Source organism: Streptomyces sp. NPDC006384 (assembly GCF_042870695.1).
Classification (GTDB): Bacteria; Actinomycetota; Actinomycetes; order Streptomycetales; family Streptomycetaceae; genus Streptomyces.
In genome coordinates this window covers 55,846-109,455 of the sequence record NZ_JBIAHR010000026.1, presented here as the reverse complement: position 1 = coordinate 109,455, position 53,610 = coordinate 55,846, and the positions used below count along the sequence as shown (strand labels likewise).

At 73.5% G+C, this 53,610-nt stretch carries 58 protein-coding genes (1 of these 58 only partly in view); 21 read left to right on the top strand and 37 right to left on the bottom strand.

The features are described 5' to 3' along the window. A protein-coding gene (locus ACFYOJ_RS29655) for a Gfo/Idh/MocA family oxidoreductase (protein WP_356556143.1) crosses the window boundary here: on the bottom strand, window positions 1-583 show its beginning. Its footprint begins 839 nt before the window's first position; the window shows 583 of its 1,422 coding nt (coding positions 1-583); the start codon lies at window positions 581-583; its stop codon lies off the left edge, out of view. Between the two features lie 356 nt (window positions 584-939). Between ACFYOJ_RS29655 and ACFYOJ_RS29650 the strand changes: the two genes are divergently transcribed. From ACFYOJ_RS29650 to ACFYOJ_RS29640, 3 genes are all read left to right on the top strand, one after another. Next, window positions 940-1,242, top strand: coding sequence for a hypothetical protein (locus ACFYOJ_RS29650; RefSeq protein ID WP_356556145.1), 303 nt, complete (start codon window positions 940-942; stop codon window positions 1,240-1,242). 89 nt (window positions 1,243-1,331) lie between these two features. After that, window positions 1,332-2,030 carry a HEAT repeat domain-containing protein gene (locus tag ACFYOJ_RS29645; RefSeq protein ID WP_356556147.1) on the top strand — a complete coding sequence of 233 codons (699 nt, stop codon included), beginning with the start codon at window positions 1,332-1,334 and terminating at the stop codon, window positions 2,028-2,030. After that, the gene (locus ACFYOJ_RS29640; RefSeq protein ID WP_356556149.1) at window positions 2,017-3,021 is read left to right on the top strand and encodes a HEAT repeat domain-containing protein; all 1,005 of its coding nucleotides are present in this window, start codon (window positions 2,017-2,019) and stop codon (window positions 3,019-3,021) included. The genes ACFYOJ_RS29645 and ACFYOJ_RS29640 overlap by 14 nt, the downstream gene beginning before the upstream one ends. Before the next feature lie 22 nt (window positions 3,022-3,043). Here the strand turns inward: ACFYOJ_RS29640 and ACFYOJ_RS29635 are convergent, their stop codons facing one another. From ACFYOJ_RS29635 to ACFYOJ_RS29615, 5 genes are all read right to left on the bottom strand, one after another. Next, window positions 3,044-3,415, bottom strand: a complete 372-nt coding sequence (locus tag ACFYOJ_RS29635; RefSeq protein ID WP_356556151.1) for a hypothetical protein — start codon at window positions 3,413-3,415, stop codon at window positions 3,044-3,046. Between the two features lie 72 nt (window positions 3,416-3,487). Beyond that, the gene (locus tag ACFYOJ_RS29630) at window positions 3,488-4,702 is read right to left on the bottom strand and encodes a cation:proton antiporter (RefSeq protein ID WP_356556153.1); all 1,215 of its coding nucleotides are present in this window, start codon (window positions 4,700-4,702) and stop codon (window positions 3,488-3,490) included. A 256-nt stretch (window positions 4,703-4,958) separates the two neighbouring features. Further along, a complete protein-coding gene (locus ACFYOJ_RS29625; RefSeq protein WP_356556155.1) occupies window positions 4,959-5,102 on the bottom strand; it encodes a hypothetical protein in 144 nt (47 codons plus the stop codon). A gap of 218 nt (window positions 5,103-5,320) precedes the next feature. After that, window positions 5,321-6,877, bottom strand: coding sequence for a sodium:solute symporter (locus ACFYOJ_RS29620; protein WP_356556157.1), 1,557 nt, complete (start codon window positions 6,875-6,877; stop codon window positions 5,321-5,323). A 337-nt stretch (window positions 6,878-7,214) separates the two neighbouring features. Then, on the bottom strand, window positions 7,215-8,057 hold the full coding sequence (locus ACFYOJ_RS29615; RefSeq protein WP_356556159.1) for an endonuclease/exonuclease/phosphatase family protein: 843 nt from the start codon (window positions 8,055-8,057) through the stop codon (window positions 7,215-7,217). A gap of 219 nt (window positions 8,058-8,276) precedes the next feature. Here ACFYOJ_RS29615 and ACFYOJ_RS29610 point away from each other — a divergent pair, with 219 nt between their 5' ends. Then, complete coding sequence (locus ACFYOJ_RS29610; RefSeq protein WP_356556160.1) at window positions 8,277-9,434, top strand: PP2C family protein-serine/threonine phosphatase; 1,158 nt, start codon at window positions 8,277-8,279, stop codon at window positions 9,432-9,434. A gap of 112 nt (window positions 9,435-9,546) precedes the next feature. Here ACFYOJ_RS29610 and ACFYOJ_RS29605 read toward each other — a convergent pair whose 3' ends face one another. The 4 genes from ACFYOJ_RS29605 to ACFYOJ_RS29590 form a co-directional block, all read right to left on the bottom strand. Beyond that, window positions 9,547-9,819 carry a hypothetical protein gene (locus ACFYOJ_RS29605; RefSeq protein ID WP_356556162.1) on the bottom strand — a complete coding sequence of 91 codons (273 nt, stop codon included), beginning with the start codon at window positions 9,817-9,819 and terminating at the stop codon, window positions 9,547-9,549. A 187-nt stretch (window positions 9,820-10,006) separates the two neighbouring features. Beyond that, a complete protein-coding gene (locus ACFYOJ_RS29600; protein ID WP_356556164.1) occupies window positions 10,007-12,970 on the bottom strand; it encodes a hypothetical protein in 2,964 nt (987 codons plus the stop codon). 2 nt (window positions 12,971-12,972) lie between these two features. Further along, window positions 12,973-14,808, bottom strand: a complete 1,836-nt coding sequence (locus tag ACFYOJ_RS29595; protein ID WP_356556165.1) for an HSP90 family protein — start codon at window positions 14,806-14,808, stop codon at window positions 12,973-12,975. Between the two features lie 55 nt (window positions 14,809-14,863). Beyond that, complete coding sequence (locus ACFYOJ_RS29590; RefSeq protein WP_356556167.1) at window positions 14,864-15,847, bottom strand: hypothetical protein; 984 nt, start codon at window positions 15,845-15,847, stop codon at window positions 14,864-14,866. Window positions 15,848-16,064: 217 nt separating this feature from the next. On the opposite strand from ACFYOJ_RS29590, the gene ACFYOJ_RS29585 reads away from it, so the two are divergent. Both ACFYOJ_RS29585 and ACFYOJ_RS29580 read left to right on the top strand, forming a co-directional pair. Continuing rightward, entirely contained in the window at window positions 16,065-16,964 is a 900-nt protein-coding gene (locus ACFYOJ_RS29585) for an NAD-dependent protein deacetylase (protein WP_356556169.1), read from the top strand. Between the two features lie 109 nt (window positions 16,965-17,073). Next, window positions 17,074-17,400, top strand: a complete 327-nt coding sequence (locus ACFYOJ_RS29580; protein WP_356556171.1) for a putative quinol monooxygenase — start codon at window positions 17,074-17,076, stop codon at window positions 17,398-17,400. Between the two features lie 87 nt (window positions 17,401-17,487). Here ACFYOJ_RS29580 and ACFYOJ_RS29575 read toward each other — a convergent pair whose 3' ends face one another. Both ACFYOJ_RS29575 and ACFYOJ_RS29570 read right to left on the bottom strand, forming a co-directional pair. Beyond that, window positions 17,488-17,928 carry a DUF2267 domain-containing protein gene (locus tag ACFYOJ_RS29575; RefSeq protein WP_356556173.1) on the bottom strand — a complete coding sequence of 147 codons (441 nt, stop codon included), beginning with the start codon at window positions 17,926-17,928 and terminating at the stop codon, window positions 17,488-17,490. A 178-nt stretch (window positions 17,929-18,106) separates the two neighbouring features. After that, the gene (locus ACFYOJ_RS29570; protein ID WP_356556175.1) at window positions 18,107-18,544 is read right to left on the bottom strand and encodes an Hsp20/alpha crystallin family protein; all 438 of its coding nucleotides are present in this window, start codon (window positions 18,542-18,544) and stop codon (window positions 18,107-18,109) included. A 126-nt stretch (window positions 18,545-18,670) separates the two neighbouring features. Between ACFYOJ_RS29570 and ACFYOJ_RS29565 the strand changes: the two genes are divergently transcribed. From ACFYOJ_RS29565 to ACFYOJ_RS29550, 4 genes are all read left to right on the top strand, one after another. Then, the gene (locus ACFYOJ_RS29565; protein ID WP_356556177.1) at window positions 18,671-19,336 is read left to right on the top strand and encodes a type III effector protein; all 666 of its coding nucleotides are present in this window, start codon (window positions 18,671-18,673) and stop codon (window positions 19,334-19,336) included. 149 nt (window positions 19,337-19,485) lie between these two features. Continuing rightward, on the top strand, window positions 19,486-19,908 hold the full coding sequence (locus ACFYOJ_RS29560; RefSeq protein WP_356556179.1) for a PGPGW domain-containing protein: 423 nt from the start codon (window positions 19,486-19,488) through the stop codon (window positions 19,906-19,908). A 95-nt stretch (window positions 19,909-20,003) separates the two neighbouring features. Continuing rightward, window positions 20,004-20,579, top strand: a complete 576-nt coding sequence (locus tag ACFYOJ_RS29555) for a WHG domain-containing protein (protein WP_356556181.1) — start codon at window positions 20,004-20,006, stop codon at window positions 20,577-20,579. Between the two features lie 147 nt (window positions 20,580-20,726). Next, a complete protein-coding gene (locus tag ACFYOJ_RS29550; RefSeq protein ID WP_356556183.1) occupies window positions 20,727-21,905 on the top strand; it encodes a GDSL-type esterase/lipase family protein in 1,179 nt (392 codons plus the stop codon). A gap of 75 nt (window positions 21,906-21,980) precedes the next feature. On the opposite strand, the gene ACFYOJ_RS29545 is transcribed toward ACFYOJ_RS29550, so the two are convergent. Continuing rightward, on the bottom strand, window positions 21,981-22,562 hold the full coding sequence (locus ACFYOJ_RS29545) for a hypothetical protein (protein WP_356556185.1): 582 nt from the start codon (window positions 22,560-22,562) through the stop codon (window positions 21,981-21,983). 302 nt (window positions 22,563-22,864) lie between these two features. Here ACFYOJ_RS29545 and ACFYOJ_RS29540 point away from each other — a divergent pair, with 302 nt between their 5' ends. Next, window positions 22,865-23,470: a dihydrofolate reductase family protein gene (locus ACFYOJ_RS29540; RefSeq protein WP_356556187.1), complete on the top strand. Its 606-nt coding sequence runs from the start codon at window positions 22,865-22,867 to the stop codon at window positions 23,468-23,470. A 135-nt stretch (window positions 23,471-23,605) separates the two neighbouring features. Here the strand turns inward: ACFYOJ_RS29540 and ACFYOJ_RS29535 are convergent, their stop codons facing one another. Continuing rightward, a complete protein-coding gene (locus ACFYOJ_RS29535; protein WP_356556189.1) occupies window positions 23,606-24,814 on the bottom strand; it encodes a Cmx/CmrA family chloramphenicol efflux MFS transporter in 1,209 nt (402 codons plus the stop codon). A gap of 212 nt (window positions 24,815-25,026) precedes the next feature. On the opposite strand from ACFYOJ_RS29535, the gene ACFYOJ_RS29530 reads away from it, so the two are divergent. Next, window positions 25,027-25,959, top strand: a complete 933-nt coding sequence (locus ACFYOJ_RS29530; protein ID WP_356556190.1) for an aminoglycoside 3'-phosphotransferase/choline kinase family protein — start codon at window positions 25,027-25,029, stop codon at window positions 25,957-25,959. Window positions 25,960-25,993: 34 nt separating this feature from the next. Here the strand turns inward: ACFYOJ_RS29530 and ACFYOJ_RS29525 are convergent, their stop codons facing one another. After that, window positions 25,994-26,491, bottom strand: a complete 498-nt coding sequence (locus tag ACFYOJ_RS29525; protein WP_356556192.1) for a GNAT family N-acetyltransferase — start codon at window positions 26,489-26,491, stop codon at window positions 25,994-25,996. 272 nt (window positions 26,492-26,763) lie between these two features. Here ACFYOJ_RS29525 and ACFYOJ_RS29520 point away from each other — a divergent pair, with 272 nt between their 5' ends. Continuing rightward, complete coding sequence (locus ACFYOJ_RS29520; protein WP_356556194.1) at window positions 26,764-27,435, top strand: CBS domain-containing protein; 672 nt, start codon at window positions 26,764-26,766, stop codon at window positions 27,433-27,435. A gap of 79 nt (window positions 27,436-27,514) precedes the next feature. Here the strand turns inward: ACFYOJ_RS29520 and ACFYOJ_RS29515 are convergent, their stop codons facing one another. The 3 genes from ACFYOJ_RS29515 to ACFYOJ_RS29505 all read right to left on the bottom strand — a co-directional run bounded on the left by ACFYOJ_RS29515 (window position 27,515) and on the right by ACFYOJ_RS29505 (window position 29,348). Further along, window positions 27,515-28,126: a DUF998 domain-containing protein gene (locus ACFYOJ_RS29515; protein ID WP_356556196.1), complete on the bottom strand. Its 612-nt coding sequence runs from the start codon at window positions 28,124-28,126 to the stop codon at window positions 27,515-27,517. A gap of 64 nt (window positions 28,127-28,190) precedes the next feature. After that, a complete protein-coding gene (locus ACFYOJ_RS29510) occupies window positions 28,191-28,754 on the bottom strand; it encodes a TetR family transcriptional regulator (RefSeq protein ID WP_356556198.1) in 564 nt (187 codons plus the stop codon). A 12-nt stretch (window positions 28,755-28,766) separates the two neighbouring features. Beyond that, window positions 28,767-29,348 (bottom strand): sugar O-acetyltransferase, encoded by a 582-nt coding sequence (locus ACFYOJ_RS29505; RefSeq protein WP_356556200.1) that lies wholly within the window; start codon window positions 29,346-29,348, stop codon window positions 28,767-28,769. Window positions 29,349-29,533: 185 nt separating this feature from the next. Between ACFYOJ_RS29505 and ACFYOJ_RS29500 the strand changes: the two genes are divergently transcribed. The 3 genes from ACFYOJ_RS29500 to ACFYOJ_RS29490 all read left to right on the top strand — a co-directional run bounded on the left by ACFYOJ_RS29500 (window position 29,534) and on the right by ACFYOJ_RS29490 (window position 32,355). Next, window positions 29,534-30,346, top strand: coding sequence for an SAM-dependent methyltransferase (locus ACFYOJ_RS29500; protein ID WP_356556202.1), 813 nt, complete (start codon window positions 29,534-29,536; stop codon window positions 30,344-30,346). Next, complete coding sequence (locus ACFYOJ_RS29495) at window positions 30,343-31,314, top strand: endonuclease/exonuclease/phosphatase family protein (protein WP_388598233.1); 972 nt, start codon at window positions 30,343-30,345, stop codon at window positions 31,312-31,314. The genes ACFYOJ_RS29500 and ACFYOJ_RS29495 overlap by 4 nt, the downstream gene beginning before the upstream one ends. A 465-nt stretch (window positions 31,315-31,779) precedes the next feature. Next, complete coding sequence (locus tag ACFYOJ_RS29490; RefSeq protein ID WP_356556203.1) at window positions 31,780-32,355, top strand: TerB family tellurite resistance protein; 576 nt, start codon at window positions 31,780-31,782, stop codon at window positions 32,353-32,355. A gap of 37 nt (window positions 32,356-32,392) precedes the next feature. On the opposite strand, the gene paaE is transcribed toward ACFYOJ_RS29490, so the two are convergent. The 5 genes from paaE to paaA are packed head-to-tail and all read right to left on the bottom strand — an operon-like array spanning window position 32,393 to window position 36,118. After that, entirely contained in the window at window positions 32,393-33,514 is a 1,122-nt protein-coding gene (paaE, locus tag ACFYOJ_RS29485; RefSeq protein WP_356556205.1) for a 1,2-phenylacetyl-CoA epoxidase subunit PaaE, read from the bottom strand. Beyond that, window positions 33,514-34,020: a 1,2-phenylacetyl-CoA epoxidase subunit PaaD gene (gene paaD, locus ACFYOJ_RS29480; protein WP_356556207.1), complete on the bottom strand. Its 507-nt coding sequence runs from the start codon at window positions 34,018-34,020 to the stop codon at window positions 33,514-33,516. The genes paaE and paaD overlap by 1 nt, the downstream gene beginning before the upstream one ends. Next, window positions 34,014-34,841 carry a 1,2-phenylacetyl-CoA epoxidase subunit PaaC gene (paaC, locus tag ACFYOJ_RS29475; protein WP_356556209.1) on the bottom strand — a complete coding sequence of 276 codons (828 nt, stop codon included), beginning with the start codon at window positions 34,839-34,841 and terminating at the stop codon, window positions 34,014-34,016. Before paaC ends, paaD begins: the two co-directional genes overlap by 7 nt. 9 nt (window positions 34,842-34,850) lie before the next feature. After that, the gene (gene paaB / locus ACFYOJ_RS29470; RefSeq protein ID WP_356556211.1) at window positions 34,851-35,144 is read right to left on the bottom strand and encodes a 1,2-phenylacetyl-CoA epoxidase subunit PaaB; all 294 of its coding nucleotides are present in this window, start codon (window positions 35,142-35,144) and stop codon (window positions 34,851-34,853) included. Continuing rightward, window positions 35,141-36,118, bottom strand: coding sequence for a 1,2-phenylacetyl-CoA epoxidase subunit PaaA (gene paaA, locus ACFYOJ_RS29465; RefSeq protein ID WP_356556213.1), 978 nt, complete (start codon window positions 36,116-36,118; stop codon window positions 35,141-35,143). The genes paaB and paaA overlap by 4 nt, the downstream gene beginning before the upstream one ends. 506 nt (window positions 36,119-36,624) lie before the next feature. Here paaA and ACFYOJ_RS29460 point away from each other — a divergent pair. Next, entirely contained in the window at window positions 36,625-37,392 is a 768-nt protein-coding gene (locus ACFYOJ_RS29460; RefSeq protein WP_356556215.1) for a sulfite exporter TauE/SafE family protein, read from the top strand. Window positions 37,393-37,484: 92 nt separating this feature from the next. Here ACFYOJ_RS29460 and ACFYOJ_RS29455 read toward each other — a convergent pair whose 3' ends face one another. From ACFYOJ_RS29455 to ACFYOJ_RS29440, 4 genes are all read right to left on the bottom strand, one after another. After that, window positions 37,485-38,360 carry an oxygenase MpaB family protein gene (locus tag ACFYOJ_RS29455; RefSeq protein WP_356556217.1) on the bottom strand — a complete coding sequence of 292 codons (876 nt, stop codon included), beginning with the start codon at window positions 38,358-38,360 and terminating at the stop codon, window positions 37,485-37,487. 110 nt (window positions 38,361-38,470) lie between these two features. Beyond that, window positions 38,471-38,836: a transglycosylase family protein gene (locus ACFYOJ_RS29450; RefSeq protein WP_356556219.1), complete on the bottom strand. Its 366-nt coding sequence runs from the start codon at window positions 38,834-38,836 to the stop codon at window positions 38,471-38,473. A gap of 328 nt (window positions 38,837-39,164) precedes the next feature. After that, window positions 39,165-39,701 carry an isochorismatase family cysteine hydrolase gene (locus tag ACFYOJ_RS29445; protein WP_356556221.1) on the bottom strand — a complete coding sequence of 179 codons (537 nt, stop codon included), beginning with the start codon at window positions 39,699-39,701 and terminating at the stop codon, window positions 39,165-39,167. Window positions 39,702-39,775: 74 nt separating this feature from the next. Further along, window positions 39,776-40,582 (bottom strand): restriction endonuclease, encoded by an 807-nt coding sequence (locus ACFYOJ_RS29440; RefSeq protein ID WP_388598231.1) that lies wholly within the window; start codon window positions 40,580-40,582, stop codon window positions 39,776-39,778. Between the two features lie 163 nt (window positions 40,583-40,745). On the opposite strand from ACFYOJ_RS29440, the gene ACFYOJ_RS29435 reads away from it, so the two are divergent. Then, a complete protein-coding gene (locus tag ACFYOJ_RS29435; RefSeq protein ID WP_356556223.1) occupies window positions 40,746-41,804 on the top strand; it encodes a right-handed parallel beta-helix repeat-containing protein in 1,059 nt (352 codons plus the stop codon). A 65-nt stretch (window positions 41,805-41,869) separates the two neighbouring features. Further along, window positions 41,870-42,898: a methyltransferase gene (locus ACFYOJ_RS29430; protein ID WP_356556225.1), complete on the top strand. Its 1,029-nt coding sequence runs from the start codon at window positions 41,870-41,872 to the stop codon at window positions 42,896-42,898. An 87-nt stretch (window positions 42,899-42,985) separates the two neighbouring features. Here ACFYOJ_RS29430 and ACFYOJ_RS29425 read toward each other — a convergent pair whose 3' ends face one another. From ACFYOJ_RS29425 to ACFYOJ_RS29390, 8 genes are all read right to left on the bottom strand, one after another. Continuing rightward, entirely contained in the window at window positions 42,986-44,125 is a 1,140-nt protein-coding gene (locus ACFYOJ_RS29425) for a SchA/CurD-like domain-containing protein (protein ID WP_356556227.1), read from the bottom strand. A 148-nt stretch (window positions 44,126-44,273) separates the two neighbouring features. Then, the gene (locus tag ACFYOJ_RS29420; RefSeq protein WP_356556229.1) at window positions 44,274-44,954 is read right to left on the bottom strand and encodes a class F sortase; all 681 of its coding nucleotides are present in this window, start codon (window positions 44,952-44,954) and stop codon (window positions 44,274-44,276) included. A gap of 111 nt (window positions 44,955-45,065) precedes the next feature. Beyond that, window positions 45,066-45,551 carry a hypothetical protein gene (locus ACFYOJ_RS29415; RefSeq protein ID WP_388598227.1) on the bottom strand — a complete coding sequence of 162 codons (486 nt, stop codon included), beginning with the start codon at window positions 45,549-45,551 and terminating at the stop codon, window positions 45,066-45,068. A 358-nt stretch (window positions 45,552-45,909) separates the two neighbouring features. Further along, window positions 45,910-46,347: an ATP-binding protein gene (locus tag ACFYOJ_RS29410; RefSeq protein ID WP_356556232.1), complete on the bottom strand. Its 438-nt coding sequence runs from the start codon at window positions 46,345-46,347 to the stop codon at window positions 45,910-45,912. A gap of 140 nt (window positions 46,348-46,487) precedes the next feature. Next, complete coding sequence (gene pgm / locus ACFYOJ_RS29405) at window positions 46,488-48,128, bottom strand: phosphoglucomutase (alpha-D-glucose-1,6-bisphosphate-dependent) (RefSeq protein ID WP_356556234.1); 1,641 nt, start codon at window positions 48,126-48,128, stop codon at window positions 46,488-46,490. Window positions 48,129-48,381: 253 nt separating this feature from the next. Continuing rightward, the gene (locus ACFYOJ_RS29400; RefSeq protein WP_356556236.1) at window positions 48,382-48,810 is read right to left on the bottom strand and encodes a hypothetical protein; all 429 of its coding nucleotides are present in this window, start codon (window positions 48,808-48,810) and stop codon (window positions 48,382-48,384) included. A gap of 129 nt (window positions 48,811-48,939) precedes the next feature. Continuing rightward, entirely contained in the window at window positions 48,940-49,698 is a 759-nt protein-coding gene (locus ACFYOJ_RS29395; RefSeq protein ID WP_356556238.1) for a PepSY domain-containing protein, read from the bottom strand. Window positions 49,699-49,841: 143 nt separating this feature from the next. Further along, a complete protein-coding gene (locus ACFYOJ_RS29390; RefSeq protein ID WP_356556240.1) occupies window positions 49,842-50,528 on the bottom strand; it encodes an adenosylcobinamide amidohydrolase in 687 nt (228 codons plus the stop codon). Window positions 50,529-50,772: 244 nt separating this feature from the next. Between ACFYOJ_RS29390 and ACFYOJ_RS29385 the strand changes: the two genes are divergently transcribed. Then, window positions 50,773-51,123 (top strand): hypothetical protein, encoded by a 351-nt coding sequence (locus ACFYOJ_RS29385; protein WP_356556241.1) that lies wholly within the window; start codon window positions 50,773-50,775, stop codon window positions 51,121-51,123. 104 nt (window positions 51,124-51,227) lie between these two features. Here ACFYOJ_RS29385 and ACFYOJ_RS29380 read toward each other — a convergent pair whose 3' ends face one another. After that, on the bottom strand, window positions 51,228-52,424 hold the full coding sequence (locus ACFYOJ_RS29380) for a globin domain-containing protein (RefSeq protein WP_356556242.1): 1,197 nt from the start codon (window positions 52,422-52,424) through the stop codon (window positions 51,228-51,230). A 73-nt stretch (window positions 52,425-52,497) separates the two neighbouring features. Beyond that, on the bottom strand, window positions 52,498-52,944 hold the full coding sequence (gene nsrR, locus ACFYOJ_RS29375; RefSeq protein WP_356556244.1) for a nitric oxide-sensing transcriptional repressor NsrR: 447 nt from the start codon (window positions 52,942-52,944) through the stop codon (window positions 52,498-52,500). Between the two features lie 152 nt (window positions 52,945-53,096). Here nsrR and ACFYOJ_RS29370 point away from each other — a divergent pair, with 152 nt between their 5' ends. Beyond that, complete coding sequence (locus ACFYOJ_RS29370; RefSeq protein WP_356556246.1) at window positions 53,097-53,528, top strand: hypothetical protein; 432 nt, start codon at window positions 53,097-53,099, stop codon at window positions 53,526-53,528. Window positions 53,529-53,610 lie beyond the last annotated feature (82 nt).

Below are 53,610 nucleotides of genomic sequence, written 5' to 3'. Positions count from 1 at the left end.
TGCGGCCGTAGTTGCAGTTCTCGGAGAGCCACAGGTGCCTGCGGGTGCGTTCCGAGGTGTCGACGAGGTCCCACAGCTGACGCAGCTCCGTCGCGATGGGCAGCTCCACCAGGGCATGCCTGCCGCTGAGCAGGGCCGCGCGGCCCTGCGCGTAGTGGAACTCCCAGGGCGTGGCGATGTAGACGAGGTCGATGTCGTCCCGCCCCAGCATCCGGGCGTAGGCGTCGGGGGAACCGCCGTACTCGGCGGGGCGCGGGTGTCCCTTGCTCTCCAGGCGGTCGGCGGCGCGCCGGGCGCGGTCGGCGCGGATGTCGCAGACGGCGGTCACGGTGCAGCCGGGTACGGCCGCCCAGCCCATGATCATGCCGCCGCCCCGGTTGCCCAGGCCGACGACGCCGACGCGGACGGTTCGGTGGACCTCGAAGGGGACCCCGATCATCGACTTCTGGCCGGGTCTGCGGCGTGGCGCCTGTCCGGCCGCCGACGCGGCCGGGGCGGACGCGGTCATCCCGACCGCGAGTGCGCCGGTGGCGGCGGCGCCGCCCAGAAGCAGTCGGCGTGAGACAGCGGGGGTTTCGGGCATGACGGCATCACTCCTCGTGGGGCGGACGGCATCACGGACGGGGCTGTCGGACACTTTCGGGGCACGACTCTGCGGCGTCGACGGTGACATGTCAATAAGTGCTCGATGCGCGGCGGTTCCGAGCATCTCCGCGCACCGCGGCACCGCCCCCCTACCGTCCCGCACCGCTCCGCGCGTCGAGAGTGTGACGGGGTCTCCGTTCACGGGGTCTCCGTTCACGGGGTCCCCGTTCGTCAAGCCGCCCGGCGGACCGCCCACGCCGGTCCGTGTATCGCACACAGTGCCGGGTAGGCGCCCGACCGGATCAGATGATTCCGCTTGGGGATCTGCCGTCGAACGAAGCTGGAGAAACAATCGTGAACAGGCTGATGCGGCACCTCGCCACCACGGGTCTCACGACCGTCGCCGTAGGAGGCGCACTCCTGGCCGGCGGGGGTTCCGCGTCGGCGGCCGTCCCGCAGCACGGCGGTCCCCCGGCCCGTCCGGCCGCCACGCCCGCCGGTCACCACCCCGCGCCGAGGCCCGCCCCGCGCCACCGGGCCGACCCGTGGGTCATGGACCAGCTGCGCCGGTTCGATCCCGCGGCGGCCCGGCGGCTCGCCGTGTACGACCCGTGGGTCAAGGACCAGTTGACGCAGTTCGCCGGCCGGGCCGGCTGAGCGTCCGCTCCGGCCGAGCCGGCACCACGGGCCCGCTTGACCTTGACACGGTGACAAGGCCTTCACTGCTCGTCGAGGAGGTGGTCACGATGACGACCACGGATGCGGGCACGGGCACGGAGACGGACACGACGCGGGCGCTGCGGGGACTGGCGGACGGCCGTCCGTCCGTGCGGCTGCGGGCCGCTCTCGCGATCGGTACGGCACCCGACCCCCGCTGCGTCGACGCACTCGTCGAACGGTGCGCGACCGAGCCCGAGTTCTTCGTACGCGACATGCTGACCTGGGCTCTCACCCGCCACCCGGTGTCCGTGACACTCCCCCGGCTGCTCGGCGAGGTCCGCTCGGAGCGTGCGCAGGCCCGCAGCCAGGCGCTGCACACCCTGTCCAAGCTCGGTGACCGGCGGGCGTGGCCGGCGATCACACCGGCGCTGCTGCGCGACCCCGACGACGAGGTGGCGCGCAGCGCCTGGCGGACGGCGGTCGTGCTCGTACCGGAGGGCGAGGAGTCCGCGCTCGCCACGGTGCTGGTGACGCAGCTCGGGCGCGGCGGGCACGAGACGCGGCTGAGCCTCAGCCGGGCACTGGTCGCGCTGGGCGGGGCGGCGACGCCGGCACTGCTCGCCGCGGCGGCCGCCCCCGACCCGGACGTGCGCGCGCACGCGCTCGCCACGGAGCGGCTGCTGCGCGACCCGGACATCGGATTCGCATCCGCGATCGAGGAGGCGAAGCGTACCGTGGCCCTCGGCGGGTACGGCCAGGGGGCGATGGGACGTGTTGATCGGTGAGGTGGCGCGACGGTCCGGGGTCAGTGCCCGCATGCTGCGGCATTACGAGTCGCTGGGGCTGATGCGTCCTTCGGGCCGCACCGGCTCCGGCTACCGGGAGTACTCCGGGCGGGACATCGAGCGGATCTTCCGGATCGAGGCCCTGCGGTCGCTGGGACTGTCGCTCCGTGAGATCGGGCGCGTGCTCGACGAGCCCGGCTCCACACCTTCGGCGCTCGTCGACGATCTCATCCGCCGGACTCGCGAACGCATCGCCGCCGAGACCGAGTTGCTCACCCGGCTGGACCGGATCCGTGCCGCGGACCCCGTCGGCTGGGAGGACGTCCTCGAGGTGGTCGCGCTCCTGCAGGCGCTGGGGTCGCCGAGCGCCGGCACACGGCAGCGGGCGGCCCTGGCCGCGGTCGGCAAGAACACGGTGCCGGTGGAGGTCCTGGTCGAGGCGGCGCTGAACGAGTCGGAGCCGAACGTCGCCGGTGCCCTGCGATGGGCGCTGGCGCGCTCGGGCGACGGCGGTCCGGCGCTGCTGGCGCGGGCCCTGGGCTCGCCGGAGGCCGCGGTGCGGGCGCGTGCCGCCCGGGCCCTGGCCGAGATGTCCGGGGACGAGGCCACCGCGCGTCTGCGGGACGCGCTCGGCAGCCCGGACGCCGCGGTCCGCCGGTGCGCGGCGCCGGCGCTCGGTGCGCGCGGCGTGGCCGAGGCGGTTCCGACGCTCGTCGACATGATCGTGGAGGGGCGGAACGACACCGACGCGGCCGATGCGCTGAGTGTGCTGGCGGGCGATCCCGCCACGGCGGACCGGATCGCGGACGGACTCGTCGGGCGTCTCGCCCACGGCACGGCCCGGGCGCCGGCCCGCGGACGGCTGACCCAGGCGCTGGGGGACATTCCGGGGAGACGGGCGACGGAGGCGCTCGTGGAGTTGTCGCACGACGCCGACCGTGCCGTCGCACTGACCGCGACGTACCTGCTGCGGCTGCGCGACGCACGGTGACGTGTCCGGCCCGCGGTCCCGGTCAGTCCGCGTGTACGAGGATCAGGCACAGTGCCGCGAACGGCAGGACGGACGAACCGAGCAGCGTCAGCGCCGCCGGCACCGCCGCCGTCAGACGTGCCCTGCCGCGCCGCCGGCCCGAACGGAACACCAGACGGGCCGGTACGAACGGCGCGGCGACGAGGGCGAGCAGGACCGCGGGCACCACGAACCGGCTGACCGCGGTACCGCCGGGTTCGGTGATCAGGCCCCATGCCGTCGTACCGAGGACGACCGTCACAGCGGCCAGCAGGACGAGCGCGAGCGCCGACGCGAGGGCGAGGGTCATTCCCTCGGTCAGCCTCTCGGCCCGCGTGCGCTCCGGGCGTACGTCCGCCGCCGTGCTCTCCCCCATGCCCGCTCCTCCGGTGTCCTCGGAGCCCCCCGGCTCCCGGAGTCGATCATCGCACGGGCCTGTGCGCCGCCGTCAGACGCCTGCGCGGGCCGGTTCGGCCGGCTCCTCCACCCCGGCCGGTACGTCCCCTGCCGCGGGCCGGCGCGACAGGCGGCGGGCCAGCGGCTCGGTATAGCGGGCGGTGAGCGGTCCGGCGACGACGAGGATGAGGACGTAGGCGGTGGCCAGCGGTCCGATGCGGGGTTCGGTGCCGACGGCGAGGCCGGCGATGACGATGGAGAACTCCCCGCGGGCGACGAGGGTGCCGCCGGTCCGCCAGCGCCCCGCTCCCCTGATGCCCGCGCGGTGTGCGGCGTACCAGCCGGTGGCGATCTTCGTGAGCGCGGTGGCGGCGGCGAGCAGCAGGGCGGGGAGCAGGACGGGCGGGATGTCGGCCGGGTCGGTGGACAGGCCGAAGAAGACGAAGAAGACGGCGGCGAACAGGTCGCGCAGCGGCATGAGGAGGGTGCGGGCGCCCTCGGCCACCTCGTCGGACAGGGCGATGCCGACGAGGAACGCGCCGACGGCGGCGGAGACCTGGAGTTGCTGGGCGATTCCGGCGACGAGGAGTGTGAGCCCGAGGACGACCAGCAGGAACATCTCGGCGTTGTCGGAGGAGACCGCCCGGCTGATGATCCGTCCGTGGCGGAGCGCGACGTAGAGGACGGCGCCGACGGTGCCCAGGGAGATCAGCAGGGTGAGCGCGCCGCCGGCGAGGCCGACGCCGGCCAGCAGGGCGGTGAGGATGGGCAGGTAGACGGCCATGGCGAGGTCCTCGATGACGAGGACGCCGAGGATGACGGGGGTCTCCCGGTTGCCGAGTCTGCGCAGGTCGCCGAGGACCTTGGCGATGACGCCCGACGACGAGATCCAGGTGACGCCGGCCAGTGCCACGGCGGCGACCGGCCCCCAGCCGAGGATCAGGGCGGCGACGGCTCCGGGCACCGCGTTGAGCACGAAGTCCACGGCCCCCGAGGGGTACTGGGTCTTGAGGTTGGTGACGAGTTCGGACGCGCTGTACTCGAGGCCGAGCATGAGCAGCAGGAGGATGACGCCGATCTCGGCGCCGGTGGCGACGAATTCCTCGCTGGCCTGGAGGGGCAGGACGCCGCCGTGGCCGAAGGCGAGTCCGGCGACGAGGTAGAGCGGGACGGGCGAGAAGCCCACCCGTCCGGCGAGGCGGCCCAGCAGGCCGAGGGCGAGGATGATGGCGCCGAGTTCGATGAGCAGGGCGGTGGTGTGGTGCACGGGCGTCGGGCCTCCGGTTCGGTCGGCGACGGGCGTCAGTGCCTTCGTGTGACGGTGGATCACCGCCCCTGCGGGCAGGGCCGCGGGGGCGGGTGTCGTGGGAACGGGTGCCGTGGCGGCGGGTGTCGTGGGGAGGTGCGGGGCCGGGGCGTGTCCGGTCTCATGACGTACCGCGAGAGGTCCCGCCGTCGGTGCCGGTGCGGGCGGGTGGGTGGGTGCGGGTCACGGGTCCTGAGCCGGGCGTCGGGCCGCCGGGTCAGGCGCCGGGAGCGGCCCCGCCCGGATCGGGCACGCTGTCGCGGGCCGTGTTGTCGATGCGTACGGCCCTGGCGGTCGTGACGGGCAGCCCGCCCGGCGTACCGGCGGCGGAGAGGTCGACGGTCCGCGCGGGTCGGTGCATGATCGCTTTCCCCCCGTCGTCTCGCGTACGTGCCGGCCAGGGCCGTGACCGCTCGGCGGACAGCACGGTGTCCGCCGAAGCAGTGAGGCTTGCTAACGAAGTTTACCGTACGGCGAATCGCATATATCTACGTGATTCGCCCCGCAGGCCGCGGGCATGACTCGGGACGGCCGTCGCGGAGGGGAATGCCGCGCAGGAACCCGGCCCGGCGCGCGGTGTCATTTCCGGACCGCGGCCGTCTCGACGCGGCCGGGACCGGTGCCGTCGACGCGTCCGGCGGGCCGGGGAGCACGGTGGAAGAGACTCATGAGCGCGCCGACCGCCAGGGTGACCAGGACCCCGATCGGCACCAGCCACTGCGCGGCGATGCCCGTCGGCACGGTGGCGCCCCCGACGGTGACGTCGAACTTCACGCCGCGCACGAGGTACGTCATCACGGCGACGGTCACGAGGAACGCGACCACCGAGTCGGTCTCGTCGGCCCGCCGTACGAGACGGCCCAGCAGGAAGGCGCCGAGCAGCGCGCCGTAGGTGTAGCCCGCGATGGTGAGGCCGGTGAGGTAGACGTTGCCGGTGCCGGTGCTGAAGGCGCAGGCGAAGAGGGCCATCAGCAGCGCCCACACGAGGGTCATCACGCGGGCGAGCCTGAGCAGGAACTCCTCGGACGGTGTGCTGCGGAAGAAACTGTGGATGATGTCGGCGACCGTCGAGTTGGACATGGAGTTCAGCGCCGAGGACAGGGAGCCCATCGCGGCACCGAGGATGCCGGCCACGAGCAGTCCGGAGACCACCACGGGCAGCCCGTGCAGGATGAACTCCGGGTAGAGGTTGTCGGCGCTGCCCAGGCCCAGCTCCTCGAAGCTGCGGCCCTTGTTGTAGGACCACAGCAGCGCTCCGACGAGGGAGAACGCGGCGAACTGGGCCGTGACGAAGACCCCCGAGGCGATCATGGCCTTCTGTCCGTCCCGCAGGGTGCGCGTGGACAGGACGCGCTGCACCATCAGCTGGTCGGAGCCGTGGCTGGCCATGGCGAAGACGGCACCGCCGATGATGGCGGTGGGCAGGGCGAAGGGGCTGGTGAGGATGTGCACCAGGCCGAAGTCGGTGTCGAACAGCCGGAACCTGCCCGCGTGCAGGGCCTGCGCGTAACCGTCGGCGCCGACATGGGCGGACAGGACGCCGATGGCGAGGAGGGCGCCGCCCACGTACAGGACCATCTGGATCGCGTCGGTCCAGATGACCGCCTTGATGCCGCCGAGGTAGGTGTACAGGACGGTGACCGCGGTGACGACGACGATGATGACGCGGTAGCTCGTGTGCACGCCGAACTCGTCGAGCAGCAGCTTGATCGGGATGGCGGAGGCGAACAGCCGTACGCCCTCGGCGAGGAGGCGGGTGAAGACGAAGGTGACCGAGGCCAGTCCCTGCAGCTTCTGCCCGAACCGGTCGCCCAGGTACTGGTAGGCGCTGACGAATCCGCCGCGCTTGTACAGGGGGATCAGCACGACGGCCACGACGACGCGTCCGACGACATAGCCGAGGGCGAGTTCGACGTTGCCGAAGCCCTGTCCGCTGTACGCGCCGCCGGGCACGCTGATGACGGTGAGCACGCTGGTCTCGGTGGCCACCACGGAGAAGGCCACGGTCCACCACGGCATGTGGCCCTCGCCGACGAAGTAGTCCTTGGAGGATCTCTGCCGGCCGGCCAGCCGCAGGCCGATCCAGGCGATCGCCACGAGGTAGACGACGACCACCACGAGGTCGAGTTGGCGCACGCTCACTCCTAAGCGGCGGCCGGCGGCACCGCCGGCCGGGTGAGGACGGTGGGGCGGGCTCCGAACGCCCGGCACGGTCGCCGTGGGACACCTGGACGGGTCCGTCGCCGTCCCGCGGCGCGGCCCGGCGGCCGGTCCTGCCCGGGCCCGCCTCCACTGCTGATGTCATGCGGCACGCCTTCGTGTCCAGGGCCGTCACGCCGGTCGCTCACCGCTCGGCCCGGGGGCGGTACCGTGCGGATCGCCGTCCAGCGAGTATCGCCCCGCCCCGGGAGTCACGCCTCCCGCACGCCGTCCCACCGGGGGCCCGCCCGGGGTCCCGCCGGCGCCGGGCGGGTCAGCGGGACAGGTCCAGGTCGGTGTACAGCAGGTGGTGGTCCGAGTGCGGGGTGGGGACGACGCGGTGGCCGAGCGGGGTGACGCCCCGCAGGAAGACGTAGTCGAACTTGCTGTGCCAGTCGGTCGTCGGCTTGCAGCCGGCGGCGGACGGGGGGCGGCAACCGGCGTCCGTCTCCTCGGCCAGTGCCTGTATGCGGGCGAGTTCGGGGGCGTCGGGCACGGCGTTGAAGTCGCCGAGCACGACGGCGCGTTCGTGCCGGGCGAGCTCCGTGGCGAGCACGGCGGCCTGGCCCGCGCGGACCGACTCCTGGCGCCGCTGGGCGAAGTGGGTGTTGAAGACCCGGACGGGCCGGCCGTCCACCGTGGTGGTGACCGCCATGTATCCGCGGTCCTCGGACCCTCCGTCGGGGTATTCCACGGCGACGCGGTCCGTCATCGGCGCCGCCGAGAGGATGGCCTGGCCGAAACCTCCCGGGCTCCACGGCGTGCCTCCGCAGCGGCTGCGCTTGTGGAGGACCGAGCCGTACTCGACGTGGTAGGTCAGGCCGTAGAAGCCCCGCAGGTAGTTCCGGATCCTTTCGACGTCGCGCACGCACGCCTCCTGCAGGCCGACGACCTGGGGCGCGTACGTGGCGATCTGCGCCGCCCTGTCGATGTCGCTCGTGCCGCACGGGTTACAGATGTTCCACGTCATGACCCGGCCGGGTACGACGTCCTCGGCGGCGTCGGCGGGCAGGGGCCGGGCGGCGAGGTCGCCCCGCGGCGCTCCGGGACCGACCAGCAGCATGCAGGCCACGGTCACCGCGCCCGCGAACAACCACCTGTTCCTTCCGAGCACCACGGCCTCCTGTGTGTCGAGTCTTCCGGCATCCGGCGTCGCCTCGCACGAGGGTAGGGGACGTGTCTGTCGGGGCTTGTGCGGGTGGGAACCGTACCGGGCCGTCGCGCGGTGGGTTGGTACCGTCCGGCGCCTCCGCGCTCGTGCATGATGCTCACCGAGGCCTTGGACCGGGAGCTCGTGGGAAACGGGGTGACAGTTGTGGGTGCGGGGCGGGCTGCCATGGAGCACCGGCGACGGGACGAACAGCATGCCTGGCCGCCCCGGTGGCTCCGCTGGGTCCCGCCCGCGCTCGTCGTGGCGACCCTGGTGCTCGACCAGGCGACGCCCCAGCGCTACTTCTTCGGCTCGCTGCTGGCGGCCTCCGTGGTGCTGGCCCTCTTCACGTACCCGCCGCTCGGTGTCCTCGCCACCGGCGCCGCCGGGTGCCTCCTGCTGGCGGGCACCCAGGCGGTCGACGACTACATCGGCCCGATGACCGTCGTGGCCCTGATCGACCTCGGCGCCGTCACCCTGCTGTCCGCCGCGCTGTGCGTGGTGCGCCGGCGGGCCGAGAGCCGTCTGCGCCGCGTACAGGCGGTCGCCGAGGCCGTGCAGCTGGCCCTGCTGCGTCCTCTTCCCTCCCGGATCGGCCCGCTGCGCCTGGCCGGCTTCTACCGGGCCGCCGACGACGAGGCGCTCATCGGCGGGGACCTCTACAGCGTCCGCCCGACGCCGTTCGGCATCCGGGTGATCGTCGGGGACGTCAAGGGCAAGGGCGTCAGCGCGACACAGACCGTGTCCACGGTGATCTCCTCCTTCCAGGAGGCGGCGCTGCTCCACCCGTCGCTGTACGAGGTGGCCGAGCGGATCGACGTGGCCCTGCAGCTCGACCGCGACAACCCTCCGATGGAACCGATGGGGGACGGACAACCGGCCCTGTCGTCCGCACAGCCCCCGGGTCCCGCGGACGAGGTCTTCGTCACGGCCGTCCTGCTCGAGTTCTCCGCGGACGCGCGCACCGTACGGGTCCTGGACCGTGGCCACCAGCCGCTGCTCACCATCCGGCGCGGCACCGTCTCCGTCGTGGAGGACGACCCCGGTCTGCCCCTGGGCATGGGTGATCTGATGGTCACGCCCCCGCGCACCGTGACGCACACGCTCGATCCCGGCGACATCCTGATCGCCTACTCCGACGGGGTCACCGAGGCACGCGACGACGCCGGGACGTTCTACCCGCTGCGCGAGCGCCTCCACGACCACTGCGCCGGCGCTTCCCGGCCGGTCGCCCCCGACGGTCTGATCACCTTCGTCGAAGAGGACGTCGCCCGGTGGGCGCCCGTACTGTGCGACGACCTCGTCGCCATCGCCTTCCAGCCCGTGCCGCCCGGCGACGAGTGAATCCGGGGCCCGTCCGGGCGTATCGCCACCGGCGCGGTGACGGACGCGGCCGCACGCACCGGGGCCCGGGTCGCGTCCTCGACGACGCGGCCCGGGCCCGTGGCGGCTCCGGTCAGCCGAAGTGCCAGGTGAAGCTGCCGCCGTTGCCGGCCGCGACGGCGAACATCACGATCATGAGCAGGATGTCGGCCACACCGAGGCCGATCGCCCACTTCGCCATCGTGGACCCGGTCCGGTGCAGCGCCACGCCACCGAAGATGATGGCCAGCGGGCCCAGGACGATCGGCAGGATCAGCAGTCCGACGATGCCGCACACCAGTCCCGCGACCGCCAGACCGCTCACACGGTCGGCTCGGTGATCACTCGTTCTGCCATAGCTCGCCATGGTGCCTCCCGAAATCCCGTGGTCCGTTCGTCCTTGTCGCTCCGGTCCTCCCCGGGTTGCCCGTCGCCTCCGGCTTATTCCTGTGCGGGGCGTTCAACCACCGGGCAAGTACGAGGAGTTGGACCATCGAGCGGTCGGGGCGGTCCTCCGGGGCAGCGGTGCCCCGGCGGGGTGCCGGGGCAGCGGGTCACTCCTCGGCGCGCAGCCGGTCCGCCAGGGACGTCAGCGGCCCGGTCTCCTCGGTGTGGCCCGCGGCGGCCAGCAGACCGGCCGCCGCGTCGAGGCGGGCGAGGGCGGGCGCGGGGCGCTTCAGGTAGACGCCCTCCACGACGCCCGCGAGGCGGACGCACTCGGCCCACTCGCCGGCGTGCCCGTCCTCCGGTCCCGGCTCGCCGAGCAGCGCGAGGGCCTCCTCCAGGGCCGCGAGGGCGTCCTCGTACGCACCGGCGTAGGCGCCGACCCGCCCGTGCTCGTAGGCCAGGGCGGTCTCCAGGGAGCGGCCGTGGGGCTCGTACCCGGCGGCCCGGGCCTCGTCGGCGATCCGGCCGGCGTCGGCGAGGAAGGCCCGGGCGCCGGCCAGGCCGTCGGGGCCCTGCCGTTCGGCCTGCAGGCGGGCGAGTTCGCGCAGGCAGTCGCTGAGCAGCTCGTGGCGCGGGGCCCGGGCGTGGGCGGCGAGCGCCTGCCCGACGGCCTCGCGGGCCCGGTCGAAATCCCCCGCCTCGCCGAGGAGTACGGCCGTCTCCGCGGCGATCATGGCGTGGCTCCCCGGGTCGTCGTCCCAGCCGGCCGACTCGGCGGCGAGGGCGGTGAACTCGGCCGTGGCGGCCTTGAGGTCCTCTCCCGCGCGCAGGGCGCGGGCGCGGGTCAGGCGGAGCTGGGCGACGAGCCGGTCGTCCAGCGTCCCGGTGGTGACGTCCGGTTCGGCCAGCAGGGAGTCCAGCAGGGCGATGCAGTCCTCGACGCGGCCGAGGTCGAGGCTGAGCTGTGCCGCGTTGCTGTAGGTGCAGAAGGCGTCGAAGCGGCTGCCGCGGCGCAGCTCCAGCTCCGCCGAGCGGGTCAGGTGCCGCAGCGCCTCCTCGGGGCGGCCCAGGTGCATCGAGGCCTCGGCCAGGGAGGCGTGGAGGGGGGCGGTGTCGACCGCGTCGGCCGGCCAGCCCGCGGCCAGCCGCAGGCCCTCGGTCAGGTCCGTGTACGCGCCCTGCGCGTCCTGGTGACCGAGCCGGAGCCGGCCGCGCAGGGCGAGCGCGCGGGGCAGGTGCCAGGCGGGGCCGTGTTCCCTCAGCCGCTCGAGGAGGGCGTCGGTCCCGGTGAGCGCCGCGGGCAGGTCGCCGGCCATGGCGTACGTCGTGGCCCGCAGCAGCAGTGCCCCGGCGATCTGCGCGGTGACGTCGTGCCGGGTGGCGAAGGCGAGCAGCGCGTCGGTCTCGGCGAGGACCGGTGCGACGTGCTCCTCGCTGCCCGAGGTCTGCAGGCGCAGGCCGAGTGCGGACACCCGCAGCCGCAGCAGGCGGGCCTCCTGGTGCGGGGTAAGGCCGGGCGTCTCCTCGTGGAGGCGGACCAGGGCCGCGTGGGCGGCGGTCAGGGCGGCGGTCTTCGCCCCGGGGCCGTCGGCGGAGCCCTCCGCCTCGTCATCGCCGGCGTCGACCGCCTCGGCGGCGGCGAGCAGGGCGCGGCCGCGGGCGAGGGCGGCGTGACCGGGCAGCCCGGCGTCGTCGTACAGGCCGGCGGCCTCCTCGAAGAGGGCGGCGGCGTCCTCGTGCCCGTCCCTGTCGTCCGCGCGGTTCGCCTCGTCGGTCAGCAGGTCGGCGCGCAGGCGTACGAGCGGGCCCACGGCCGGGTCGTCGGGGTGGGCGTAGTCACGGGCGGCGGCGAGGGCGCGCAGCCGTGCCCAGTGGGCCGGTGCCTCCGGGTGCCCCTGCTCCTCCAGTTCCCGGGCCCGCGCGATGAGCTCGGGCAGCGGTTCGGGAACGTCCGTCGCCGTGCGGGCGGCGGGTGTGACGGACGGAGTGGCCGTGGCGGCCGGGGCCAGGTCGTCGAGGGCGCGGGTGCGCAGGGTCAGCTCCAGCGCGTCCAGGAGCGGGGCGCGGTCGAGGCGGGCCCGGCGGCGGTCGGTGTGGGTGCCGGTCCCGTTGCGGGCGTCGAAGCGGGCGGCGAGGTCGTCGGCGCGGCCGCGGATCTCGGCGCGCAGCGCGGCCACCGTCCAGGTGCGGCCCGCGTGTCCGGCGGTGGGCAGATCGCCGTGGCCGAGGGCCTCGACTCTCTGGAGGAGGACCTCCGTGCCGGTGAGGAAGTCGAGCAGGTCCAGCGGCGAGCCGACCTCGTCGAAGAGGTTCCGGTTCTCGGCGAGCAGTTCGAGGCCGCGTGCCTCGTTGCCGGTGAGCGCGCAGAACTCCAGGTGCCGGCCGACCTCCCCGGCCATGGAGGGGTTGCGGCGGCAGATCCGGTAGCCGGCGAGGTGCAGTGCGCGGGCCCGGTCCGTGTCACCGGCGCGCAGCAGGGGCAGCAGCGCGTAGGAGACGGAGCGTGCGGGTTCCTCCTGGCAGGACTCCTTGCCCGCGAGGACGGGCTCCCAGGTGCGCAGGGCCCGCTCGTCGTCGCCGGCGGCGAGGTGGTACAGGGCGCGTTCGCAGGTCTCGCAGGCCTCGCAGTCGCTGAGCCGGGTACGGGTGCGGCCGGCCCACAGCTCGTAGGCGAGGGCGGTGTCCTCGCCGGTGTGGGCGGCGAGCTGGTAGGCCTGTCCGTAGCAGGGCTGGAGGCCGAGGCCGGCCTTCTCGTAGCGGTCGCGCATCTCCGTCTGCCACTGGCGCAGGCTCGCCAGCGGTATCTCCGGCAGCTGTCGCAGGGCGTTGGCCACCCACTTGAACCGCCAGAACAGGGTGTGCCGCAGGCGTTCGTCGAAGACGTCGGGCTGCTCGTCGAAGAGGGTGAGCAGGCGGGCGAAGACGACGGGGGACTTACGGGGTTCGGCCCCGTAGGTGTACGCCTCCTGGAGTGCGAACAGCGCGTGGATCAGTGGTACGGGCTCCGCGAACTGCTCGGCGGCCTCGGCGAGTTCCTCGGCGGTGACGGTACGGGTGCGGCCGTAGGGGCGCCGGTCGTTCTCCTTCAGCGCCTGGTACAGCTCGTCGGTGGTCCGGGGTGCGGTGGGCATCGTCAGCTGTCCTTGCAGAGGGCGTGGGCGAGGAGGTCGAGGAAGGAGCGGTTGATGAGGCTCGACTCGGCGGGCCGGAGGGGACGCCGGGACAGCAGCGCGGCCTGTCCGTAGAGGGCTTCGGCGCTGGTGCGGGCCAGTTCGGGCTCGTCGATGGCGACGGCGGTGCGGACCAGCGGGTTGAGCTGGTTGAGGATCAGCTGGGCCCGCGGGGCCTCCTGGCGCAGGGCGCCGAGGATGTCGCCCCACAGGCCGCCCTCCTGCTCGCGGGCGAGCTGGGAGCGGGTGCGCTCGTGCCGGGCCTCGCGGCTGTCGACGAGGAGGGCGGGGGCGGAGGCGGGCTGGAAGGAGCGCAGCGCGACGTCGCAGTCGAAGACGGCGAGTGCGTCGCGGGCCCGGGCGAGGTAGGCCGCGGCGGCCAGTTCCGTCTCCCGGTCGACGGGGTCGAGGTGAGCGGTGAGGGTCTCCGGATCGAGGTCGGCGACGGTGGACCCGGGCCTGACCTCGGGCAGCCGGTGGACGAGTTCGCGGTCGTAGGTGTAGCCGCCGTTGACGACGCCGAGGCCGGCGGCGGACGCGATCGCGGCGACCTGCCGGAACTCCTCCACGCTCGACGTCACGAGCACGGTGCGGTGGGTGCGGGCGAACTCGTCCAGGGTGCAGTGCCCGTCGGTGGTCTCGAACGGCAGCCAGGGCAGCAGCATCCGCAGGATCTCGTCGTCGTGCACCGCGAGCGACTTCACGGCAAGGTGGTGGGCGTTCAGGAAGCGGCCGAGCAGGTCCGGGTCGCTGGCGGCGGCCCGGGCGATCCACGCGCGCAGCCGTTCGGCGAGGGCGTCGCGGACGGCGGCGAGGGTGTCGTCCTCGTACAGGGACTCGCGGGACGCCGTCGGGCGCAGGCTCTCGGCGTCGACGACGCAGCGGACGAAGAACGCCCACTCGGGCAGGATCTCGGCGGCCTGCTCGGACAGCAGCATGCCCTTGACGTGGACGCGGTGGCCGTGGCGGCGGCCGGCCGGCACCGCCTCGGGCAGCACGCAGGCGATGCCCTTCAGGCCGACGGCCGGCAGGTCGAGCTCGATGGTGTCCAGCGGGGCGAACCCGAGGACCTCCTCGCCGTACGCGGCCAGGGCGCGGGAGCGTGCTCCCGGCGTGGGGTACGTCCGGGCCCAGGGCGCGGGTTCGGGGTTGACCGGTGTGTCCGGGCCGCCGGTGCCGTCGCCGAAGGTCACCGGGTGGCGCAGCAGGGAGCCGAAGTGCCGGGCCAGGGCGAGCACCTGCGGGGGCCGGGTCCACTCCCCCGCGTCGGCGCGCGGCGTCAGCGTGACGGTGGTGCCGGGCCGGGTGCGGGCGGTGGCGGGCAGGGTGCGGACGGTGTAGCTGCCGTCGCCGCGTCCGCGCCACTCCACGGCGGGGGCGCCGGGCGTGCGGGCGGAGCGGCTGAGGACGTGGATCTCGTCCGCCACCAGGAAGCAGGAGAGCAGGCCGATGCCGAACTGGCCGATGAAGTCACCGCGTTGCTCGGCGACGAGTTCGGCGCGCTTGCTGCTGCGGCCGATCGTGGCGAGGAAGGTGTGCACGTCGGCCTCGGTGAGGCCGACGCCGTCGTCCTCGACGCGGACCACCGTGCCGTCGGCGTACAGGCGGATGCCGAACGTGCCCGCGGGGGCGGCCGGTTCGAGGGTGTGCCGGGCGGTGAGCGCGTCCACGGCGTTCTGCATCAGTTCGCGCAGATAGACGCGGGGGCTGGAGTAGAGGTGGTGGGACAGGAGGTCTACGAGGCCGCGCAGGTCGACCTGGAAGGTGCGGTCGGCGGCGGTGTTCTCGGGCAGAGTCATCGGCGGTCCGGGGGTGAAGTGGTGGGGCGGCGACGGGAGGGGGAGAACCGGAGGCTCAGAAGGCCTTGCGGAAGCGCGCGTACGCCTTCTGCGGGTCCGCCATGAACGTCCACGGCCACTCGGTGAACGCGCCGTCCAGCTCGCGGAAGACGTTCGAGGCCGTGCTGCTGCCGGCCAGCGAGAGGGCCATGGCGAACATGTTGTAGTCGCCCTGCCAGCCCAGGCGGCGCTCGTACGCGGGGTGCAGGATGCTGCGTTCCGCCGCCTCCCTCAGCTCGGTCCGGATCCCGGGCTGCTGCAGGCAGTCGCTGTCGTCCGACTCCACCCACTGCTCTACGTACGCCATGGCGACGACGCAGCCGAGCCGGTGACCGTCGGGCGCGGCGGCGAAGGCCCTGCGGGCGAACTCCAGGGCCTGCCCCGGTTCACCGCCCCAGCGGGGCTGCAACTGCGACAGCCACTCGATGTGGGACTCCAGGTCCAGCGGGTCGCGGCGCAGAGCGGCGTCGCGCCGGATCTCCGCGACGGACGAGCCGAGCGACATGCCGCGTGCGGAGGTGAGCAGTCGGCGCCACGGAGTGATCCAGTCCGGGCGCAGCTCAGCGACCTGGAACAGTTGTTCCTCGGCGGTCTCGAGCCGCTCGTGGAAGACCCGCCACTGCTCCTGAGTGACGTCCACGGCACGCGCGGCGGTACGGGCCTCCCAGCCCCAGGCGATGTGGCGGGCCCCGGATATCAGCAGGGCCGTCGCCCGGTACTCCTTGTCCTCCTCGACGGCCCGGCCGATCCAGTCCTGCACGCCGTCCAGGGCGGCCAGCTCGCCCAGGACGGCGTGGTCGCGGCCGAGGTCGAAGGGGGCGAGGGCGGCCTTGACGGCCTCCCAGTCGCCCGCCTCGCCCGCCTCGATCAGGGTGAGCACCCGCATGTCGCCGAGCGCGATCAGTTCGTACACGCCGTTCCGGCCCCGGCGCGGGGCGGGAATGGCGTACGGATCCTCGTCCGGTCTCTCCGCGTCCCTGCCGAACAGCCTGCCGAACATGCCGCGCCCTCCCCTGGTCCCGCGTGATCGTCCGGAGCAGCATAAGGGCCCCCACCGACACCGCTTCCACAGGGTTTTCACCGCGGCCCCACGCTCCGCGCCGGGCGGCCCGCGCCTCGCCGGCGCCCCGTCCGGGCGCGGGCGCTCGGGGGGTGGGCTCTCGGGGGCGTGTGCCGTGGGACGGCGGCCGGTGCGGCCCGTTCCGTACCCTGGCGGCATGCGCATGCGCCCCACTCTGAGCTGGACCCCCGACGAGGATCTGCCGCCGGGCGGCACGGACCCGGGGCCGGTCGCCGACGCACTGGCCGCCGGCGGTGTGCTGGTGCTCAGCGGGGCGGGCATCTCGACGGAGTCGGGCATCCCCGACTACCGGGGCGAGGGCGGGAGCCTGAGCCGGCACACCCCGATGACCTACCAGGACTTCACGGCCGACGCGCAGGCCCGGCGCCGGTACTGGGCGCGCAGCCACCTCGGCTGGCGCACCTTCGGCCGGGCCCGCCCCAACGCCGGTCACCGGGCCGTGGCGGCGTTCGGGCGGCACGGTCTGCTCGCGGGGGTGATCACGCAGAACGTCGACGGTCTGCACCAGGCCGCCGGCAGCGAGGACGTCGTGGAGCTCCACGGGAGTCTGGACCGGGTCGTCTGTCTCTCCTGCGGCGCCCTCGGCCCGCGCCGTGAGCTGGCCCGGCGGCTGGAGGAGGCCAACCCGGGCTTCGCCCCGGTGGCCGCGGGCATCAATCCGGACGGGGACGCCGACCTCACCGACGAGCAGGTCGGTGACTTCCGGGTGGTGCCGTGCGCGCGCTGCGGCGGTGTCCTCAAGCCGGACGTGGTGTTCTTCGGCGAGGCCGTTCCGCCGGCGCGGGTCGGGCACTGCCGCGCCCTGGTGCGCGAGGCGGCCTCGCTGCTGGTCCTCGGCTCCTCGCTCACGGTGATGTCCGGGCTGCGGTTCGTCCGCCAGGCCGCCGAGGCGGGCAAGCCCGTGCTGATCGTCAACCGGGATCCCACCCGGGGCGACCGTCACGCCCTCGTCCGGGTGGCGCTCCCGCTGGGCGCGGCCCTCACCGACGTGGCCGGCCGGCTGGGGGTGCGTGTCGACGGGGAGGGGGCGGTCTGACGTCGCCGGACGCGGCGGGGGCCGCCGCGGCCCTGCCGCGGGTGCCGTTCACCGAAGATCGACTTCCTCGGTAATCTCGTACGCGACCGCAAAGAGAGAAAGAGGATCCATGATCTTCATCACGGCGAAATTCCGGGTCCTTCCGGAGTACGCGGACCAGTGGCCGGAGATCACCGGCGAATTCACCCGGGCCACCCGGGAGGAGCCCGGCTGTCTCTGGTTCGACTGGTCCCGCAGCCTGGACGACCCGTCGGAGTACGTCCTCGTGGAGGCGTTCCGGGACGACGAGGCGGGCGCCGCGCACGTGCAGTCCGCGCATTTCCGGGCCGCGCAGGAGAAGCTGCCGCGCCACCTGGTGGAGACGCCCCGCATCGTGAGCCAGAAGGTCGACCAGGACGGCTGGTCGCAGCTGGGCGAGATGGCCGTCGGGCAGTAGCCCGGCGCCGGGCGGACGGCCCGCCGCCGGCCGGTGAGGACACCGGCCGGCGGCGGGCCGTCCGTCGTGTTCGCCTCCGGGGCCGGCTCAGGCCGCGGGCGTGAGCTCGGCGCGGCCGAAGAGGATCGCGTAGCCGGAGGGCAGTTGCGCGAGGATGCGGTCCAGGAGGTCGGGCCCGGCCAGCTGCGCGACGACGCCCAGGACGGAGCCGACGTCCCAGCGGGTGGTGGCGAGGGTGCCGCCGGTGCGGGCCGCGAGGTCCCTGACGAACGCCCAGCCGGTCGGGGAGTCGTTCTCCGGCACCTGTGCGGCGAAGATCTGCGCGGCTTCCCGGGGGAGACGGGCGGCGAGTTCGACGCGTTCCTCGCCGGTGACACGGCGGCCCAGGGCGGCCAGGACGGCGGTGACGACTTCCTCGGCCCGCTCGCGCGTGGAGTAGGCACCGTTGTAACGGACCTGCTCCAGCATCCGGTCGAACGACATGGCCGGCGTGCCGGTGATCGTCGCCGTGGCCGTCTGTGACTGCATCGCTGTGTGACGCCTTTCTCGCTCGTGACGGACGTGGTCCGGTGGGACGGGGCGGCCGGCGGGGCCGTGACGGTGCGAGGCCGGCCGGGGACACACGGGGGCACTGGGGTTCGGCGGGGCGGGGGCCGCCGGGACCGGGCGGTCCGCCGCCCTCCGCCGCTCTCCGTGAGGCACCGCCTCAGCCGGAGATCTGCTTGCGTTCCGTGCCGGTGCCAATGGAGATCTTGCGCGGCTTGGCGCGTTCGGCGATCGGAATGCGCAGGGTGAGCACACCCGCGTCGTAGTCGGCGGTGATGTGCTCGGTGTCGAGGGTGTCGGCGAGCATCACCTGGCGGGAGAAGACGCCCAGGGGACGCTCCGACAGCTCCATCTGCACATCGTCCGCCTTGGCGACGGGCCTGCGCTCGGCCTTGACGGTCAGCATGTTCCGCTCGACATCGATGTCGATGGCCTCCGGGTCCACGCCGGGCAGGTCCAGGGCGATCACGTACGCGTCGCCCTCGCGGTAGGCGTCCATCGGCATCGCCGTCGGGCGCGACCACGTGCCGGACGTGTTGCCGAGGAGCTGCTGGGTCAGCCGGTCGAACTCACGGAAGGGATCGGTGCGCATCAGCATGGTGAGACACCTCCATGTCGGGCAGATCCGCTCATGCGCTGCTTCTTGTTCTTCTTGTAGCATGTCATCGGAACGATGACAAGCAGCACTGTCACCGGAAAGGTGACACCGTCCAGCGGAGTGAGCATGTCTTCTGACTCTCCAGAGGTGGGCTCCCACCCCGCGTCCTTCTTCGCCGCGAGGGCGGCGCTCGCGGCGATCGAGGAAGCCGTGCGCACCGCGAGGGCGTCGCGGCCCGAAGACCCGCCCGGCGCCGAGGTCAGTTCCGACCAGGTCCTGTCAGCGCTCCTGCTCCTGCGGGAGATGCGCGACGAGCTCGCGGGGTGGGAGACCGCCCTGATCGAGACCGCCCGCGAGGCCGGCGCCAGCTGGGCGGAACTGGCGCATCCGCTCGGCGTCTCCAGTCGGCAGGCCGCCGAACGCCGCTATCTGCGGCTGCGCCCGGGAGCCCCCGGCACCACCGGCGATCAGCGCGTGCAGGCCACGCGCGAGCGCCGGGCCGCCGACCGCGCCCTCGCCGCCTGGGCCCGCGAGAACGCCGCCGACCTGCGCCAGCTCGCCGGGCAGATCATGGCCGTCGACACGATCCCGTCCGAGGCCCGCGACTCCCTCACCCGCGCCCTCGGCGGCGACGACGCCGCCGGTCTGATCGATCCGCTGGCGGACACGCGCGGCCACCTGACGGCGGACGACGCGGAGCTGGCCGACCGCGTCGACGGGCTCATCCGCCGCACCGGCCGGTTCCGCCGTACCGGCGCCGGCCCGGATCCCACGGCTCCGGACCAGGCGTGACGGCTCCGGCCCACGGGCGAAGTCTCCGCCGCCGCGGCATGCATCCCCGCCGGACGGGGAACTGAGGCGCGGTGGCATCGCGTACGCGCGGGCGCGTGCCCCGGCCGGGCAGGTGAGCGCGTGCGCGCCGACGCGGAGAGTGGGACGACATGACACGGAGCATCGCATCGGTCCGGCGGATGGCGGCGGGTGTCTGCGGCGCGGTGCTGCTGATGGTCGGTGCGGCGCTGCTGGTGCTGCCCGGGCCCGGACTGCTGCTCGTGTTCGCCGGGGTGGTGCTGCTGGCCCGTGCCGTACCGGCCCTGGACCGGTTCGTCACGCCCGTCCGGGAGAAGGCGATGCGGGCGGTCGAGGAGAGCGTCTCCTCGCCCTGGCGTGTCGCCGGCTCGGTCCTGGCCGGCCTGGCCCTGGTCGGCGCCGGTGTGGTGTGGGGCCTCGTCCCCGAGGTGCCGTTCTCCGGTTGGGCCACGGGGGCGAGTCTGATCGTCTCGGGCATCATCCTCTTCGCCCTCCTCGCATGGAGCTACCGCCGCGTCCACGGCGCCCGCACCGCCCCCGCGACGCGCCGTTAGCCCGCCCCCTCCCCGGCCTCCCTCGCCTCTTTTCGCCATTTGCCTAAAAGTATTAGGCAGATGCATGATGACTTAAGCCACGAGGGAGGAGCATCATGGTTCGAGCAGGGCTGACCGCGGAACGTCTGACCCGTGCCGGCGCGGAACTGGCCGACGAGGTCGGCTTCGACCGGGTGACCGTCTCGGAGCTCGCCCGGCGTTTCGACGTCAAGGTGGCGAGCCTGTACTCGCACCTCAAGAACTCCCAGGAGCTGAGGACCAGGATCGCCCTGTTCGCGCTGGAGGAGCTCGCCGACCGGGTCGCGGCCGCACTGGCCGGGCGGGCCGGGAAGGACGCCCTGGCCGCGTTCGCGGAGGCCTACCGCGACTACGCCCGGGAACATCCCGGCCGTTACGCCGCCACCCGTCTCCGCCTCGACCCCGAGACGGCGGCGGCCGGCGCCGGTGTCCGGCACGCCCGCATGACCCGCGCGATCCTGCGCGGCTACGACCTCACGGAACCGGACCAGACCCATGCGGTCCGGATGCTGGGCAGCGTCTTCCACGGTTACGTCAGCCTGGAGCTCGCCGGCGGTTTCGAGCACAGCGCCCCCGACGCGCAGGAGTCGTGGGCCTGGATCATCGACTCCCTCGACACGATGCTGCGCGACCGCAGCGCCGCCGGCCGGTGACGGCCCACGGCACCCGCCGCGTACGGCAGTACGCCCGGGCGTCCCCCGCGGAGCGCCGGACGCCGACGCCCTCCCGCCCCTCTCCCCTCCCCTTCCTCTCCCCGACGTCCCGGTCGTCCGGGAGGTCACGACCACCGGACCGAGCCGATGAACGCCGAACACGCCATGATCACCACCCCCGTGACCGAGAACCTGCTGCGCGGTTTCCTCGACGTCGAACGGACCGCCCACGGACTGCTGCCGCACCGGCTGCCCGCGCGGGCCCGCCGGCAGATCCCCGACGACCGACTGGCCGTGGCGGAGGCCCAGCCCTCCGGTGTGCGGCTGGTCTTCCGTACCCGCGCCACGACGGTCGAGCTGACCGCCCTGCCCACCAGGCGGGTCTACCGGGGTTTCCCGCCCCCGGCGGACGGCGTGTACGACCTGCTGGTCGACGGCGGCCTCGCCGGCCGGGCCACCGTGCCCGGCGGCAACGTCCGCACGGTCACCGACATGGTCACCCAGGTCTCCGAACTGAGCGAGGGGCCCGCCGGCACCGCCCGGTTCACCGGCCTGCCGGCGCACGACAAGGAGGTCGAGATCTGGCTCCCGCACACGGAGATCACCGAACTGATCTCCCTGCGCACCGACGCCCCGGTCGAGCCCGCGCCGGACCACGGGCGCAAGGTGTGGCTGCACCACGGCAGTTCCCTCAGCCACGGCTCCAACGCCGCCCACCCCACCGGCACCTGGCCGGCCCTGGCAGCCCGCCGGGCCCGGGTGGAGCTGGTCAACCTGGGCTTCAGCGGCAGCGCGCTGCTCGACCCGTTCACCGCCCGGGCGATGCGGGACACCCCCGCCGACCTGATCAGCGTCAAGGTCGGCATCAACATCGTCAACACCGACGCGATGCGTCTGCGGGCCTTCGTCCCCGCGGTGCACGGCTTCCTCGACACCGTCCGCGAGGGGCATCCGACCACGCCCCTGCTGCTCGTGTCCCCCCTCCTGTGCCCGGTGCAGGAGGACACCCCGGGTCCCCTCGCGCCCGACTTCGCGGACGGGACGCTGCGTTTCAGGGCGACGGGCGACCCCGCCGAACGCGCCGCCGGACGCCTGACGCTCAACGTCATCCGTGACGCGCTCGCCCGGATCGCCGAGGAGCGGGCGGCCGACGACCCGCACCTGCACCACCTCGACGGCCGCGCGCTCTACGGCGAGAAGGACCACGCCGAGTTCCCGCTGCCCGACGGGGTCCATCCCGGCCCCGACGGGCACCGCCGCATCGGCGAGAACTTCGCGCGGCTCGTCTTCGGCCGGGGCGGCCCCTTCGCCGGCGGGACCGGCTGACCGGTCCGGGCCGCCGTCACGGCCGACGGCGGATGCGAGGAGAGCCGCCGTCATGCGGGCGGGTGCCGCCGCCGGTCATTCGCCGCGCACGATCTCCAGCGCGGCGTGTACGAGCGTGAGGGCGAGTTCGAGGGCGTCCTCGTCCGCGAGCGGGCAGTTGATCTTGTAGGGGTCGGAAGGTGCGACGTTGCGGTACTGGAGACGGGGATTGTCCTTCTCGCCGAGTTGCTCGATGTCCTCCGGTGTGAGGCGTACGGTCATCCCGCCGTTGCCGGGACGGAGGTAGGCGACCGCTCCGTATCGCTGAGGGCCGTCGTCACGGATCATCAGGTAGTCGGCGAGCCCGTCGAAGGTCTTCGAGGAGCGGCCGAACGCCACGACGACCTCCTCCTCGTCCAGCAACCGCATGACGAACCGTTCGGTCAGGTAGGTACGCAGGTCGTTCTTGCCCGCGCGTCCGTAGATGAACTTCATCAAGGCCACGTGGTCTTCGGGCGGCAGGGAGTCCGAGCCGTCGGGCGCCGCCGTCTCGCGAAGAGTCTCGCTCCCCTCCCCCGGAGAGACGGCGTTGTCCTCGGCGGCCGCCGCGTCTGCACCGGCGCCGGTCAGGCGTTCGTATTCCACGATCTCCCGGGGTGATCCCTCAATGATGCGCATGGTGGGCAGCCTTTCCTCCTGCGGCGGGACAGGCATCCTCGCTCGACACTGACTTTAGCCAACACAGCCCACTTCGGCGCCAGCTTTGGCAAAAGTGGCCTGAAGTTGCCGGATCCGGTGTTCGAGCAGGCGGCGCTCGTGGCCCCGTGGGCGGCTTGGGCCGGCTCGTCCCGGCGGCGCGGGGCCCGGCCTGTACATCCTCGGGCTGGTCCGGACGACGGCACCGATGCTGTGCCGCGAAGGTCTCCGCCGATGAGTTCCGGGCGGCCGGGCGGTCTACCCGTCGACGAAGGGAGCACATCATGCGCAGGATCATCGTCTGCACGTTCCTCACCCTGGACGGCGTCATGCAGGCGCCGGGCGGACCGGACGAGGACACCGAGAGCGGCTTCGAGCACGGTGGCTGGCAGAAGCCCGTGGCCGACGACGAGGTCGGCACGGCCGTCTCCGGCTGGTACGAGTCCTCCGACGCGATGCTGCTCGGCCGCAAGACGTACGAGATCTTCGCGTCGTACTGGCCGGCCGCCGATCCCGGCGACCCGTTCACCGACCGGATGAACAGCATGCGCAAGTACGTGGCGTCCCGGACCCTGACATCCGTCGAGTGGCAGAACTCCACGCTGCTGGAGGGCGACATCGCCGGTGCCGTGCGCGAACTGAAAGCGTCCGACGGCGGTGACATCAGCGTCGTCGGCAGCGGCGACCTCGCTCAGAGCCTCATGCGGCACGGTCTCGTCGACGAGTACCGGCTGACCATCCATCCGGTGATCATCGGCACCGGCAAGCGGCTGTTCGCCGACGGAGCGATCCCCACCGCGCTGGAGCCGGTCAGCGTCTCGGTGACGAAGGGCGGCACCGTCGTCGGCGTCTACCGGCCGAACGGTGAACCCGGCCACGACAGCTACTAGTTCGTTCCTCTCGTCCGACGGCACCTCCCCCGAGCCGCTGTCATCGCCGCGGACGCGGGCACCGTCGACACGCGAGTGCGGGCCTGCACCACCACGTGCTCCGCCGTGGCCTGCCGCGCCCGCCGGCCCCTGCCGTCACACCCGCGCGGCGCGGTCCGCGTCCACGGGCTCCGCGGCGAGACCGGCCCTCACGACGCGGGAACGGCTGTGCAGACGCAGCGAGACGGCGACGAGCGCGATGGCGACCACGGTCATCGCCGCCCCCGCCCAGGCGGTCGAGGGGTAGCCGAGGCCCGCGTCGATCACCGTGCCGCCGAGCCAGGGGCCGCCGGTGTTGCCGAGGTTGAACGCGGCGGTCGTCGTCGCGCCCGCGAGGGTGGGCGCGGCGCCCGCCACGTTGAACATGCGCGCGTTGAGGGCGGGCGCGGTGTAGAAGGCGGAGACGCCCAGCAGGAACGACAGGGTGATCGCCACGGCGGGCGTGGCGGCGAACAGGGCGAGCGCGGCCAGCAGGACGGTCGAGGCGGTGACGCCGGAGAGCAGTACGCCGAACAGGTGCGCGTCGGCGACCCGTCCGCCGATCGCCGTGCCGACGAGCGCGCCGATGCCGAACAGGGCAAGTACGGTCGGCACCCAGCCGTCCGCGAGGCCCGACACCTCGGTGAGGAGCGGCGCGAGGTAGGAGAAGGCGCAGAACACGCCGCCGGCCGCGAGGGCGGTCACCACGACGGAGAGCCAGACCTGCCGGTCGCGGTAGACGGCCAGTTCGTCCTTGAGCACCGGCCGCCGTTCGGGCAGCGGGATGTGGGGGATCTTCGTCACCACTCCGGCGAGCGCGATCGCGGAGGCCGCGCCGACGGCCCAGAACGCGGACCGCCAGCCCAGGTGTTCACCGAGGAAGGCGCCCGCCGGGACGCCGAGGACGTTGGCGACGGACAGGCCGCCGATCATCACCGCCATCGCGCGGGCCCGTGCCGTGACCGGCACCATCGCGATGGCGACGGACGCGCCCACCGCCCAGAACCCGGCGCACGCCAGGGCGCTGACGACCCGTGAGGCGAAGAGGATCCCGTACGTCGGCGCGAGCGCGCCGGCGATCTGGCCGAGGCCGAAGACCGAGATCAGGGCGATCAGCGTGGTCTTGCGCGGCAGCCGCAGCGTCGCGACCGCGAGCAGGGGCGCGCCGATCACCATGCCGATCGCGAACGCCGATATCAGCAGCCCGGCCTGCGGGATGGACACGTCCATGTCGTCGGCGATGGGCGGCAGCAGCCCGGAGAGCATGAACTCGCTGGTGCCGAGCGCGAACACGGACAGACCGAGGATGTATACGGCGAGCGGCATGCCGGGGGCGGCCCCGGACCGTGGAGAAGATGCGAGCATGACAGGTGCCAACCGGGGGTTCCTCCCTGTCATTCCCGCACGCTTCCTGGTCCCAGGATGCGGTCGGCCGGCTTCCCGGCCGGGGGGTCCGGCGGGCGCCACGCCTCCCGCCCGGCACGGGGAGAAGAACGAATCCGTTGTCCCCTATGTCCCGCAGACCTACGCTTCGCCCCATGCCGCCTGTGGTGGAAACCGACGAGGAGTGGGACGCGGTCGTCCCGGACGAGACGGTCATGCGCCCCGGAGCGGAGGATCTCTGTGCCCGCCTCGGTCTCGCCGGCGCGCCGCTGACCCGCTTCCCGGACGGTTCGCAGCCGGTCTACGCGGTGGGCGACGAACACGTGCTCAAGCTGTTCCCCGGGGCCGCCGCCGAGGACGGGGTCGCCGAGGGCCGCGTCCTCACCCACCTCCAGGGACGGCTTCCGGTGCCGACCCCGGGGGTGCGTGACTTCGGCCCGTACGAGAACGGCTGGCAGTACGTCCTGATGTCCCGTCTGCGCGGTGAGAACCTGGCCCACGCCTGGGACCGCGTGCCCCGAAGCGACCGCGAGCGGCTCGTCACCGACATCGGTGAGGCGCTGGCGGTGCTGCACTCGGTCGGCCCCGCTCCTCTCGGGGACGTTCTCGGCCCCGGGGACTGGGGCGCCTTCCTGGACCGGCAGGGTGCCGGCGCCGTGGAGCGGCAGCGCGCCCACGGACTGCCGGCCGCCTGGCTGGAGCAGATCCCGGACTTCCTCGCCTCGGTTCCCCTGCCGCGCGCCCCGCACGGCACCCTGCTGCACACGGAGGTCATGCAGCAGCACTTCCTCGTCGATCCCGACGGATGGCGCCTGACCGGGTTCTTCGACTTCGAACCGGCCATGACCGGTGACCGGGCGTACGACTTCGTGGGAGTCGGCCTGTTCGTCACCCGCGGGGATCCGGATCTGCTGGCCCGGCTCGCCAAGGCGTACGGCCACACCTTCGAGCCGTCCGTCCTGCTGGCGTACACGCTGCTGCACGTGTACAGCAACCTCCCCTGGTACCTGAGGGAGCTGGGTGCCCCGGCCGGCGGAACCCTGCCGTCGCTCGCAAAGGAGTGGTTCGGCACGGCCGCACTCCGGTGACCGCGCGGGACGCCACGTCGACGCGGCGAGGACGTCAGCCCTGGGCCGTGAGGGCGTCGTCGGGCCCACAGACCTCGCGGCGGTAGACCTGCCGGGTGCCGCCCTCCGGGCCGCGCTCGGTGGGCTCGGCGGGGGTGAAACCGAGGCGTTCGTAGAAGACGCGCGCGCCGCCGGCCACCGCTCCGGGGTGGTCGGCCCCGAAGGTCACCACCTCCAGCGTGCCCGGTCCCCGTACGAACCTGCGGACGGCCTCCGTCATCAGTGCGCGCCCGGTCCCCAGCCCGCGTGCCCGCTCCGAGACGACGAGCCAGTGGACGTGGTGCACCGGGGCCCGCACTCCGAACAGCAGGCCCCCGAGTGCCCGGCCGGTGTCCGGGGACTCGGCGATCAGCGCCATGGACCGGTCCAGGTGCTCCTTGAGGGCCGTGTGGAAGCCGGGCTCCTCCACCATGGGGCCGAACCAGTGCTCCACCTCGGCGGCGAGGGCGAGGAAGGCGGGGAAGTCGTGTTCTCCCGCGAGTCTGACGGTCATCCCCGGAGTGTGGCACAGCCGGTCCGGTGGCCGTGACGCCCCTTGGGCACTCGATTCGCCTCCTTCCGGTGGGAGTTGGCGATGTCCGCCCCGAGGTCGCCCGAGCCGGCGTCAGGTCCGCCGCCGTGGTCGGCACGGGGCGTCACCGTTTCGGACGTGCCCCGCGTGCGCCGCCGGACCGCACGGGGCACCCTTGCGGCCCGCGGGACGTTCCACAGGGTGAGAAGGACGAATGCCGGCCGATGGCCCGGCAGCGGAGAGGAAACCCCTGAATGAAGCACCAGAAGGTGTGCGATGTGATGAGCGACGCCGTGATCCGCGTCCAGCGGGGAACGCCGTTCAAGGAGATCGCCCACCTGCTGCAGGACTACGACATCACCGCGGTGCCCGTCGTGGACTCTGAGGACCGGCCCGTGGGGGTGGTGTCCGAGGCCGACCTCCTGCAGAAGATGTGGGGCGCGGAGCCGGACGGGTCCGCCGGGCACGGGACGGAGCCCGGGCGGGCCGGGGCCAAGGCCGCCGCCACCGACGCGGCGGGGCTCATGACGTCGCCCGCCGTCTGCGCGCGCGAGGACTGGAGCGTCGTCGACGCCGCCCGCGTGATGGCCCGGCAGGGCATCAAGCGGCTCCTGGTGGTGGACGACGACGGGCGGCTGATCGGGGTGGTCAGCCGCGGTGACCTGCTGCGGGTCTTTCTGCGCCAGGACCGGGCGATCCGCACCGAGATCATCGAGGAGGCCCTGGTGCGGACCCTGGGCCTCGCGCCCTCGTCGGTCCAGGTGGACGTGACGCACGGACACGCCGTCCTCAGCGGGCGGCTCCCCGAGGACGTGCCGGTCTCCGTGCTGGAGGAGCTGTGCCGGCGGGTCGACGGCGTCGTCGCCGTGGAGTTCCGGCCCGCGGGAGAGACCGACGACGAGGACCCGGCGGGCACCGGGCCCTGAGGTCCGAAGCGGGGTGTCCGCGTCCGGGTGCCTCGTACGGCGGCCTCCGGTGCGGGCACGGCACCGGAGGCCGCAGGCCCTACCGGTTCCGCGCGGTCGCCCGGTCCGGGTCCTCGGAGCGCAGCACGCAGGAGGCGACCACGACGAAGGGCCACAGCGACTGGGCGAACGTCACCACGCGTTCCGCGGCGCCGGCCGCCCCGTGCCGTGTCATCTCGTACAGGAACCATGCACCGCCGACGGCCATCGCGGCACTCGCCGCGACGGCCGGCCCGGGCCGCAGCGCCCACGGGGCGGTCCTGTCGCCGTCGACGGCCAGGACCGGCCACAGGGCCAGCAGCGTGAATCCGACGACGGCCACGGCGCCGTGACGCAGCGATCCTCCGCTGTTCGGTGCGGGGATGAGCACCACCGCGAACGCGGCCAGCCCGCCCCCGCCCAGGGCCAGCCGGCCGGCGGCCGAGGCCGCCCGCAGTCCCCAGGCGGTCAGCAGGTGGCAGAGCCCCAGCACCAGGAACGCCCCGTTCATCACCCAGAACCCGGCGGCTCCGTGGGCTCCCAGGACGCTGATGGTCTGGGTGGCGGGGTCGTAGCCGGGCCCCGTCAGCGGCCCCGCGATCGCCCAGCCGCCGATCAGCACGACCGGCGCGGAACCCGACGTGAACAAGGCCCATGTGGGGACGTTTCGCATCGGAACACCATAAAACGCCCCCTTCTGCCGGGCCGGATCGCGCGGGGAGCCGGCCCCGCCCGGGTCAGTCCGGGCCGCTCCCGCGGCCGGGTGTGGTGACGCGGGTGACCGCCTCCAGGGTCAGCGCCCGGTCGTGGGGCTCTCGGGCCAGGGCGCGATGCAGGGTCAGTCCCTCGATGAGCGCGTCGAGCTGACGGGCCGTGTCCGCGTCGAAGTGTTTCTCCAGGTGGACGCGGCTGCGGCTCGTCCACGCGTGGGTGAGTTCGCGGTAGGCGGGCCGGCGCGCGGCGAGGGTGCAGAGCTCCTGGGCGAGGACGAGGTCACGGTTGCTCCCCTCGGAGAGGGCGTGCACGAGATCGGTCACCGCGTGCCGGGCCTGGTCGATGTCGGCCGGGCCCGCGAGGTGGGCGTCGAACACGGCGACGATGTGGTCGGTGAAGCGGCCGAACGCCTCCCTGAGCAGCTCGTCCATGCCGTCGAAGTGATAGGTCATCGAGCCCAGGGGCACACCCGCGCGTGCGGCGATCTTCCGGTGGGAGACCTGGGCGAGGCCCTCCTCGGCGATGAGGTCCAGGGCCGCGTCGAGAATGCGTTCGCGGCGCCGGGGGTCCACGTGTCCGGTGGCCATGGCGAAGGATCCTCAGAGTCCGCGGACCGGGCGCGCGGGGTTGCCGACGGCGACGACATCGGCGGGGAGGTCCTTGGTGACGACCGCGCCGGCGCCGATGACGGAGTTGTCGCCGATGGTGACGCCGGGGCACACGATCACTCCGCCGCCGAGCCAGACGTTGTCCCCGATGGTGATCGGGCGGGCGGCCTCCAGCTTGTCGCGCCGGGGCCCGGGCTCCAGCGGGTGGGTCGGCGTGAGCAGTTGCACGCCGGGACCGATCTGGCAGTCCTCGCCGATGGTGATCGCCGCGACGTCGAGCGCGGTCAGGTTGTAGTTGACGAAGGTGCGGGCCCCGATGGTGATGTTGCTCCCGTAGTCGACGTACAGCGGCGGCCTGACGTGCGCCTCCTCGCCCAGGGAGCCGAGCAGTTCGGCGAGGACCGGCCGTGCGGCGTCGGCGTCCTCGGCGTAGGCGGCCTGGTAGCGGGCGGCCAGCCGCACGGCCAGTTGCTGCCGGCGGGCGATCTCTGGGTCGTCGGCGATGTAGAGGTCGCCCGCCAGCATGCGTTCCAGGTTGGTGCGGGGGTCCTGTGCGAAGTGGTCCGTCGTCATGCGTACGACCGTACTCTCCGGATCGGCGTACGTCCCGCGTCCCGTGCGGCGGCCGCGGGTCCGGCCGGCGTCCCGGCGTGTGTCCCGCCGTGGAACGGTGTGCGAATACCCGTACGAGAAGGGGGTGCCGGGACGTAGGTTGTGACGGAACAGTTCACGCCTCGGCCGAGAGACGGATCTTCCCCATGAGCGACCCCGCGACGACGCCCGGACCCGCGCACCAGGACATCGACACCTCGGTGCCGCATTCGGCCCGGATCTGGAACTACTGGCTGGGCGGCAAGGACAACTACCCCGTCGACGAGCAGGCCGGTGACGCCTACACGGCCGTCTTCCCCGGCATCGTCACCATCGCCCGCAGCAGCCGCGCCTTCCTGCGCCGCAACATCACCCATCTGGTCGCCGAGGCCGGCATCCGCCAGTTCCTGGACGTCGGGACGGGCCTGCCCACCGCGGACAACACCCACGAGGTCGCCCAGCGGATCGCCCCGGAGTCCCGGATCGTCTACGTCGACAACGACCCGATGGTCCTGGCGCACGCCCGGGCCCTGCTCACCTCCACCCCCGAGGGGGCGACGGCCTACATCGACTCGGACGTGCACGATCCGGACCGCATCCTGGCGGCGGCCGCGGACACGCTCGACCTCGGCCGTCCCGTCGCGCTCGTCCTGAGCAACATCCTGGGCCACATCCCCGACCACGACGTGGCGCGCTCCGTCGTCACCCGGCTGATGGACGCCCTGCCCCCGGGCAGCTATCTGTCCGTCAACGACGGCTCGCGGGGCGTCGACCCGGACTTCGAGCAGGCGCAGGACGCCTACAACAGGAGCGGCGCCGCGCCGTACGTGCTGCGGAGCGTGGAGGAGATCACGGCGTTCTTCGACGGGCTGGAGCTCGTGGAGCCCGGAGTCGTGCCGGTCACCCTCTGGCGCCCCGACGGCCTCTCCCCCGCCCCCGAGCCCATCGGTGAGCACGGCGGCCTCGCCCGCAAGCCGTGATCCCCTCGGCCGGCCGCCGCCCGCTCCCCCACCGCACGGCCGCACCGGTCCGGACGGGCGGCCGGGCGGTGGCCGCGTCGGCGGTGGTGACCGCGGGACTGCTGGCCTTCCCCGGGGCGGTGCCCAACTCCGTCGGGCGGGCGGGCAGTCTGCTGGAGACGTTCCTGCCGTGGCTCGGCCTGGTGGTCGTGGTGCTGCTCGGCCTGGCGCTGCTGCGGCGTTCGGCCCTGGCGCTGGTGGCCGTGCTGCTGCCGGTAGCCGCCTGGACGCACCACTTCGGCGGGCTCCTGCTGCCCGCGGCGCCGGGCGGCGGTGACGACCTGCTCGTGGTGCAGCACAACGTCGGCGACGAGAACCCCGATCCCGCCGGCACGGCCCGCGCCCTGGCCGCCGCCGGGGCCGACCTCGTCGCGCTGGAGGAACTGGTTCCCCGGGCGCTGCCGGTGTACGAGAGGACCCTCGCCGCCCGGTATCCGTACCACACGGTCCGGGGCACCGTCGGGCTCTGGTCACGGCATCCGCTGGCCGAGACCGGGCCGGTGGACATCAGGCCGCGCGGGATCACGGAGCCCTGGAACCGCGGGCTGCGGGCGGTGGTCCGCACGCCGCACGGCGAGATCGCCGTGTACGTCGCCCACCTGCCGTCGGTGCGCGTCGGGGCGGGCGGACTCGCGTCGTCGTGGCGCGACGAGAGCGCCCGACTGCTGGGCGAGGCCGTCGGCGCCGAGGAACGGGAGAGGGTGCTCGTGCTCGGCGACCTCAACGGCACGGCCGACGACCGCGGGCTGCGCCCGCTGACCGCCCGCCTGGACACCGCGGAACGCGGATTCGCCCTCAGCTTCCCGGCCGGCTTCCCGCTCGTCGGGATCGACCAGGTCATGGCCCGGTCGGCGACGGTCCGTCACCTCCGCGCCCTGCCCGCCACCGGAAGCGACCACCTGCCGGTCGTCGCCGGGATCACCCTCTGAGCGGGCGCACGCGAAAACCCCCGCCCCCGGTATCCGGGGACGGGGGTTCGCACTGGAGCGCCGGGCAGGCCTTGCACCTGCATTTCCCCGCAGGAAGCGGGACGTCTTGCCTTAGACGACCAACGCACGGACATCCACCGGGTGGTGGCTGGACGACCTGGGAAGACTCTAGCGCAGCCGCCCGGAGGGCGCACATCAGAACCGTCGGCGACGGGCATCGGCCGGGCAGGACGGGCATCGGCCAGGAAGGCGGCCCGGTGCCCGGCAGGGTGAGGAGCCTCGAGGGCGGCGCCCGTCCGGGTGACGGGCCCGGACGATCCCGCTTTCCTTTTTGCTTTTCCTTTACGATCCGGGAACTGCTCCCGGCCCGGGAGCGTTCAACCTGACGGGCCGTGACGCGAGAACGATCGCGGACCACGACCGATACGCAGCAACCGATACGCAGCAGAAGCCGAGGTGGCACGAGTGGCGATGTGGGACCGGATCAAGGACCAGGCCAAGACGCTCCAGCAGTCCCAGGGCGCGCGGGGAACGGGCGGGCACGGGCAGGGACAGGGGCAGCAGGCGTTCGGCCGGCCGGGCCCGTCGTCCTCCGGCGGCTCCAAGGCTCAGCTGATCGGGCTGTTCAAGACCCAGCTCGCGTCGGTCAGGACGGAGCTCAAGAGCGGCGCCTACCGGGACGCGAGCATGGCCATGTGCGCGCTGGTGGCGGCGGCCGACGGACAGGTCGAACCGGCGGAGCGGCAGCGGGTGGAGGAGCTCATCGTCTCCAACGAGGTCCTGCAGAACTTCCCCGCGGACCAGCTCCGGCAGCGGTTCAACCAGCACGTGGACCGGCTTCTGGGCAACTTCGAGGCGGGCAGGGCCGAGGCGTTGCAGGTGATCGCCAAGGCCGCCAAGAAGCCCGCGGAGGCCCGGGCGGTCGTCCAGACCGGCATGGTCGTCGCCGGTGCGGACGGGGTCTTCGAGCCGGCCGAGCAGTACGCGGTGCGCGAGGCGTGCACCGCACTGGGGCTGAATCCCTCGGAGTTCGGCGTCTGAGGCCTCTCCCCGGGGCGCAGCGCGCCGCGCCGCGGGGTCAGCTGTCGTAGTCGACGGTCAGCGTGTCGGAGACCGGGTAGGACTGGCAGGTCAGGATGTATCCGGCGTCGACCTCGGCCGGTTCGAGGGCGTAGTTGCGCCGCATGTCCGCCGTGCCGTCGGTGACCTGGGCGCGGCAGGTGCCGCAGACGCCGCCCTTGCAGGCGAACGGCAGGTCGGGCCGCGTCCGCTGGGCGCCGTCGAGGATGGTCCGCCCCCGGGGGAGGGCGGCGGTGGTGGAGCGGCCGTCCAGGGTGACGGTGACCTCGCTGACCGGGCCTTCGGGGCCGGCCTCCTCGTGGTGGACCTCGCGGACGGGCTCGTCGTCGGCGAAGAACAGCTCCCGGTGCACGCGCTCGGCGGGCACGCCGAGGCCGGCCAGGACCCGCTGGGCGTCGAGGACCATGCCCTGGGGGCCGCACAGCCACCAGTGGCCGACGGCCTGGACGTCGACGAGGGCGTCGACGAGCGCCGTGAGCCGTTCGGCGTCCAGGCGGCCGGAGAGCACCTCGGCCTCCCGGGGCTCGCGGGAGAGGACGTGGGCGAGCTGGAAGCGGGCGGGGTGCAGGTCCTTCAGATCGGCCAGCTCGTCGGCGAACATGACGGTGTCGGTGCGGCGGTTGCCGTAGAAGAGGGTGACGGTGGAGCGGTCGTCGGCGGCCAGTACCGACTCGGCGATGGACAGCATCGGCGTGATGCCCGAGCCCGCGGCGATCAGTACGTGGTGTCCGGCCGTGGTGAGGTCGGGGGTGAACAGGCCGGTCGGGGCCATCACCTCGACCGTGTCGCCGGGGCGCACCTCGTCGACGAGCCATGACGAGAACAGCCCTCCGGGCACGGCGCGGACGCCGATGCGCGGCGCCGAACCGGCCGGTGAGCAGATGGAGTAGGAGCGGCGCTCGTCGCGGCCGTCGATGACACGCCGCAGGGTGAGCGACTGTCCCGGGGCGAAGGCGAACTCGTCGGCCAGTTCGTCCGGTATGTCGAAGGTGACGGCGACCGCGTCCGCGCACAGCCGCTGGACGGCGGCGACCCGCAGAGGGTGGAAGGCCGGACGGCGGCGGACGCGTGCCGGGGCGGCCGGGGCGCGGGAGGCCGAGGCGGGGACGGTCGGGGCCATCAGATCTCCTTGACGTGCTCGAACGGTTCGCGGCAGGCCCGGCAGCGCCACAGCGCCTTGCAGGTTGTGGCGGCGAAACGGGAGGTCTCCTCGGTGTCCGCCGCCCCGCACCGGGGGCAGGGCACCGTGCGCCGGGTGGGCGACAGCACGAGGGGCACCGGGCCGCGGGGGGCGGCGCCGGGCGGGGAGATGCCGTGCTCGGTGAGCTTGCGGCGGCCCTCGTCCGTGATCCAGTCGCTGCTCCAGGGCGGGTCGAGGACCGTACGGATCTCCACCCGCGTGTACCCCGCGTCCCGCAGCCGTGCGGCGACGTCCGCCCGCATCTCGGCCATGGCGGGGCAGCCGGAGTAGGTGGGGGTCAGGCTCGCGACGACCGTGCCGTCCTCGGTCGTCTCGACGTCGCGCAGCACGCCGAGGTCGGCGAGGGTCAGCATGGGCAGCTCGGGATCCGGCACCCGCTCGGCTATGCGCCGGGCGTGCCGGGCGTCCGCGGCGGTGCTCACCACGTCGCCTCCGGGTGGGCGCGGGCCACGCTCTGCAGCTCGGTGAGCAGCGGCGCGAGATGTTCGGTGTGCTCGCCGTCGCGGCCGGAGCCGGGCAGCGGCCGGTACACGGGCAGGGGCAGTCCGGCCGCCTCGGTGACCTGCCGCAGGACACCGGTGAGCTCGTCGCGCGCGTCGTACGCGGCGTGCAGCTCGCCGAGGTAGGGGGCGACCTGTTCCAGGGCCGTGCGCATCCTGCGGCGGGACTCGTCGGTGCCGTCGCCGAGGCGTACGGCCCACTCGGCGGCGTACTGCCGGTGGTAGGCCAGTTCCTTGACGCCCTTGGCGGCGACGGCCGCGAGGACCGGGTCCGGGTGGGACACGAGGCGCTCGAAGTGCGCGAGCCGCCAGGCGGAGAGGACCAGCAGCCGGGCGATGGCGAACGCGAAGTCGCCGCGCGGCAGTTCGGCCAGGCGGACGTTGCGGAAATCGGCGGCGTCGCGGAAGTAGGCGTAGGCGTCCTCGGTGCGGCCGGTGCCGTCGGCCCGGCCGGCGCGGGAGTAGAGCAGGCGGGCCTGGCCGAGGAGGTCGAGGCCGATGTTGGCCAGCGCCACCTCCTCCTCCAGCTCGGGCGCGCGGGTGACCCACTCGGCGAGCCGCTGTGCCGAGACGAGGGCGTCGTCGGCGAGCGCGACGCACAGGGCGGCCAGCTCACCTGCGTCGACGCCCTCGGGCACGGTGGTGTCCACGCCGTGCAGAGGGTTCTCGAAGCCGGTTCCGTAGGCCCAGCGGGTGTCGTCCTCGTGTCCCTCGGCCAGGGTCAGGTAGACGTGGTCGTCACTCATTCCCTGCTCCTAGATGTGGGGGACGTCGTCGGGGATGTCGTAGAAGGTCGGGTGGCGGTAGACCTTGTCGGCGCTGGGGGCGAAGAAGGGATCTTTCTCGTCGCGGGTGGAGGCGGCGATGTGCTCGGAGCGCACGACCCAGATGCTGACGCCCTCGTTGCGCCGGGTGTAGAGGTCGCGGGCGTGGGTGAGGGCCATCGCGTCGTCGGCGGCGTGCAGCGAGCCGACGTGGACGTGGTTGAGGCCGCGCTTGCCGCGCACGAACACCTCGTACAGCGGCCAGTCCTGCTTCGCGGGGGTCATGCCGCCGCTCCCTTCTCCGCGCGGGCGGCCTGCTTGGCGGCGTGGGCGGTGGCCGCCTCGCGCACCCAGGCGCCCTCCTCGTGTGCCGTCCGCCGCCGCCGGATCCGCTGCTCGTTGCAGGGGCCGTCGCCCTGGATGACCCGCATCAGCTCGTCCCAGTCGGGGGTGCCGAAGTCGTGGTGTCCGCGCTCCGCGTTCCAGCGCAGCTCCGGATCGGGCAGGGTGACGCCGAGCTTCTCGGCCTGCGGGACCGTCATGTCGACGAAGCGCCGGCGCAGTTCGTCGTTGCTGTGCCGCTTGATCTTCCAGGCCATCGACCGCGCCGAGTTGGGCGAGGCGTCGTCGGGCGGGCCGAACATCATCAGGGACGGCCACCACCAGCGGTCCACCGCGTCCTGCACCATCTCGCGCTGTGCGTCGGTGCCGCGCATCATCGTCATCAGCAGCTCGTAGCCCTGCCGCTGGTGGAACGACTCCTCCTTGCAGATGCGCACCATCGCGCGCGCGTACGGCCCGTAGGAGCTGCGGCACAGCGGCACCTGGTTGCAGATCGCCGCGCCGTCCACGAACCAGCCGATCACGCCGACGTCGGCGAAGCTCAGCGTCGGGTAGTTGAAGATCGAGGAGTACTTCTGGCGGCCCTCGATCAGCCGCTCGGTGAGGTCGGCGCGGTCCGCGCCGAGGGTCTCCGCCGCCGAGTACAGGTAGAGCCCGTGGCCGGCCTCGTCCTGGACCTTGGCGAACAGGATCGCCTTGCGCCGCAGCGACGGGGCGCGGGTGATCCACTCGCCCTCCGGCTGCATGCCGATGATCTCCGAGTGCGCGTGCTGGGCGATCTGCCGGATCAGTGTCTTCCGGTACCCGTCCGGCATCCAGTCGCGCGGCTCGATCCGCTGGTCGTGCGCGATCGTCGCGTCGAAGTGCTCCTGCAGCCCCTCGGGGGGCGGCGCCTCGGCGGTGTGTGTCGTGATCATCGATACCAGCTTCCCCAACCGACCATTCGTTCGGCACCAGTCTGACGCGTCCGCCCCGGCCGGGCAAGACCCGGAACCGGCCGTCACCCCTCCGGGGAGCGGGACACGGGGGCTGCCCCTCGACAGGCCGCAGCACGACCGGATCACCGAGCCGTGGCGCACGGTTGCCGAATGCCCGGTCGGCAGACAAGGCGGTGGCGGGCCGGACACAGCCCGTGGGCCGTCCGCGGCGGACACGCAGCCCGCCGCGGACGAGGCGTCCGGGACGACGACGAAGGGGACGTGAGGGACAGCGGGCCGACGACCGCCGCGCCGGCGGCCGGACCGCGGGCGGGGAACCGATCGCATCACCGCGCACTCAGGCGGACCGGTGCCGGGGGAGGGAGATCCGGGCCCGGCCGAGGACCGGTGATCACCGCTTCCGACCGGGTCGGTACAGTCGGCGCCGTGAACGACGCACAGAACGCGGTCCGGCGCGGCGTCCGGCCGGCGCGAGGCGGTCCGGCATGACGCCGGAGGCGATGGCGGCGGTGTTCACCGCGGGTCTGGGGGCCGGCGCGGTGAACAGCGTCGTCGGCTCCGGAACGCTGATCACGTTTCCCGTACTGCTGGCCGCCGGTCTGCCTCCCGTCACGGCGACGGTGTCCAACGCCCTCGGCCTCATCCCCGGTTCCGTCAGCGGCGCCATCGGCTACCGCGAGGAGTTGCGCGGCCAGCGCCGGCGCGTCCTGAAGCTGAGCGCAGGCGCCCTGCTCGGCGGACTCGCGGGGGCCACCCTGCTGCTCTCCCTGCCCGCCGACGCGTTCGAGACGATCGTGCCGGTGCTGGTCTCCCTCGCCCTCGTGCTGGTGGCGTTCCAGCCCCGGCTCGGCGCCCTGGTGCGCCGGCGACGGGAACGGGCCGGCCGCACCGCCCGTCGCGACGGCGGTCCGCTGCTGTTCGGCGGTCTGACGCTGGCCAGCGTCTACGGCGGCTACTTCGCCGCCGCGCAGGGCATCGTCTACCTCTCCTTGATGGGCATGCTTCTCGACGAGCCGTTGCAGCGCCTGAACGCCGTGAAGAACGTCCTGTCGGCCGTCGTCAACACCGTCGCCGCGCTCTTCTTCCTCTTCGCGGCGCGCTTCGACTGGACGGCCGTCGTGCTCATCGCGGCCGGGTCGGCGCTCGGCGGGCATCTCGGTGCCAGGGTGGGCCGCCGCTTCAGCTCCGCGGTCCTGCGGGCCGTCGTCGTGACGATCGGCACCGTCGCGCTCGTCCAGCTGCTGCTGCGCTGACCGGGCCCGGCCCCACGGCCGCAGGGCGCGAGAACGGCCGAGGCTCTGCGGGGCGGGCGACGTCCGACGCCGCCCGGTGACGCACCGCGGTGTCACGCGGTGTCGCGGGGCGGGGACATCGCCCAGCGGATCCCGGCGGTCACGGCCGTGCCGAGCGGGCGCACCAGGAGCTTCTCGGCCGGGGCCGCCCGCGGCAGCCGCAGAGCCCGTGCGGCCCATCGCGGCAGCAGGGAGACCGCGTTGGCGGCGATCACGCCGTACGGGAGGCGCGCCAGGAGCGGCAGGGGCGGGTCGAGCAGCAGGAACCGGGCGGTGTCCCGTGCCTCGTCGCCGGCCCGGAGCTCGCCGCGGTAGGCGTCCAGCCGCTCGGTGAGTCCGGCGCGGTCGACGGGCGGGTCGGGCACCCCGAGCGCCGTGGCGACGCGCGCCATGTCGGCCACGTAGCCGTCGCACCCCTCGTCGTCCAGGGGCCGGGCGCCGTAGCGCTGGTGGGCGCGCAGGAAGCTGTCGACCTCCGCGACGTGCACCCAGCACAGCAGGTGCGGATCGGCGGCCGAGTACGCCCGGCCCTCGGAGGTGGTGCCGCGCACCGTCCCGTGGACGGCCCGTACCCGGTCGCAGGCCTTCTGGGCGCTGTCGGCCGTGCCGAAGGTGGTGACGGCCAGGAAGGTACTGGTCCGCTGCAGCCGTCCCCAGGGGTCGCCGCGGAATCCGGAGTGGGCGGACACGGCCGCCATGGCCAGGGGGTGGAGCGACTGGAGCAGCAGGGCGGACAGACCGCCGATGAACATCGAGGCGTCCCCGTGCACCCGCCTGACCGGCCGGTCGGGACCGAACCACCGGGGGCCGGGCGTGCCGTGGATGCGGGCACGGTTGTCCCGGCCGTCCGGCCCCGCCACCCTGGAGAAGATCATGTCCCCGAGCCGGGCACGCGGGCCGGGGAGGGGGTTTGCCGGGGGAAGTCTCATGACTGCCGAGCCCTCCTTGGTCTGCCGGGGCCGGACGGACCTCAGAAGTACGTGTGCCCGGGCCGGCACGGAGGAGACATCGGTTCGCCCGCCCCCGGATCCGGGTGGGCTCAGGCGCAGCCCCAGGCCGACATCCCCTGGATGCGGGCCAGGCGCTCGGCCACCTTGATCTGCTCCGCGCGGGTGGCGAGGTCCGCGCGCGGCGCGTACCGGAGGCCGCCGGCCGCCGCCCAGCTCGACTGCGCGAACTGCAGGCCGCCGTAGTAGCCGTTGCCGGTGTTCGCCTGCCAGTTGCCGCTGGACTCGCACGCGGCGATGGCGTCCCAGTCGGTTCGGTGGGGAGCCGAGGACGAGGCCGTCGCCTGGGTGGCCGTGCCGAGTACGGCGGCGGCGGTCAGCGCCACCAGGGCCGTCGGGATGCCGTGGCCGCGCACGCCACGCTTCGCGCTCACATGAGCATGTCGTCTACAGATCATACCGAGACTGTTACCCCAGGTGACGGCGGGACGTCGTGCAGGCCGTCGCCCTCTTGCGCCGGACGGAGCAGGCAGAACCCCCGCTCGTGGCACTCGGCACCGCCGTCGCGGCACACCGTCTCCGTGCGGGGCGCCGTACATGCGCCCTCGCCCGTGCGGAGAACCCCGCGGACGTCCCCCGGCCGGACGACGGGGCCCGGCCGCGCCTCGGTCCGCGCCCACGGTTTCGCGATGACCTCGGTCTCACCCGGCACCCGGCCGGGGCACCCGCCGGCCGCCGCGCGGGCACCCCGCGAGCGTCACGCCCGGTGTCCCGCGCGGCAGTGCCTCACGCCCACAGCTCACCGCTCTCGCACACCCGGGCACCCATGTTGCGCTGCATCATGCGCAGCGCGGCGTCCGCGAGGTCGGCGTGGATGTGGGCGACCGCGTCCCGCGGCACGACGACGTCGAGGTGGCGGATGTGGGCGTCGAGTGCCGAGTAGAGCACGCACTGCTCGGTCACCTGTCCGGTGAGCACGAGACGGTCGATGCCCTGCTCGTGGAGCAGGTAGGTCAGCGGGGTCTCGAAGAAGATCGAATGGCGGGCCTTGACCACGAAGAGGGAGGAGTCGTCGGGCCGCAGCGGCTCGACGAGCCGGGCGTGCGGCCCCGACAGGGCCTTGTCGAGGATCTCCCCGTGGTGCGAGCGCCACTCGCCGAAATTGTCGTTGACGTAGATCACGGGGACGCCCCTGTCCCGTGCCCGTCGCAGCAGGCCGGTCAGCACCGGCACCACGGACTCCGCGGACGGGAGCAACTGTTCGGCGTCCTTGTGGTCGTAAGTGTTGATCATGTCGATGACGATCAGTGCGGTCTTGCCCATGCCGTCCAGGTTGCCACCGGGAAGCGGACGAACCGTTCCGCCGGGCCGGTGGCGGGGCGGAACGCGCGGCGGGATCACTGCCACGCCCGGTCCGGGAGCTCTCGGTCCAAAAGCTCCCGCCCGGCCCGGGGCTCCGGGACCCACGGCGCCGGCCCCGTGCCCTCGCTCCACGCCCGCAGCCCCGCCCGGTCCACGCACACTATGCCGCACCGCCGCGCGTAGTCGGCGGCGGGCGCGGTGAAGTCGCTGCTGGTGACGAGGACCGCCACGTCCGCCCCGTGGACGGTGAAACAGGTGCCGCCGAAGCGCTGCAGTTCCTCGGAGCCGACCTTGTTGTCCTCGCCGTAGCGCTTGCACTGGATGACGACACGCCGGCCGTCCGGGGTCAGTGCCAGCACGTCGGCGCCGAGGTCGCCGGCCCCGCCCACCACCTCCACCTCGGCGCACCCGTCCCGTACGCACAGGTCGGCTATGGCCTGCTCGAACTCGTCCGGGGTCAGTGCGTCGTGGTCGGTGACCACCACCGCGGCGGACCGGTCGCAGGGCACGGCCGGCGGCGCCGGTTCCGCGGGGCGCTCCGCGTCCAGCGCGTCGAGCGCCGTGGCCGTGGCCTGCTCCAGGGCGTCCGTGGTGCGGCGGGCCAGCCTCGCGGCCGAGACGCGGTTCCGTCCCCGCCGGCCGATGACGACGGCCACGGCCACCCCCAGCGACAGGAGCACGGCCCACGCGGGACGCCGCTCGGCGACGCCGAACGCCATGCGCGCCACCAGCCCGACGAGGCCGAGACCGAGGGCGGCGAGCCCGAAGAACATGGCGGTCGCGCGCAGATCGAAACGGCGGCCGGTGGGCATGCGGCGTGCAGGGTGCTCCGGCGCTGTCACGGCTGGGCCCTCCTCGAAAAGTCAATACGAAGATCACACTTACGTCTGCCCTCGGCCGCACAGGTCACGCGCCGCGAACACCCCACGAGAACCCGGCACATGACACGCCGTCGGACGGCTCATCACTCCCGCATGCCGACTTGTCGGGCATAACGTGTCCAATATGAAGAAAAGCCATGTCGTGTACCTGGTGTGCACCGCAGCGTTGGTCGGAACGGGTCTGGGCGCGGCCCCGGCGGGCTCCGTCCACAGGACCCATGTGGTCCACCCCGGAGAATCGATCCAGAAGGCGGTGGACGCCGCCGAGGCGGGCGACACCGTCCTCGTCACCGCCGGCACCTACCACGAGAGCGTCAAGGTGAGCACCCCCGGGCTCACCCTGCGCGGCACGGGCCGGCACACGGTCATCCGGCCGGGCACCGAGAAGGCCGCCGGCACCTGCGCCGAGGGCGGCAACGGCGTCTGCGTGGTCGGCACCAAGGACAAGAAAGTCAAGGGCGTCACCGTCGCCGACCTGACGGTGACCGGCTTCACCCGCACCGGCGTGTACTCGGTGGCCACCGACGGGCTGACCGTCCGCAACGTGACCGCCGTGAAGAACGGTGTCTGGGGAATCGCCCAGGAAAGCTCGGTCCACGGCTTCTTCCTCGGCAACACCGCCGAGGACAACGGCGACGCGGGCATCTTCCTCGCCAACACGATCACGGCCGAGGAAGGCGCCCAGGACACCGAGGGCACCGTCGTCGCGCGCAACCGGCTCGAGGGCAACCGGATCGGCGTCACCGTCCGGCGGCTGCGCAACCTCGCCGTCGAGGACAACCACGTCACGGGCAACTGCGCGGGCGTGTTCGTCGTCGGTGACGAGAACACCCCCAAGACCGGTGACCTCGTGGTCCGTGACAACCACGTCGTCCGCAACAACAAGTCCTGCCCGAAGACCGAGCGGCTGCCCGCCCTGCAGGGCTCCGGCATCGTCCTGACCGGCACCGAGAAGGTCCTGGTCGCGGACAACACCGTCGAGGGCAACGCCGGCACCTCCCCGCTGTCCGGCGGCATCGTCCTGTTCAAGAGCTTCGTGGGCGTCACCGGCGAGAAGAACGAGGTCGACGGCAACAGGCTGCGCGACAACGCGCCCGCCGACCTGGTCAGTACGGAGGCCGCCGGGAGCAACACCTTCAGCGGCAACTCGTGCCGGGCGTCCGAGCCCGCGGGACTGTGCTGACCACCGAGCCGTAGCCCCGTGTTCCGAAGAAGGCCCACGGGCCGAAGAAGGAAGGAAAGCGGCACATGACGACCGCACAGACCGTCCCTCCCCCGCCGATGCGGCTGAGGGAGCTCGTGTTCGGGGCGGCGTGTGCCGCCGCCCTGCGCGCCGCCGCCCGGCTCGGTGTCGCCGACGCGCTCGGCGACACCCCGATGACCGCGGAGGACCTCGCGGCCGCGGTGAAGACCGAGCCCCGGCCGCTGCGCCGGCTGCTGCGCGCCCTGACCTGTCACGGCGTCTTCGCCGAGCACCAGGACGGCACGTTCGCCCACACCGACATGTCACGGCTGCTGCGCGAGGACGACCCGCACAGCCTGCGCTACATCACCCTGTGGTGCACCGAGCCGTGGACGTGGGACGCCTGGCCCCGGCTCGACGAGGCGGTGCGCACCGGCCGCAACGTCGTCGAGGACCTGTACGGCAAGGAGTTCTTCACCTACCTCAACGAGGACGCCCCCCAGTCCGCCGAGGTCTTCAACCGCGCCATGACGACCTCCAGCCGGCAGTCGGCCGAGGACGTCGCCGCGTTCCTCGACCTGTCGGGGAGCGCGTCGGTGGCGGACATCGGCGGCGGCCAGGGGCACGTGGTGGCGAGCCTGCTGGAGAAGTACCCGTCGATGCACGGCACCCTGCTCGACCTGCCGCGGGTGGTGGAGAACGCCGACCCCCGGCTGCGCGCGGGCGGTTCGCTCGCGGACCGGGTACGCATCGTGCCGGGTGACTGCCGCGAGTCCGTCCCCGTGCGGGCCGACGTGTACATCATCAAGAACATCCTGGAGTGGGACGACGACAGCACCGCCCGCGCCCTGCGCAACGTCAAGGAGGCGGGCGGCCCGGGCGCACGCGTCGTGGTCATCGAGAACCTCGTGGACGACACGCCCTCCATGCGGTTCAGCACCGCCATGGACCTGCTGCTGCTGCTCAACGTCGGAGGCGCCAAGCACACCGCCGACAGCATGACCGGCCGGCTGACCGACGCGGGCCTCGTCATCGGCGACATCCGCCCGGTCAATCCCTATCTGCACGCGTTCGACTGCACCGTGCCCGAGTAGACCGGCCTCGGGCGCCCAGCACACCGGCCGCCGGACCGCGCGTGTCGCGGTCCGGCGGCCGATGCGGTTCGCCGCCTTGGTGCCGTCTCAGTCGCCGGGTGAACGGCGGTCGGTGACGGGGGTCATGCGCGCCTGCCGGAGGGCCTCGGCCAGGCCGCCGTCCCCCTCCCCGCCGAAAGCGTCCACGAGCGTCGTGAGTTCGGCGGCCTGACCGGTGTCGGGCAGGCCCAGGGCCACCGCCGGGTCACAGGCGTCGAGCCCGCCGCGTACGTCGATCAGCCGGACCACGATGTCGTCGCGCTGGAAGATCGTGCTGCGCAGGACCGGACTGCCGGGGTCGTCCGCCGCCGCCTCGTCCCGCTGGGCGAGCAGCCGGGCCAGCCGCGTGCCGCAGCCCGGACGCGCCGGGTACGACAGAGCGTGGCGCTCCGCGGCCGGCTCCTCCCGCCCCGCCGTCACATGGTGGACGGCGGGCAGCGCGGCCCGGGTGTAGAAGACCCGGGCCGACTCGGGGTCGCTCAGGTCCCGGTCCTGCTCCAGGTACGGGTTGACGGCCTCCTCGACGGCCCGGACCTCGGGCTGCCGGGCGACGTGCCGCAGTGCGGCGAGCAGGTCGCCGCGTACCTCGATGGCCCGCACCACCCGGTTGCCGTGCATGAACAGGGAGGTGCGCAGCAGCCGGGTGCCGCCGTCTACCTGCGGTTCGGGGGCGGCGTAGTCGGCGAGGATCCTGGCGACGGTCTCCTCGCTGCCCGGCTCCACCGTGAACGTGAGCGCGTGCCGGATCACGCCGTCGCCGACACGGGGAGACGTCTGCAGACCGCCCCTGCCGCTCTCGGCGGCGGCCGCCGGGGCGCCGGTCTCGCGGACGACGTGGAAGCGGAGCGACCTGGTGTCGCGGACGCAGCTGTGCAGCGGTCTCACCATCCGCACGTGCTCCTCGCTGCTCACCCAGTCGAGGAACGGCGGGGCGCTCTCCCACTCGCTGGTGATGAGCCACTGGGAGGGGTTCTCGATGGACTGGCACAGCTGCTCGCTCACGTGCCCGGGGACGGACTCGACGTGGCTGCGCAACTGCTCGTACGTCTCGAGGAACTGCTGCTGCGCTCCGTCGTTGACGTCCACCAGCAGGACGACGCGAAGCCGGGAACCGTCGAACACGGACTGGGAGACGCGGTGCGGCACCGGTCGCGTCAGCGGTTCGGGAGCGGGAGTGGTCATGGTCATCCTGCGCACATCTCCTTCGCGGGGGCGGGGCTGAACGTCAGAAGCGGTGATGCGACGCCGGCGTGCCTCGATCCTGTGACCGCCCCCGGGTCCGCGCGAGCCGTGTGCACTGCGCGGGTGACCGGCGCGGCCGGGGCCCGGAACCGGGTCAGGCGAGGTGTGCGAAGACCACCAGGTTGTCGGTGTAGTCCTTGATCTTGCGGTCGTACTCTCCCGCGCAGGTGATGAGCCGTACCTCGGGGCGGTCCGCGTCACCGTAGACGCGGTCGCTGGGGAAGTTGTCCTTGTCGAAGGTCTCCAGGCTGTCGACCACGAAGGACGCCGTGCGGCCGTCGGCCCGTTCGACGTGGAAGACGTCGCCCGCCTCCAGCTGGTCGAGGCGGGCGAAGACGGCGGCGGACGTCGAGGTGTCCACGTGCCCGGCGATGATCGAGGTGCCGGTCTCCCCGGGGGAGGCTCCCTCGGCGTACCACCCGACGAGGTTGGTGTCGTCGGGCGGCGGGGGCTGGAGCTGTCTGTTCGCGCCGATGGCGAGGTCGGTGAAGGGGGCGTCGACGGAGATCTCGGGGATCAGCAGGCGTACGGGCCGTGAGCGGGGCAGGTCCGCGGCCGGGTCCGTCACTGCCGGGGCCGTCGTGGCCGGGGCCGACGCACCGGCCCGCGGGGAGGCCGGAGGAGGGGAGGAGTCGGCCGGCGTGCCGCGGCCGCCGAGCAGGTTCATCGCCAGGACCAGGAGGGCGACGGCACACAGCACGATCAGGCCGCTGCGGGAGCCCTGGCCGGTCTGGGAGGACGGGTCACCGGCGGGGGAGGAAGGGGGGGCTGCCATCGAGGACCACCTCACTAGAGCGCGGCAGCGGGGCGGGGGTGGACGGGACGCGAGCCGGGCCGCCACGCGGTGTGCGGGTGGCGGCCCGACTGCTATCGCGCCCGGCATGGCTCAGACCGTTCCCTGAGCCGACTTCCTGCGTCGCACGGCGTACAGACCGGTTGCGGCCACGGCCAGGACGGCGAGCCCGCCGGCGGTCGTCCCCGACTGGGAGAGCCCGCCGCCACCGGTGTGCATGCCGCCGTGGGGCCGCTCCCGCTCGTCGCCGCCCCGCGAACGGTCACCCTCGTCGCCGCCCCGCGAACGGTCACCCTCGTCGCCGCCCTGCGAACGGCCGCCCTCGTCGCCGCCCCGCGAACGGCCGCCCTCGTCGCCGCCGGAACCGCCCCAGTCGCCCTCGTTCGCGACGGTCAGCGCACCGCCGCCCGTGTGCATGCCGCCGCGCGGCCCGTCGTGCTTGCCTCCGTGGTCCTGCTCCTTGCTGTAGGAAGAGTCTTCGTGGTTCCAGTCGCCACCGTCCGCGTAGGCGCCGGGGGCGCCGAGGACGAGGACGGCCGAGGCCGCCGCTGTGGTCAGAAGGGTGCGGGCAGAGCGCATCTGAGGTTCCTTCCGTCACGGCCGGGCAGCTGGTGCTTCGTCAGCTGAGGGGACCCGGCCCCGACGTGAATCACCGTCAGCCAGCCTTCCCGCTTCCACCACTCAAGGCGCTCACGCGGGTGAACACCCGCCTCCCAGCGGGTCCGGCGGGCGGCCTCGGCCGGCTCTCCCCGTCAGCGCCGGGCGACCGCTCCAGCAGTGGCCCACCGGTTCCCGCAGGCGCCGGGCCGGTACGGGCGGCGCCGGTCGCCGACCGGACGGGCCGTCGGGCCTGACGGCCCGCCAGGTGGGCCGCTACAGGCCGGGATGCGTGCCCGATCGGGCCGGCCCCGGCCCCGGTACCGGCCTCGGCACTCGGTCAGTCGCCGAGCCGCACCGCGGCCGTGGTGCGTTTGCCGACCGGTTCCCGGTGCACCTCGAAGGTCTGGCAGACGGCCATGACGATCTCCAGCCCGTGCCGGCCGACCCGGTCCGGGTCCGGGGCCCCGGGCACGGGCAGCACCGGGTCGCTGTCCCACACGGTCACCTCGACCTGCCCCTCGCCCAGCTCCAGATCGACCAGGGAGGGGCCGGGCGCGTACTTGCAGGCGTTCGTCAGCAGCTCACTGACCACCAGCTGCACCACGTCCATCGCGCGGTCGGACACCACGAGCCCCTGAGCGGTCCGCGCACGCGCCAGGAAACCTCGGGCCAGCTCCCGGCCGCGGGCGATGTCACCAGGTCTGCCCTCGTACTCCGCTGAAGCCCTGGCCAGCGCTTCTCCTCGCCGGTTCCCCTCGCGGGCAGCCCCGTTCATCCGATCCGCCCTCTTCCCGAGCCTTGACCGCTACGCCGGCCGTCTACCCCGGAACCCGGGAAACATCGGACATCGGCGCATCCGGCCACGGCCGTCGGACCGGGGCCGGGCCGGGACGCGCGGGGCCGCCCGCCCGGAGATCAGCCGCCCAGGGCGCCGAGGACGACGTCCTTGGCCTCGTCCTGCACCTGCCGGAGGTGGTCCGGGCCGAGGAACGACTCGCCGTAGATCTTGTAGACGTCCTCGGTGCCCGAGGGGCGCGCCGCGAACCAGGCGTTCTCCGTGGTGACCTTGATGCCGCCGATGGCCGCGCCGTTGCCCGGCGCCTCGGTGAGCACGGCGGTGACCGGTTCGCCCGCGAGGGTGTCGGCGGTGACCTGGGCCGGGGACAGCTTGGCCAGGCGGGCCTTCTCCTCGCGGGTCGCGGGGGCGTCGATGCGGGCGTAGGCGGGCTCGCCGAAGCGGGCGGTGAGGGCGGCGTAGTGCTCGGAGGGGGTCCTGCCGGTGACGGCGGTGATCTCGGAGGCGAGCAGGGCCAGGATGATGCCGTCCTTGTCCGTGGTCCACACGGAGCCGTCCCGGCGCAGGAAGGAGGCGCCGGCGGACTCCTCGCCGCCGAAGCCGAGCGTGCCGTCGACCAGTCCGTCCACGAACCACTTGAACCCGACGGGCACCTCGACCAGCCGCCTGCCGAGGTCGGCGGCGACCCGGTCGATCATGCCGGAGGACACCAGTGTCTTGCCCACGCCCGCGTCGGCGGGCCACTCGGTGCGGTGGGCGTACAGGTAGTGGATGGCGGTGGCCAGGTAGTGGTTGGGGTTCATCAGCCCGGCGTCGGGGGTGACGATGCCGTGCCGGTCGGCGTCGGCGTCGTTGCCGGTGGCGATGGTGAAGCGGTCGCGCTGCCCGATGAGGGAGGCCATCGCGTGCGGCGACGAGCAGTCCATGCGGATCTTGCCGTCCCAGTCCAGCGTCATGAAGCGCCAGGTGGGGTCGGTGAGCGGGTTGACGACGGTGAGGTCGAGGCGGTGCTGCTCGGCGATCCGGCCCCAGTAGGCGACGGAGGCCCCGCCCAGCGGGTCGGCGCCGATGCGCACCCCGGCGGACCGGATCGCGTCGAGGTCCAGGACGCTCGGCAGGTCGGAGACGTACGCACCGAGGAAGTCGTAGCGGCCGGTGCCGGGCGCGGCGAGCGCCTGGGCGTGGGGGACGCGCCGGACGTCCTTCAGGCCGGCCGCGATGATCTCGTTGGCCCGGTCCTGGATCCAGGACGTCGCGTCCGAGCCGGCGGGGCCGCCGTTCGGCGGGTTGTACTTGAAGCCGCCGTCGGCCGGCGGGTTGTGCGAGGGGGTGACGACCACGCCGTCGGCGAGGCCCGAGGTGCGGCCCCGGTTGTGGGCGAGGATGGCGTGGGAGACGGCCGGGGTGGGGGTGTAGCCGTCGGCGGTGTCGATGAGGACGGTGACGTCGTTGGCCGCGAACACCTCCAGCGCGGTGATCCTCGCCGGTTCGGACAGGGCGTGGGTGTCGGCGCCGAGGAAGAGCGGGCCGGTGGTGCCCTGGGCCGCGCGGTACTCGCAGATGGCCTGGCTGGTCGCGGCGATGTGGTCCTCGTTGAACGCCGTCGCAAGGGACGACCCGCGGTGCCCGGACGTGCCGAAGGCGACCCGCTGCCCGGGCTCGGCGGGGTCCGGGTGCAGGGCGTAGTAGGACGTCACCAGCCGGGCGACGTCGATCAGGTCCTCGGGGCCGGCCGGCTGTCCGGCTCGCTCGTGCTGCATGCGCCCACTCCTCCGCTTCGGTCAGGCATTCGCTCGCCGTCCTATCTTCCCCTGCCGGGGCGGCGGGCGGTCCTTCAGTACCTGGAGAGGTCTCCGCGCCGTGCCGGGTCAGGCAGCGTGCACGCCGGGAGGCGGCGCGCCGGCGAGGGCGGTGCCACCGGGTCCTTCGGTGCCGTGCCCGCTCCGCCGGGCGGTCGGTCCCCGTCCGGCGGAGCGGCTCGCGGGGTGTCCGCGGGCGCCCTCGCGGCGGGTGTCAGATCCGGCCGCCGGTGAGCCGGGTGAGCGGGCCGTGCGTGTGCCGGCCCGCGCGGCGGCCCATCGCGTAGGAGGCCGCGCTCAGCGCGGTCAGGCCGGCGCCCACGCCGGCGGCAACGAGGCGGCGCTGCGCGATGACCGTCCACGCCGTCCTCGCCGTGGTGGCGACGTGGCCCGTGGTGGTGACGACCGCCCGGCGTCCGGCCTCGACGCCCTGCGCCGCCGTCTGCACCGCCCCGTTCGCGGCCCGGGCCGAGCGTTCGGCCCCCGCCCTCGCCGCTGACGCGGCGTCAGCGGCCTTGCCCCCGGCGGTCTTCGCGGCGCGCGAGGCGGGTGCCGTCGCGCGGTCCGCGGCGCCACGGGCCTTGGTCCCGGCCGTCCGGGTGGTGTCGGAGTTCTGGTTCGTGTCCTTGCTCGGATCGCTCATGGAGAGCGCCTTGCCTGTCGCTTCGGCGGCAAACACGCGCCGCGCCCGGCCGGCGCCCCGGCGACACGGCGAACGGGAGCAGCCGGGCGTCGAGGCCCGCTGCTCCCGGTGTGTTTCGGGTGGCTGCGCTCAGTCGCGGTCGACGTGCTCGCGCAGGATCTTGCCGTTCGTGGCGTCGACGTCGACGGTCGTCTTGTCCCAGGTGTCGGTCGACACGACGTCGACGGCCCACACGGCCTTCTGGTCCTTGTCGCCGAGCTCGACGTGGGTGACGGTGCCCTTGGTCTTGTCCGTGGCCGCCTTCACCGCCTGCTGCGGGGTCTGCGTGGCCTTCTTCAGCAGGTCGGCGGTCTTCTTCTTGTCGTCTGCGTCCTGGTCGTCGTCGACCTGGGTGCGGAAGACCTTGCCGCTGACCGCGTCGATGTCGACCCGGTGCACGGTGCCGTCGGAGGCGGCGACCTTGGCCTCCCACTCGGGGGCGCCCGCGCTGGGCGCGGCGTTCGGGGTGCTCGGCATCGGCGAGCCCGTGGGCGACGCGGTCGCCTCGGACGAGGTCCTCTTCAGTTCGAGGTCGACGAGCTTGCCGCCGGACACCTCCTTGACGGCGGTGTCGGCGGCCTTGTCCCAGGTCACCTTGGCCAGCGGGACCAGGGCCTTGCGGTCGGCCTCGTCCTCGTTCAGCGAGGGGGAGGTGGGGGAGGCGGAGGTGGGGGAGGCGGATTCGGAGACCGAGGCGGAACCCGACGGAGAACCCGTGGGTGCCGCCTCGGCGACACTCGAGCGTGTCGTGTCGGCATTGGTACAGGCCGTCATCAGCAGTACGGAACTGCCCAGGGCGCACAGCACGGCCATCGAACGCATGGGGGGAAGTCGTCGCGCAGAGCTCATGTCCCTCTCCGTAACCGTTCGGCCCTTTTGTCATACCGGTTGGGGGGAGAAGACACCCGAATGGCCGGAACGTCCGGCTCTGTGAACGGTCTCCCGGCTCCACCGCGCGCGGCCGTGCGCGCCGTCCGAGGAGGCCGCCCGGGTCAGCCGTGCGGCGGCAGGGCGTCGAGCACGGCGCGGTGGACGGCGCGGGCCAGCCGGGCGCCCCACTCGGAACGCGGCCCGGCGAAGGCATGCACCTGCGCGCCGGGAAACGGGGCGCGGGCAGCCACGCACACCGCGTCGGTGGGGGTGCCGGAGCAGTCGTAGCCCGCCTCCAGCAGTGCCTGCACCTTGGCCTCGGTCGCCGTGACGACGGTGTTGACCAGCGCGGCGTCGCTCAGGGCCACCGGCAGGACGGCGACGATGTTGATCGTGCCCGGCACCGGCGTCGCCGTGCCGGTCTCCTGCGGCGCGGCCGCCCATCCGCGTACCGAGACGCCCGCGGTCACGGCGGCTTCCGCACCGCCGTCCCCGGCGAGGCCGAGGGCGCGGACGTCGGCGGCGGTCATCATCCCCATGCCGCGGCCCTCGGCTCCGGCGGCGCGGGCCAGACCGGCGAGGTGGCGTGCGGGGTCGGTGCGCCGGTAGCCGTGCGCCACCTGGGCGTTGAGCACCCACGCGCAGTCCGCGATCCCGCCGCCGAGCACCGCGCTGCCGGCCATCCGCCAGCCGGGTCCGAGTCGCCACAGCAGGGCGTGCAGCCGTTCGCCGTCCTCCTCGCGCGTCAGGTGCTCCGGGGCGAGCAGGCGGGGCGGCCCGGTTCGGGGCGGGGGGAGGAGGGCGGACACCGGTCGGGGCTCCTTGCCGGTTCGGAGACGGACCGGACGATCGTACGCGGCGCCGGCGAGGGGGCCGCCGGGCCCTCGGCGGCAGGGCTCGTACCGGGGCCGTCCGGACACGGGGACCACCGCGTGCCGGGACGCCGCGCCTCCCCGCCCGGCGGTGGTGCCGTCGCCGCGCATTGCGGACCGGCTCCGGGGCACGTTCACTGAAGACACTTCGCCGTCAGGCGTCAGATCGGAGGCCACCACGATGCTGTCCCACACCCTGGAGCACGGAGTCCTCGTCATCACGGTGGACCAGGATCCGGGAATCGACGGACGGGCACTGCTGTCCACGCGCATCACCAACCTGGTCGACGCCCATCAGCCGGTTCCGGTCGTCATAGTCCTCGCCGAGGAGGCCTCCAGCGGTGCCGCGGTCAGTGCCGTGCTCCGGGCCCACCAGTGGTGCTCGCGCCTCGGAGTACTGATGAGCGTGGTCGCCCACAGCGCCCCCGTCCGGCGGCTGCTGGAGGACAACGCCGACACGTCCGGGCCGCGCCTGGTCGTCCACGCGAGGGTCGACACCGCCGTCACGACCGCGTTCACCGCGGCGGCGTAGCGCGGTACGCGGGCCCCGGACCGCGGTGCGGGACTGCGGCGCGGTCCGGGACGGCGGTCGATGTGCCGTTCCGGACCGCGCCGCGGCCGGTTTCCCGGCCGGGGCTACTGCCGGCCGAGCCAGAGGTCGGGGCCGAAGACCTCGTAGTGGATGTCGGCGGCGGGGACTCCGCGGCGCAGCAGGTCGCCGCGGACGGTGCGCATGAAGGGCACCGGGCCGCACAGGTAGACCGTGACCCCGGCGGGGAGTTCCACGCCGCCGAGGTCGGCGCGTCCGGCCGACGCCTCCGGCGCCCGGTCGCCGGGCTCCTCGTACCAGAGGTGGAGGCGGGCGTCCGGGAGGGCGCCGGTCAGCTCCAGCTGTTCCTGCCGGTGGGCGTGGTCGGCGGGGGTGCGGTCGGCGTGGACGACGGTGACCGGACGGCGGGAGCCGGTGGCGGCCAGGTGGTCGAGCATGGCCAGCACGGGGGTGACGCCGATTCCGGCGGAGACGAGGAGCAGCGGGCCGTCGCCCTCCTCCAGCGCCAGGTCGCCGAACGGCTCGGAGACGGTGAGGACATCGCCCTCGCGCGCCTCGGCGTGCAGCCAGGTGGAGACCTCGCCGTCGGGCCGGCCGGCGCCCTGGACGCGCTTGACGGTGATGCGCCGGTCGGCGCGGCCGGGTGCGGCGGACAGGCTGTACTGGCGGATCTGGTGCGAGCCGTCGGGCAGTTCGGACCGGACGCTGACGTACTGGCCCGGGCGGAAGGGCGTGGCGGGGCGGCCGTCGGCCGGCCGCAGCACGAGGGAGACGGCGTCGGTGCTCTCCTCGCGCCGCCCGACGATCTCCATGCGGCGCCAGACCTGGCCCTCGGCGGTCCCGGCCTCCTGGTAGAGGCGGGCCTCGACGGCGATGAGCGCGTTGGCCATCAGCCAGTAGACCTCGTCCCAGGCGGCGGCGACCTCGGGGGTGACGGCGTCGCCGAGGACCTCCGCGATCGCCGCGAACAGGTGGTGATGGACGACCTTGTACTGGTCGGAGGTGACGCCGAGGGAGGCGTGCTTGTGCGCGATCCGGGACAGCATCGCGTCGGGGCGTTCGTCGGGGCGCTCCAGGAGCATGCCGGCGAACGCCGCTATGGACCCCGCCAGTGCCTTCTGCTGCTCGCCGCTGGCCTGGTTGCCCCGGTTGAACAGGTCCCGCAGCAGCTCCGGGTGGGCGTCGAAGAGCTTCTTGTAGAACAGCTCGGTGATGTCACCGATGGCCGCTCCGACGGCCGGAAGGGTGGCCCGGACCACGGGGACTGACTGTTCGGAGAGCACAGCGACTCCTTGAATTGGTAGATTATTTTCGTGTTTTGCGCCACAGGCCGGCACCGGCCGGCCCGCTCGGGCGTCAGCCGGGCGGGCGGGTCGTCAGGCCCATCAGGACCGGGCCGGTGGGCGAGGCCACCAGGTCGGCGACGGTCAGCGGGTCGAGCGCGCCGTAGAACGCCTCCTGGGCGGCGCGCAGGGCGCCCCGCAGCCGGCAGGCACCCCGCAGCGGGCACGGCGTCCCGCCCTCGCAGGCGACGACCTCGCCGTCGCCCTCGAGTTCGCGGACCAGCCGGCCCACCGAGGCGCCGCGCCCCGGGCCGGTCAGTGTCAGCCCGCCGCCACGGCCGCGCCGGGCCTCCACCACGCCGAGGTGCTGCAGGCGGGTGATGGCCTTCGCCGCGTGCGTGTACGGCACGCCGATGACCTCGGCCACCTCGCGCGTGGTGAGGGGGGCGTCGCCGTCTCTCACGACCGCCAGGCGCATCACACAACGCAGCGCCAGGTCGGTGAACTTCGTCAGCCGCACGCCCCGGACGCTATCAAATACGCATGCTAGATTCGTCTTCATCCGGCGGCCGGGGCCCTGTGGAGTGCGTCACCCGGCGGTCCGCCGCCGGGCGGACCGCTCGACGGGGCCGCGGCCCGGCCGGGTCGGACACACAGCGGAGGTGACACCGGATGGCGACGGAGGACGGCGGCTCCCCCGGCACGGGCGGGGCGGCACCCCTCCCCCACGTGCTGTGCGACACCGCGGAGTTGTCGGCACTCGGGGCCGACACGCCGGCCGGTGCCCTGTGGCGGCTGGCGGAGCCGGGACGGCAGCTCGACGCCAACGTGGTCCGCCTCCCCCCGTCCGGACGGGTCGGCACGCACACCGAGCCCGACCTCGACGTCCTGCTCCTGGTCCTCGACGGCACGGCGACCCTCGTCCGCACCGACGGGGAGCAGCCGTTGCGCGCGGGGCTGCTGACCTGGCTGCCGCACGGTTCCACGCGCGCGGTGGCGGCGGGGCCCGACGGGGTGACGTATCTGACCGTGCACCGGCGCCGGCCGGGCATGCGCGTCCAGCCGCCCGGTGCCGCCGGCCTGCCGCGCCCGGGCGGCGTCTGAGCGACACCGGCGCCGCACACGGCCACGGCTGCCGCACCGTGGCGGCACGACTTCGACGAGCAGGCCGAGCGGCTGCTCACCG

Bases quoted from the DNA above. Each gene is read 5' to 3' on its own strand.
- ACFYOJ_RS29605 (WP_356556162.1), bottom strand. From the start codon at position 9,819: ATGGCGAGCTATGGCAGAACGAGTGATCACCGAGCCGACCGTGTGAGC.
- paaA (WP_356556213.1), bottom strand. From the start codon at position 36,118: ATGATCACGACACACACCGCCGAGGCGCCGCCCCCCGAGGGGCTGCAG.
- ACFYOJ_RS29460 (WP_356556215.1), top strand. From the start codon at position 36,625: ATGACGCCGGAGGCGATGGCGGCGGTGTTCACCGCGGGTCTGGGGGCC.
- paaE (WP_356556205.1), bottom strand. From the start codon at position 33,514: ATGGCCCCGACCGTCCCCGCCTCGGCCTCCCGCGCCCCGGCCGCCCCG.
- ACFYOJ_RS29420 (WP_356556229.1), bottom strand. From the start codon at position 44,954: ATGGCAGCCCCCCCTTCCTCCCCCGCCGGTGACCCGTCCTCCCAGACC.
- ACFYOJ_RS29535 (WP_356556189.1), bottom strand. From the start codon at position 24,814: ATGCCGCTCGCCGTATACATCCTCGGTCTGTCCGTGTTCGCGCTCGGC.
- ACFYOJ_RS29370 (WP_356556246.1), top strand. From the start codon at position 53,097: ATGGCGACGGAGGACGGCGGCTCCCCCGGCACGGGCGGGGCGGCACCC.
- ACFYOJ_RS29525 (WP_356556192.1), bottom strand. From the start codon at position 26,491: ATGACCGTCAGACTCGCGGGAGAACACGACTTCCCCGCCTTCCTCGCC.
- ACFYOJ_RS29545 (WP_356556185.1), bottom strand. From the start codon at position 22,562: ATGCGCATCATTGAGGGATCACCCCGGGAGATCGTGGAATACGAACGC.
- ACFYOJ_RS29635 (WP_356556151.1), bottom strand. From the start codon at position 3,415: ATGGGGGAGAGCACGGCGGCGGACGTACGCCCGGAGCGCACGCGGGCC.
- ACFYOJ_RS29575 (WP_356556173.1), bottom strand. From the start codon at position 17,928: ATGCAGTCACAGACGGCCACGGCGACGATCACCGGCACGCCGGCCATG.
- paaB (WP_356556211.1), bottom strand. From the start codon at position 35,144: ATGACCCCCGCGAAGCAGGACTGGCCGCTGTACGAGGTGTTCGTGCGC.
- ACFYOJ_RS29400 (WP_356556236.1), bottom strand. From the start codon at position 48,810: ATGAGCGATCCGAGCAAGGACACGAACCAGAACTCCGACACCACCCGG.
- ACFYOJ_RS29445 (WP_356556221.1), bottom strand. From the start codon at position 39,701: ATGGGCAAGACCGCACTGATCGTCATCGACATGATCAACACTTACGAC.
- ACFYOJ_RS29415 (WP_388598227.1), bottom strand. From the start codon at position 45,551: ATGCGCTCTGCCCGCACCCTTCTGACCACAGCGGCGGCCTCGGCCGTC.
- ACFYOJ_RS29645 (WP_356556147.1), top strand. From the start codon at position 1,332: ATGACGACCACGGATGCGGGCACGGGCACGGAGACGGACACGACGCGG.
- ACFYOJ_RS29600 (WP_356556164.1), bottom strand. From the start codon at position 12,970: ATGCCCACCGCACCCCGGACCACCGACGAGCTGTACCAGGCGCTGAAG.
- pgm (WP_356556234.1), bottom strand. From the start codon at position 48,128: ATGCAGCACGAGCGAGCCGGACAGCCGGCCGGCCCCGAGGACCTGATC.
- ACFYOJ_RS29590 (WP_356556167.1), bottom strand. From the start codon at position 15,847: ATGTTCGGCAGGCTGTTCGGCAGGGACGCGGAGAGACCGGACGAGGAT.
- ACFYOJ_RS29385 (WP_356556241.1), top strand. From the start codon at position 50,773: ATGCTGTCCCACACCCTGGAGCACGGAGTCCTCGTCATCACGGTGGAC.
- ACFYOJ_RS29450 (WP_356556219.1), bottom strand. From the start codon at position 38,836: ATGATCTGTAGACGACATGCTCATGTGAGCGCGAAGCGTGGCGTGCGC.
- ACFYOJ_RS29580 (WP_356556171.1), top strand. From the start codon at position 17,074: ATGATCTTCATCACGGCGAAATTCCGGGTCCTTCCGGAGTACGCGGAC.
- ACFYOJ_RS29505 (WP_356556200.1), bottom strand. From the start codon at position 29,348: ATGACGACGGACCACTTCGCACAGGACCCCCGCACCAACCTGGAACGC.
- ACFYOJ_RS29425 (WP_356556227.1), bottom strand. From the start codon at position 44,125: ATGACCATGACCACTCCCGCTCCCGAACCGCTGACGCGACCGGTGCCG.
- ACFYOJ_RS29455 (WP_356556217.1), bottom strand. From the start codon at position 38,360: ATGAGACTTCCCCCGGCAAACCCCCTCCCCGGCCCGCGTGCCCGGCTC.
- ACFYOJ_RS29550 (WP_356556183.1), top strand. From the start codon at position 20,727: ATGAACGCCGAACACGCCATGATCACCACCCCCGTGACCGAGAACCTG.
- ACFYOJ_RS29585 (WP_356556169.1), top strand. From the start codon at position 16,065: ATGCGCATGCGCCCCACTCTGAGCTGGACCCCCGACGAGGATCTGCCG.
- ACFYOJ_RS29510 (WP_356556198.1), bottom strand. From the start codon at position 28,754: ATGGCCACCGGACACGTGGACCCCCGGCGCCGCGAACGCATTCTCGAC.
- ACFYOJ_RS29540 (WP_356556187.1), top strand. From the start codon at position 22,865: ATGCGCAGGATCATCGTCTGCACGTTCCTCACCCTGGACGGCGTCATG.
- ACFYOJ_RS29395 (WP_356556238.1), bottom strand. From the start codon at position 49,698: ATGAGCTCTGCGCGACGACTTCCCCCCATGCGTTCGATGGCCGTGCTG.
- ACFYOJ_RS29430 (WP_356556225.1), top strand. From the start codon at position 41,870: ATGACGACCGCACAGACCGTCCCTCCCCCGCCGATGCGGCTGAGGGAG.
- ACFYOJ_RS29520 (WP_356556194.1), top strand. From the start codon at position 26,764: ATGAAGCACCAGAAGGTGTGCGATGTGATGAGCGACGCCGTGATCCGC.
- ACFYOJ_RS29515 (WP_356556196.1), bottom strand. From the start codon at position 28,126: ATGCGAAACGTCCCCACATGGGCCTTGTTCACGTCGGGTTCCGCGCCG.
- ACFYOJ_RS29560 (WP_356556179.1), top strand. From the start codon at position 19,486: ATGACACGGAGCATCGCATCGGTCCGGCGGATGGCGGCGGGTGTCTGC.
- ACFYOJ_RS29610 (WP_356556160.1), top strand. From the start codon at position 8,277: ATGGAGCACCGGCGACGGGACGAACAGCATGCCTGGCCGCCCCGGTGG.
- ACFYOJ_RS29570 (WP_356556175.1), bottom strand. From the start codon at position 18,544: ATGCTGATGCGCACCGATCCCTTCCGTGAGTTCGACCGGCTGACCCAG.
- ACFYOJ_RS29595 (WP_356556165.1), bottom strand. From the start codon at position 14,808: ATGACTCTGCCCGAGAACACCGCCGCCGACCGCACCTTCCAGGTCGAC.
- ACFYOJ_RS29435 (WP_356556223.1), top strand. From the start codon at position 40,746: ATGAAGAAAAGCCATGTCGTGTACCTGGTGTGCACCGCAGCGTTGGTC.
- ACFYOJ_RS29500 (WP_356556202.1), top strand. From the start codon at position 29,534: ATGAGCGACCCCGCGACGACGCCCGGACCCGCGCACCAGGACATCGAC.
- paaC (WP_356556209.1), bottom strand. From the start codon at position 34,841: ATGAGTGACGACCACGTCTACCTGACCCTGGCCGAGGGACACGAGGAC.
- ACFYOJ_RS29625 (WP_356556155.1), bottom strand. From the start codon at position 5,102: ATGCACCGACCCGCGCGGACCGTCGACCTCTCCGCCGCCGGTACGCCG.
- ACFYOJ_RS29410 (WP_356556232.1), bottom strand. From the start codon at position 46,347: ATGAACGGGGCTGCCCGCGAGGGGAACCGGCGAGGAGAAGCGCTGGCC.
- ACFYOJ_RS29530 (WP_356556190.1), top strand. From the start codon at position 25,027: ATGCCGCCTGTGGTGGAAACCGACGAGGAGTGGGACGCGGTCGTCCCG.
- ACFYOJ_RS29555 (WP_356556181.1), top strand. From the start codon at position 20,004: ATGGTTCGAGCAGGGCTGACCGCGGAACGTCTGACCCGTGCCGGCGCG.
- ACFYOJ_RS29565 (WP_356556177.1), top strand. From the start codon at position 18,671: ATGTCTTCTGACTCTCCAGAGGTGGGCTCCCACCCCGCGTCCTTCTTC.